This is a genomic window from Heliophilum fasciatum (assembly GCF_004341395.1).
GTDB classification, from domain to species: domain Bacteria; phylum Bacillota; class Desulfitobacteriia; order Heliobacteriales; family Heliobacteriaceae; genus Heliophilum; species Heliophilum fasciatum.
The window spans coordinates 1-42986 of sequence record NZ_SLXT01000024.1; the positions used below are offsets into that span (position 1 = coordinate 1).

General features: G+C 45.5%; 44 protein-coding genes and 1 other RNA gene. 16 read left to right on the forward strand and 29 right to left on the reverse strand.

The genetic code is table 11. The features are described from left to right. Nucleotides 1-197 precede the first annotated feature (197 nt). Both EDD73_RS11515 and EDD73_RS11520 read left to right on the forward strand, forming a co-directional pair. Nucleotides 198-815 carry a hypothetical protein gene (locus tag EDD73_RS11515; protein WP_131920069.1) on the forward strand — a complete coding sequence of 206 codons (618 nt, stop codon included), beginning with the start codon at nucleotides 198-200 and terminating at the stop codon, nucleotides 813-815. A gap of 250 nt (nucleotides 816-1065) precedes the next feature. Beyond that, nucleotides 1066-1422: a hypothetical protein gene (locus EDD73_RS11520; protein WP_131920072.1), complete on the forward strand. Its 357-nt coding sequence runs from the start codon at nucleotides 1066-1068 to the stop codon at nucleotides 1420-1422. Between the two features lie 69 nt (nucleotides 1423-1491). Here the strand turns inward: EDD73_RS11520 and EDD73_RS11525 are convergent, their stop codons facing one another. Beyond that, nucleotides 1492-1869, reverse strand: a complete 378-nt coding sequence (locus EDD73_RS11525) for a DUF5658 family protein (protein ID WP_131920074.1) — start codon at nucleotides 1867-1869, stop codon at nucleotides 1492-1494. Between the two features lie 915 nt (nucleotides 1870-2784). Between EDD73_RS11525 and EDD73_RS14930 the strand changes: the two genes are divergently transcribed. Beyond that, complete coding sequence (locus EDD73_RS14930) at nucleotides 2785-2940, forward strand: hypothetical protein (protein WP_165876481.1); 156 nt, start codon at nucleotides 2785-2787, stop codon at nucleotides 2938-2940. A gap of 205 nt (nucleotides 2941-3145) precedes the next feature. Here EDD73_RS14930 and EDD73_RS15625 read toward each other — a convergent pair whose 3' ends face one another. Further along, nucleotides 3146-3556 carry an STAS domain-containing protein gene (locus EDD73_RS15625; RefSeq protein ID WP_131920076.1) on the reverse strand — a complete coding sequence of 137 codons (411 nt, stop codon included), beginning with the start codon at nucleotides 3554-3556 and terminating at the stop codon, nucleotides 3146-3148. A 196-nt stretch (nucleotides 3557-3752) separates the two neighbouring features. Between EDD73_RS15625 and EDD73_RS14935 the strand changes: the two genes are divergently transcribed. From EDD73_RS14935 to glgP, 8 genes are all read left to right on the forward strand, one after another. Next, nucleotides 3753-3896, forward strand: a complete 144-nt coding sequence (locus EDD73_RS14935; RefSeq protein ID WP_165876482.1) for a hypothetical protein — start codon at nucleotides 3753-3755, stop codon at nucleotides 3894-3896. A 359-nt stretch (nucleotides 3897-4255) separates the two neighbouring features. Then, entirely contained in the window at nucleotides 4256-5008 is a 753-nt protein-coding gene (locus EDD73_RS15330) for a DUF6431 domain-containing protein (protein WP_279222112.1), read from the forward strand. Then, nucleotides 5005-5229, forward strand: coding sequence for a DUF5348 domain-containing protein (locus EDD73_RS11545; RefSeq protein ID WP_131920078.1), 225 nt, complete (start codon nucleotides 5005-5007; stop codon nucleotides 5227-5229). The genes EDD73_RS15330 and EDD73_RS11545 overlap by 4 nt, the downstream gene beginning before the upstream one ends. Nucleotides 5230-6110: 881 nt before the next feature. Next, complete coding sequence (locus EDD73_RS11550; protein ID WP_406567193.1) at nucleotides 6111-7124, forward strand: AAA family ATPase; 1014 nt, start codon at nucleotides 6111-6113, stop codon at nucleotides 7122-7124. Between the two features lie 85 nt (nucleotides 7125-7209). Further along, nucleotides 7210-9015: a GTPase HflX gene (gene hflX / locus EDD73_RS11555; protein ID WP_131920083.1), complete on the forward strand. Its 1806-nt coding sequence runs from the start codon at nucleotides 7210-7212 to the stop codon at nucleotides 9013-9015. Beyond that, nucleotides 9008-10297: a methionine gamma-lyase family protein gene (locus EDD73_RS11560; RefSeq protein WP_131920085.1), complete on the forward strand. Its 1290-nt coding sequence runs from the start codon at nucleotides 9008-9010 to the stop codon at nucleotides 10295-10297. The genes hflX and EDD73_RS11560 overlap by 8 nt, the downstream gene beginning before the upstream one ends. A gap of 48 nt (nucleotides 10298-10345) precedes the next feature. Next, nucleotides 10346-10825, forward strand: a complete 480-nt coding sequence (locus tag EDD73_RS11565) for a DUF456 domain-containing protein (RefSeq protein WP_131920087.1) — start codon at nucleotides 10346-10348, stop codon at nucleotides 10823-10825. A gap of 153 nt (nucleotides 10826-10978) precedes the next feature. Next, nucleotides 10979-12736, forward strand: a complete 1758-nt coding sequence (gene glgP, locus EDD73_RS11570) for an alpha-glucan family phosphorylase (RefSeq protein WP_131920154.1) — start codon at nucleotides 10979-10981, stop codon at nucleotides 12734-12736. A 190-nt stretch (nucleotides 12737-12926) separates the two neighbouring features. On the opposite strand, the gene EDD73_RS11575 is transcribed toward glgP, so the two are convergent. The 15 genes from EDD73_RS11575 to fusA form a co-directional block, all read right to left on the reverse strand. Beyond that, nucleotides 12927-13277, reverse strand: coding sequence for a hypothetical protein (locus EDD73_RS11575; RefSeq protein WP_131920089.1), 351 nt, complete (start codon nucleotides 13275-13277; stop codon nucleotides 12927-12929). Nucleotides 13278-13490: 213 nt separating this feature from the next. Next, on the reverse strand, nucleotides 13491-14171 hold the full coding sequence (locus EDD73_RS11580; protein WP_131920091.1) for an ABC transporter ATP-binding protein: 681 nt from the start codon (nucleotides 14169-14171) through the stop codon (nucleotides 13491-13493). Between the two features lie 8 nt (nucleotides 14172-14179). Continuing rightward, nucleotides 14180-15409: an ABC transporter permease gene (locus tag EDD73_RS11585; RefSeq protein WP_131920093.1), complete on the reverse strand. Its 1230-nt coding sequence runs from the start codon at nucleotides 15407-15409 to the stop codon at nucleotides 14180-14182. 41 nt (nucleotides 15410-15450) lie between these two features. Next, on the reverse strand, nucleotides 15451-16662 hold the full coding sequence (locus EDD73_RS11590) for a 4Fe-4S dicluster domain-containing protein (RefSeq protein WP_131920095.1): 1212 nt from the start codon (nucleotides 16660-16662) through the stop codon (nucleotides 15451-15453). Beyond that, the gene (locus EDD73_RS14940; RefSeq protein ID WP_165876483.1) at nucleotides 16659-16808 is read right to left on the reverse strand and encodes a hypothetical protein; all 150 of its coding nucleotides are present in this window, start codon (nucleotides 16806-16808) and stop codon (nucleotides 16659-16661) included. The genes EDD73_RS11590 and EDD73_RS14940 overlap by 4 nt, the downstream gene beginning before the upstream one ends. 76 nt (nucleotides 16809-16884) lie before the next feature. Next, a complete protein-coding gene (locus EDD73_RS11595) occupies nucleotides 16885-17298 on the reverse strand; it encodes a c-type cytochrome (protein WP_165876484.1) in 414 nt (137 codons plus the stop codon). Between the two features lie 72 nt (nucleotides 17299-17370). Beyond that, the gene (locus EDD73_RS11600; RefSeq protein WP_131920099.1) at nucleotides 17371-17511 is read right to left on the reverse strand and encodes a cbb3-type cytochrome oxidase assembly protein; all 141 of its coding nucleotides are present in this window, start codon (nucleotides 17509-17511) and stop codon (nucleotides 17371-17373) included. Nucleotides 17512-17565: 54 nt separating this feature from the next. Then, the gene (locus tag EDD73_RS11605) at nucleotides 17566-18096 is read right to left on the reverse strand and encodes a cbb3-type cytochrome c oxidase subunit II (RefSeq protein ID WP_165876485.1); all 531 of its coding nucleotides are present in this window, start codon (nucleotides 18094-18096) and stop codon (nucleotides 17566-17568) included. A 29-nt stretch (nucleotides 18097-18125) separates the two neighbouring features. Next, nucleotides 18126-19544 carry a cbb3-type cytochrome c oxidase subunit I gene (locus tag EDD73_RS11610; RefSeq protein WP_131920103.1) on the reverse strand — a complete coding sequence of 473 codons (1419 nt, stop codon included), beginning with the start codon at nucleotides 19542-19544 and terminating at the stop codon, nucleotides 18126-18128. 340 nt (nucleotides 19545-19884) lie between these two features. After that, nucleotides 19885-20066: non-coding RNA, 6S RNA (gene ssrS, locus EDD73_RS11615), on the reverse strand. A gap of 68 nt (nucleotides 20067-20134) precedes the next feature. Next, complete coding sequence (locus EDD73_RS11620; protein WP_131920105.1) at nucleotides 20135-22879, reverse strand: UPF0182 family membrane protein; 2745 nt, start codon at nucleotides 22877-22879, stop codon at nucleotides 20135-20137. Nucleotides 22880-22916: 37 nt separating this feature from the next. Further along, the gene (locus tag EDD73_RS11625) at nucleotides 22917-23348 is read right to left on the reverse strand and encodes an ACT domain-containing protein (protein WP_131920107.1); all 432 of its coding nucleotides are present in this window, start codon (nucleotides 23346-23348) and stop codon (nucleotides 22917-22919) included. Between the two features lie 57 nt (nucleotides 23349-23405). Continuing rightward, nucleotides 23406-24704, reverse strand: a complete 1299-nt coding sequence (locus EDD73_RS11630) for a phenylacetate--CoA ligase family protein (RefSeq protein WP_131920109.1) — start codon at nucleotides 24702-24704, stop codon at nucleotides 23406-23408. 33 nt (nucleotides 24705-24737) lie between these two features. Beyond that, nucleotides 24738-25601, reverse strand: a complete 864-nt coding sequence (locus EDD73_RS11635; RefSeq protein WP_165876486.1) for a PHP domain-containing protein — start codon at nucleotides 25599-25601, stop codon at nucleotides 24738-24740. A 179-nt stretch (nucleotides 25602-25780) separates the two neighbouring features. After that, nucleotides 25781-27787: an elongation factor G gene (fusA, locus tag EDD73_RS11640; RefSeq protein ID WP_131920114.1), complete on the reverse strand. Its 2007-nt coding sequence runs from the start codon at nucleotides 27785-27787 to the stop codon at nucleotides 25781-25783. A gap of 113 nt (nucleotides 27788-27900) precedes the next feature. Here fusA and EDD73_RS11645 point away from each other — a divergent pair, with 113 nt between their 5' ends. Continuing rightward, nucleotides 27901-29472, forward strand: a complete 1572-nt coding sequence (locus EDD73_RS11645) for a putative polysaccharide biosynthesis protein (RefSeq protein ID WP_131920116.1) — start codon at nucleotides 27901-27903, stop codon at nucleotides 29470-29472. A 44-nt stretch (nucleotides 29473-29516) separates the two neighbouring features. Here EDD73_RS11645 and surE read toward each other — a convergent pair whose 3' ends face one another. The 4 genes from surE to EDD73_RS11665 all read right to left on the reverse strand — a co-directional run bounded on the left by surE (nucleotide 29517) and on the right by EDD73_RS11665 (nucleotide 32499). Further along, complete coding sequence (gene surE, locus EDD73_RS11650) at nucleotides 29517-30323, reverse strand: 5'/3'-nucleotidase SurE (protein ID WP_131920118.1); 807 nt, start codon at nucleotides 30321-30323, stop codon at nucleotides 29517-29519. Nucleotides 30324-30598: 275 nt separating this feature from the next. Next, nucleotides 30599-31168, reverse strand: a complete 570-nt coding sequence (gene folE, locus EDD73_RS11655; RefSeq protein ID WP_131920120.1) for a GTP cyclohydrolase I FolE — start codon at nucleotides 31166-31168, stop codon at nucleotides 30599-30601. Between the two features lie 19 nt (nucleotides 31169-31187). Continuing rightward, nucleotides 31188-31937 carry a 7-carboxy-7-deazaguanine synthase QueE gene (locus tag EDD73_RS11660; protein ID WP_131920122.1) on the reverse strand — a complete coding sequence of 250 codons (750 nt, stop codon included), beginning with the start codon at nucleotides 31935-31937 and terminating at the stop codon, nucleotides 31188-31190. Nucleotide 31938: 1 nt separating this feature from the next. Next, nucleotides 31939-32499: a DUF366 family protein gene (locus EDD73_RS11665; protein WP_131920124.1), complete on the reverse strand. Its 561-nt coding sequence runs from the start codon at nucleotides 32497-32499 to the stop codon at nucleotides 31939-31941. Nucleotides 32500-32643: 144 nt separating this feature from the next. Between EDD73_RS11665 and EDD73_RS11670 the strand changes: the two genes are divergently transcribed. Next, entirely contained in the window at nucleotides 32644-33723 is a 1080-nt protein-coding gene (locus EDD73_RS11670; RefSeq protein ID WP_131920126.1) for a DUF2225 domain-containing protein, read from the forward strand. Between the two features lie 14 nt (nucleotides 33724-33737). Here the strand turns inward: EDD73_RS11670 and EDD73_RS11675 are convergent, their stop codons facing one another. Both EDD73_RS11675 and EDD73_RS11680 read right to left on the reverse strand, forming a co-directional pair. After that, on the reverse strand, nucleotides 33738-34184 hold the full coding sequence (locus tag EDD73_RS11675) for a Fur family transcriptional regulator (RefSeq protein ID WP_131920128.1): 447 nt from the start codon (nucleotides 34182-34184) through the stop codon (nucleotides 33738-33740). 43 nt (nucleotides 34185-34227) lie between these two features. Further along, nucleotides 34228-34911 (reverse strand): SIMPL domain-containing protein, encoded by a 684-nt coding sequence (locus EDD73_RS11680; RefSeq protein ID WP_131920131.1) that lies wholly within the window; start codon nucleotides 34909-34911, stop codon nucleotides 34228-34230. 81 nt (nucleotides 34912-34992) lie between these two features. On the opposite strand from EDD73_RS11680, the gene EDD73_RS11685 reads away from it, so the two are divergent. After that, nucleotides 34993-35382 carry a TIGR04086 family membrane protein gene (locus EDD73_RS11685; protein WP_131920133.1) on the forward strand — a complete coding sequence of 130 codons (390 nt, stop codon included), beginning with the start codon at nucleotides 34993-34995 and terminating at the stop codon, nucleotides 35380-35382. A gap of 187 nt (nucleotides 35383-35569) precedes the next feature. On the opposite strand, the gene EDD73_RS11690 is transcribed toward EDD73_RS11685, so the two are convergent. From EDD73_RS11690 to glnA, 6 genes are all read right to left on the reverse strand, one after another. Next, nucleotides 35570-36145: a glycerol-3-phosphate acyltransferase gene (locus tag EDD73_RS11690; RefSeq protein WP_131920135.1), complete on the reverse strand. Its 576-nt coding sequence runs from the start codon at nucleotides 36143-36145 to the stop codon at nucleotides 35570-35572. Between the two features lie 406 nt (nucleotides 36146-36551). After that, nucleotides 36552-37061 (reverse strand): CDP-diacylglycerol--serine O-phosphatidyltransferase, encoded by a 510-nt coding sequence (gene pssA, locus EDD73_RS11695; RefSeq protein WP_131920137.1) that lies wholly within the window; start codon nucleotides 37059-37061, stop codon nucleotides 36552-36554. 53 nt (nucleotides 37062-37114) lie between these two features. Continuing rightward, on the reverse strand, nucleotides 37115-37405 hold the full coding sequence (locus EDD73_RS11700) for a putative Se/S carrier protein (RefSeq protein ID WP_165876487.1): 291 nt from the start codon (nucleotides 37403-37405) through the stop codon (nucleotides 37115-37117). A gap of 67 nt (nucleotides 37406-37472) precedes the next feature. Then, on the reverse strand, nucleotides 37473-38720 hold the full coding sequence (locus EDD73_RS11705) for an adenosylhomocysteinase (RefSeq protein WP_131920141.1): 1248 nt from the start codon (nucleotides 38718-38720) through the stop codon (nucleotides 37473-37475). A gap of 14 nt (nucleotides 38721-38734) precedes the next feature. Then, entirely contained in the window at nucleotides 38735-40078 is a 1344-nt protein-coding gene (locus EDD73_RS11710; protein WP_207668877.1) for an LCP family protein, read from the reverse strand. A gap of 131 nt (nucleotides 40079-40209) precedes the next feature. Continuing rightward, entirely contained in the window at nucleotides 40210-41538 is a 1329-nt protein-coding gene (gene glnA / locus EDD73_RS11715; protein ID WP_131920146.1) for a type I glutamate--ammonia ligase, read from the reverse strand. 331 nt (nucleotides 41539-41869) lie between these two features. Here glnA and EDD73_RS11720 point away from each other — a divergent pair, with 331 nt between their 5' ends. Both EDD73_RS11720 and EDD73_RS11725 read left to right on the forward strand, forming a co-directional pair. Continuing rightward, on the forward strand, nucleotides 41870-42382 hold the full coding sequence (locus EDD73_RS11720; RefSeq protein WP_131920148.1) for a hypothetical protein: 513 nt from the start codon (nucleotides 41870-41872) through the stop codon (nucleotides 42380-42382). Between the two features lie 99 nt (nucleotides 42383-42481). Then, nucleotides 42482-42880, forward strand: a complete 399-nt coding sequence (locus tag EDD73_RS11725) for a DUF350 domain-containing protein (RefSeq protein ID WP_131920150.1) — start codon at nucleotides 42482-42484, stop codon at nucleotides 42878-42880. The last annotated feature ends 106 nt before the right edge of the window (nucleotides 42881-42986 follow it).

Here is a 42986-nt window from a genome sequence, read left to right on the forward strand (position 1 = left end):
ATCCTCTTTTTGACATGTTTGTGGCAGAGGCTGTGGATCCGAATGTATTCCGAAAACGCATGCTCGATCCTTGGTCGAAATGATGCGGCAACGCCTCTATGCGATGTTGCGTTACTTTGTTATTGTGAACTTATTTTTTCCAATTTATAGTTAACCGATCACCAATGAAGGAAGCTACTGATCAACGTGCCGATTCGTTGGACAAGATCGCATGGTCAGAAGAACAGGAGCAAAAAGCAAAAGCAGCCCTGGTGGACATGCAGCGAGTAATGGAGCAGAAGCTCGAAGAGGCAGAGCGGCGAGTCCGTTCTGCGGAAGCGGCCGCAGCGCTGGCCCGGGAAGAAGCCAGCAAAGAAGTTGCAGAAATGCGCCGTGAGCTGGAGCGAATTCGGGAAGAGAAGGATCAGATGAGCCGGCTGGCTGCCATGGCAGAAACAAGTTTGGCCACGGCCAAGGCGCAGGTCGAGTCCTTCGCTGAAAAAGCGAGTCAAGCGGATCATTTACATAATCAACTTGCTGAAGTCAGGGGTAGAAATCAAGATATCGAACACGAGCTTGTCCGGATGAAAGAAGATTTAGAGTTGGCCAAGCAGCACCGGGATGCAATGAAGGTAGCACACAACAATGAGATCGTGCAGCGTTTACAGGCTGCCGCCGAGCGGGCGCAACTGGATAAAGAGCGGGCTGTTCTGGAAGCGCAACGGGAAGGCATGGAGCTATTAAATCAACTACGGGAAGCGCTGGCCAAGTGCCGTGAGGAAAAAGCGGCATTAGAAGTACAGATCATTCAGGGCAAGTACCAGCCTAAAGAATAATGTGCATCGATCTGTAGATAGTGATTATACAAAGGAGCGTGAAGTAAAGAATCGATGACGATAAATCGAACCAGTCCATTAGCCCCGTACTTTTGGGCTATCTACGGCCGCAGCGTCGAAGCACAATCTGGATGGGCAAGTACGCCTTCGGAATGGTGGGAAAAAGTAATTCAAGTATTTAGCTTGAAAGAGCCGAAGCAGATAACATAATCAAACCACTTCGAATGATAATACATAAGGAGAAGTAAACATGACGAAGAATAAGCCAGGCTTGAGCGCAAACAAGGAATATATCAAACAGCTTAGAGAGAACGAATATGTCTGTGAAACCAAGGGGTTCATGTTCTCCAGCGAAGATGAAGTATGGCGAATCGTAAAGATCCGCGTACAGGATGGTTCCTTCAAAATCGGGATGGCCCGCATGATCGATTTTGGTGACATGCCAGGACAATTTGATTTTGAGCAGGACGAAATACCGCTTGAAACTAAACTTTACAATGAACCAGATGCGCTGGAGCGTGTCGCGTACTGGGTAGAAAAAACGGGTTTACCAGAGTTCTGCCCCACAGAGGACAGGACGTATTCATTCGATAAAGACTTGAACTAATCATTAATAGCAGAAAAACAGCAACTATAATTTATGGCTGCTGTTTTTTGCTTATATTACATCTGTTGGTCAAATATTCGTGATTGCGGTTATCCATTCGATATGCAGATGGGTCACCCAAAGATACGGGGGAAATACCGATATCGGAACTAAGTAGTAAATCGGCTTGCGATATTCTTGGTTTAAGGCATAGACACATGCCATCAGCACATAGGACACTACCACTTTCCCGACAATCACGGGAATCGGAAACTGGGTCACGGCCTGGATCATAAACGGGTTTGCTTCCACGATATATCCCTGTTGAATACCCCATACCGAAGCCACCCCATCAATTACATTCAGCAAAGTGATAAATAATGCGGCCGCCAGCCAGCCAGCATTTTCCCAAATATCGTGTTTAGCCAAAATATATAAGTCGTTGATGCTATATTCCTCCTGTGTCATTTATGAACTTGACATTTTTGATTAAAATAACTTTCTCAAGACAGTGAACAAGAATAGCTCGTTGCTGTGGCAACGAAAACGCCGGAAGACCAGAGGTCTTCGTTCCTATATATGCAATTACGCGACTTTTTTTATTAATGTGTCCATTTCGACAAAAAATAACGCCCCAAAGTCGATTGACCTTGAAGGCGTAGTGATAGCGATAGCTGGTTTTTGTTAGATTTAACCGCTGTGGTTGAAGGCTTTTTAAACAGCCACGATCCAGAATTTGATATACTGAAAGCCTGTGTGGTATAAAGAAATTTTGCCCCAAAAACAACTTCGCATAAGATGCAGCCGAACGGGCGCAACTGGGACAAAGAGCGAGCTGCGGCGAGAAGATGAGGACAAAAGCCTTACAGCAGATGGGCCGTCGGACGATGCGAAATGCCGTAGTTGTCGAACTGACGCAGAAGGACTGTCGGCTCGCTTGGACAGTGAAGCCCTGGGTGGGCATTGTTAACAGTGCCGATCGGCGCTGGAACCTGTCAACCTACGCGGAGAAGGGTGCGCACGAAGCTCATGCGGGCCCATATCGCGGGAACCCGCGAAGGCTCCTGAACATCAGATTCCCAAAGCGCGATTTGACGAGGTGAACGCGAAGTACAAAGAAGCCTAGACCCAACTGGAGCAACTGCTTACCGAGCGCGAAGCCCAGGCTAAGACTGCGAAAGAACAGCAAGGCAAATTTGAAGAACTGTACAAGTCAACTGCCGATGAACTGACGAAAGCGAAGGACGGTCACAAGGTTTCCAACGCGAGAGTGCAGCAGTTAGAATCTGTCATTCAAGGGTTTGCTGAACGTGAAACTCGAAGGCATCCCGAAAGAATTTCACGACCTCGTTCCTGCCAATCTCCCGCCGAAGCACCGTTGGAATGGTTGCGTCGGCAGAGAAAAAAGGACTGTTCGTCAACCTGCGTCAAGAACAGCCCGTCAGTCAAGCGACCAATCCTGCCAAAACGCAGACCGTCGACCTTGACCAGCTAACCCCGCTACAACTGTTGAAAATCGGATATTCCCAACGAGCGTAATCATGGCGGTTGCGCTCTCTTTTTGCATAAAAACAGGAGGTAAACAACGTTGGCACTAAACAGTCTAAAACTAGTAAATTAGCGAAAAATCAGCGTATACGGTCTTTTTACATGCCAGAATGGGCGATAAGTACCATTAGAGCTGCTTGTAGATCCCGACCTACCAAGATCGCGTTACCCACACAAAACAGCGAAGAACCTTTTTTTATGAGGATAATTTGTAAGGTTCTTTCATGTGAAATATATGCTCAAGTTTTCTTATGCGAATGTTTTCAGCGATTAAAGAAGGAACATTTACTAAATTGAAAATTATATTTTTTGATAAAGAGATTTGATATAAGGCCAAAAGGAAGCGAAGGCCGTGTTTATCGATGAATGTAGTTTCCGAGAGGTTAATAACGAGAACGTTTGTATTTTGAATAAGAAATGTTAGATGTATTATTGCTTGATTGCACAAGTAGTCAAGATTAGATTTTTGTAAATTCACGATTGGCTGAATCGTAAGTTGATTATCCTCAAATCGTAGATTGAACTGTCGTGACAGGCAGCAGAATGAGGGATTGGTTGGTCTCCTGCAAGAACGGGAAACTTCTTCACGACGTAGTTCCTTTTTCATAAACAATCCCTCCTATAATTCCATTAATTCAATATTAATGGAAAACAACTAATAATTCAATAGTAAACAGAGTGGTTTTTGTAAAATTAATTTTAAGGAGAGAGGGTTTTGACAAAATATCTCATCAAAACGCCCAGCCCGATTTATAACGGGTGACCGCGGGCGTGCTGTTTGCGAACGGTGCGGCGGGGCTTTTGTGGAAGATGAGCGTACCAAGGATTTGCTGGTGCATGACTACGGCTATGAAGCTACGGAAATCAAAGAACCGGCAGTAGACGATAGAAAAGCCCAAAGCAGTGGTGAAGTAGGTGAGGATAGATGGTTGTTTTACAACGGCTAACACTTATTTCGCCAAACACGTCCTCCATAACGAAAAATGGTTCAACGCAGACGATACGACCCGTTAACGGGCACCCAATGGGGCTACCAAGCAACTCTATCGGCTATTTCGGGGCTACACACCGGATGTAAAACCACTGCTCAACTGTTTTAGCTAACGCAAAATGCCCAAAAGCTGACGACATTGCCTGTCCGGAACCTGCTGTATATAATGGCCATAGGAAATACGGAAGGGAAAAAGAAGAGGCACCTCCACAGGTGTACTACCGGCAAGTAGTACGGGAGGTGCCCTTCACTCAAAAACATGATCATCATATCAGAATACGAGCTTGTTGAAAACCCGGAAAAAGGTTTTTTTATATACGGAGCGAGGAGCACCATACTTGTCCTTGTTGTACGGGACCGTTACGAGTGATCGGCAGCCGGCGGCGCCGGATCATTCAGGAAACGGGAGAAAAACGGGTACTCATGGTTCGTCGACACCGGTGTTGCCACTGTCATCGAATTCACCACGAACTTCCGGACATCGTGGTTCCCTACAAACGCTATGGCAGTGCCAGCATCGAAGCGGTGGTTACGGACGAAAGGCCGCTGGCCGTTTCCTGCGACGAATCGACCATCATCCGTTGGAAACAGTGGTTTTTCCATCAGGTGCATCATTTCCTCGGATGCTTTGGTTCGATTGCGATTCAGATGGGCAAAAACACCGCGGCAGCAGCATCATCCCCGCTCCAACGGATGTACCGGTTCGTCGGTGATGCACCCGGCTGGCTGGCCCGTGTTGTCCGACCCACCGTCAATTTGAATTGTTGGATACATACCCATTCTGCGTCCTATGCTACGATCCGGCAGCGGATCGATCTTCAGTGTAAATTGGGCCACTTGGATCGTGCCCAAGTCGGGGACGATATGAAGCGGCACCTGGTCTATGCCGGCGCCGACCATGAGATCTTCTCCGATGGAGCGATCGATGAGATTTACCGATTTTCCAGTGGCGCTGCCCGGTTGATCAACAAAGTATGCACTCATTGCCTGCTCTACGGTGCACAGAACCAGCGCCGAATCATCGATGACCATATGGTAAAGCGCGTCATTCAGGGGGAGTTAGCATGAGCCATACGGTAGAAATGAGCTTCGATCGCGAACAAGATCGCTGGGTTGTTCCAATCGGGAATTGGAATTATGGACTTCATTGCGGGGAGTATTTTCAATTGCATTTGGGGCGCCATTCATGGCCATGCCGGCTGGAGTTGGATACCCAGTGGTATGTAGTGGTTCATAATGAAGTACGATTCAATTTGCGGACAAACGACAAATACCGGGTGACGGTGTAACGTAAACAGGGGAGGCTCTTCACCTCCCCTGTTTTATTTGGACACCATATCCGGCAATTTGCGGACATTTTATGACGTCAAGTTTTGGCTATTATACAGTAGCAGTAACAGCGAGACTATCTTGCCGAAATGCGGGAAGAAGTACACAAGGCAAGTACATCAAAGTTAGTTGAGTATGGATTGGCCTTAGCAAATAGTTTTGAGGAATGGACGGAGGGTAAAACGTCCGGGACCGTAAGCACTTCATTATTTTGGAGATTGACGTAAATGCCGCTGATATATCGAGTGGCATAAAATTTGATAATGAATTGATTAACAGCGCTCTTTTGGCAATGCCAAAAAAGAAACTCGAACGAGAAGATGCTTGGGATTTAGCACGACAGGAACTCGAAAATTACGCTCATACCCTGGCAGGGATGTTGGGCGGGAGCGACGGCATGACAGTACATAGGCTGGAGCGGGCAGGAGTTTACGATCTGCTCTACAGTACCTTTAATCGGGATATGGCCCCCAGCGCACGGTTTAACGATGCCGTAGCGCAGGGGGGGCATGGATACCAACCAGCGAAACACCCGCATTGGCTTTGGGAGGGAGGATAGAGAACAACGAAGCTCTGGGATAGAACGAAAAAGAAAAACATAAAAGATAACCCAAAGAAACTGCCCAGCAAAAATCAGCCGCACCCGGGAGATTGGCAAACCAATATTGCTGATCTCCTGGCGCTTTCGGTTCTCCCGCAATCAGCAGTGGTTTTAGGTTTATCTATGTATTGATAAACTTTTCCTGTGACTCAAAAGCTTGTTCCAAGACATTCTTTTGCCTGCGCGACTCTTTTCATGCATATACATTAATGTTGGAAGGAGGGGAGCGGAATCATGGTTATTCGTGTCAATATTCAGCGCGGTAATGCGAATGGCGATAAACGGGCATCGAGAGCATGGTTGCCTTCAGTGCTCCCAGCGGCGCTCATCCGGGAGAATGTGGTGGAGCGGGATCTAGGAAAGCTTACAAAAGAAAAAAGTAAGGATAAAGATAAAAGCAAATCAGCACGGATTGAAGAAATTATCGATGAATTGAATCGGATGATCGGATTGACAGAAGTAAAAGCGCTTATCCACGAATTGCGGGCTTTTGTTGAAGTTCGCAATTTACGCAGTAAAGAAGGCTTGTCCAATGATGCGATGACGCTGCACATGATTTTTCGTGGCAATCCAGGCACTGGCAAAACCACAGTGGCTCGGCTTGTAGGGCAATTGTATAAAGAATTGGGTGTGTTGCCCAAAGGACACCTCATCGAAGTGGAACGAGCTGACCTGGTAGGGGAGTACATCGGACACACTGCAATTAAAGCACGTGAGCAAGTGAAAAAAGCACTTGGTGGTGTGCTTTTTATTGACGAAGCGTACTCTTTGGCCAGGGGTGGGGAAAAAGACTTTGGCAAAGAATGTATCGATTGTCTTGTGAAGGCCATGGAAGATCAGCGAGCCAATCTGATTTTGATATTGGCCGGGTATAAAGATGAGATGGATCTGTTTTTAAGATCCAATCCGGGCGTCAGGTCACGGTTTCCCATTCATCTAAACTTTCCTGATTATACTCCGGCGGAATTGTTGGAAATCGCCGAAAAAATGCTCTATGATCGCCAGTATTGTTTTTCTTCTGAAGCGAAATTAGAGTTGCGTAATTTTTTGATCTCGAATCAAGAAGCGGGTCATCCCTATCGTGGCAATGCGCGCATGGTTCGCAATATCGTAGAGCGGGCGATTCGTCGTCACGCCGTACGTATCATGGGAGCAATGACCGTATCGGTCAATCGTGAATGCCTTATGACCCTTGAACAAGCTGATCTTATCGAAAGCTGTCGTGAAGCTTCGATGCAACAGCGCCATCTTTGACGAGTAATCTATGTTGACATAAGGTTTGACATAACGTTCGCAATGACACTGTGACAACCAAGGTTGATTATGATATAGTAGATTCATGAGTACACAAGAAGTAAAAGGAAACCTACAAGGCTTAGCCAACGCTTTGATTCGGCGCGTAGAAAATCTTTGGCAGTTTCAAGGGGAGCGGGAACTGTTATTTTCGCCGGATTTGGGCCGGGAAATGGCGGCCATTACAGAAGCATGTGGGCGCGAGATCGCCGTTTTTATTGATCGTCGCGGTCAAATCCGTGATGTTATTGTGGGAGATGCCATGACGGTCGCCTTGTCGGCAACGCGCGATCGTCGTTCATCTTCCCGTTTATCAGGGATTCGCTGTGTGCACACGCACCCGGGGGCAAGTCCCGCGCTGAGCGAGGTCGATCACTCGGCTCTGCGACAACTTTCATTAGATTGCATGGTCGTTATTGCTGCGGCACCACCTCATGCTGGTTCCGTGGCTTTTCTCACGTCCGCAACAGAGAGTTGCGAATTTGGCCCCATGTCTTTTCATCGCTTAAGTGCTTATGATTGGCTCCAACAAGTGCAGGCGCTGGACAAACAGTTTATTCCACCGCCGCAAATGACGGAAGCTGCTCAAGAAAAAGCTTTTCTCATCGGTGTTGGAGAGGAAAGCCTTGATGAACTAGAACAGTTGGCTTTGTCGGCCGGTGCTGTTGTTGTCGGCCGCTTAAGTCAAAAAATTGCTAAACCCTTTGCCGGCACCTATTTAGGTTCGGGTAAAGCGCAGGAGTTATCGCTGGCATTGCAAGTTACTGATGCTGACTTACTAATCGCCGACGATGAACTGACACCGTCCCAGATTCGCTTTCTGGAAGGATTGGCACCGGTTCGGGTGATCGATCGCACAACGTTGATTCTTGACATTTTTGCCCAACGTGCCTGTACCCGGGAAGGTAAATTACAAGTGGAATTGGCGCAGTTGCAGTACCGGCTGCCTCGATTAACCGGAAAAGGTCTGGCGTTGTCAAGGCAAGGTGGCGGTATTGGTACGCGTGGTCCCGGTGAAATGCAATTGGAAACGGACCGTCGACATTTGCGATCTCGTATGACAGCGGTGGAACGCGAATTGGATCAAGTACGCCAACATCGCCAGCGATTGCGCAGCGATCGCAAAAAAGCGGATTTACCGGTGGTCGCTTTGGTAGGATACACGAACGCTGGAAAATCGACGCTTTCCCATCATCTGGTCAATGCCTATGGTACGCCAGGTCGGACAACGCTTAATGGTGAGGATAAATTATTTGCGACTCTCGATCCGACAATGCGCAAAATCAATATTCCTGGTGGACGTACTATCTTACTGGCAGATACAGTAGGTTTTATTCGTAAGTTGCCCCATGCGGTCGTCAAAGCTTTCCGCGCGACACTGGAAGAGGTGGCTGCAGCCGATCTGATCCTCCATATCGTTGACGCGACCCATGAAGAGGCAAGCCAACAGATGCAAACTGTTCTTCAAGTGCTTAAGGAAATTGAATGCGATCATAGACCCATCGTTACTGTTTTTAACAAGATCGATCGGTTAACCGGTCCGATCGATCTTTTGTCTTTGGGCGTAGCGCCTGCTGTGGAGGTTTCGGCGCGCACCGGGCAAGGAATTCAAGAACTATTTGATTGTATTGAAGGCCAATTAGCGCCGCAAGGACAAATCATACAGGTGCTGGTACCTTATGATCATGGTGAATACGTAGCACAGATCTATGCGCAGGGACAAGTGTTTGCCAGCGAATACCGTCCGGACGGTATTGCGGTTCAGGCACGACTTCCGGAAAGGCTGATTGCTCCCTGTCGGGAACGCGGCTGGATTACAAGTGATGGAGGGACAATCGGCAGTCATGGTTGATTTATTTGACGTACTCGTACATGAAGGAAAACTGGATACTGATTTAGCTGCCTTAGCCCGGCAGGCGGATCAAGATACCAGGCCGATTTTGAATCAATGGGCAGCGCAACGAGATGCCCATCAATGGAAAATATTGCAGGCTTTTCAAGCAGAACGCGTTTCCACAGACCATCTTGGCGTATCGACCGGTTATGGTTACGGTGATGATGCCCGCGATACGTTGGATGCGGTGATGGCGCGGATTTTAGGTGCGGAAGCCGCGTTAGCACGGGAACAATTTGTTTCCGGTACCCATGCGATCGCTACCGCTCTTTTTGGTGTCTTACGGCCAGGTGATGAGTTGCTTGCCGCAACCGGCACTCCTTATGATACGTTGATCGATGTGATCGGTTGTGGGGAAGAGGCTGTAGCGGGAAGCCTAAAGGAGTGGGGCGTAGCCTATCGCCAAGTGGAATTAACGGAATCCGGTCATATTGATATCTCGGCAGTTTGCCAAGCTCTAAAACCGCAAACACGTGTTGTGTTGTTACAACGTTCCCGAGGATATAGTATGCGGCCATCCTTGTCTGTGCGCGAAATTGGCGTAGCTTGCACAGAAATTAAACGTGTGCGGCCCGATGTGATCGTTTTTGTTGACAACTGCTATGGCGAATTAGTGGAAGCCGATGAACCAACCGGTGTTGGCGCTGACTTAATCGCCGGTTCGTTGATCAAAAATCTGGGTGGTGGCTTGGCGCCAACCGGCGGATACGTTGCCGGGCGCAAGGAAATGGTGGAAAAAGCGGCTACCCGTCTTACGGCGCCAGGCATTGGCTCTCATGTGGGGAGCAGTCCGGCGGGACGACGACTTTATTTTCAAGGTTTATTTCAAGCACCCGGTGCTATTTATGAGGCTTTAGCCGGCGCTGTATTCACTTCACGTCTCTTTGAACTGCTCGGATTTGAAGTGAATCCTCGATTCGATCAACCGCGTTACGATATCATCCAAGCCATCACCCTCGGTTCTGCCGAAAGGATTGTTGCCTTTTGCCAAGGAGTACAGCAAGCCAGTCCCATTGATGGGCATGTAGTGCCCTATCCTGCACCGATGCCTGGCTATGCGGACCCGGTGATTATGGCAGGAGGGACCTTTGTCCAAGGATCAACGATTGAATTAAGTGTGGATGCGCCGATACGTCCGCCTTTTTCGGTTTATTTTCAAGGGGGACTGGCCCAGGCCTATGTGCGAATCGGTGTATTGAGAGCAGCTCAATTGTTGCGTGAACGAAAGTTATTACCTTAAATAACACGATAGTTGACATAATACTTGGGTAAAAGGGAGCGAGGCAAGGTGCACGATGCTTGGTTGATTGGAACCATATTGGTCATGTTGGTCGGTGTATTAGGCACCGTATTGCCGGTGCTTCCCGGAATTCCGTTGATTTTTATAGCCATGGTGGGCTATGGTTATGCGGAAGGATACCAGCAGATGAGTTTGGCTTTTTTAGGGGTTAATCTGCTGATCGTTTTGATTTCGCTGGCATTGGATTATGCTGGAACAGCCTGGGGCGCACGTCGTTTTGGCGCCACTTCATCAGGAGCTACTGCTGCTGCCGTTGGTGGACTTGTCGGTGTTTTGGTCTTGGGACCTTTTGGCTTAGTATTGGGTCCTTTTCTCGGTGCCATTGGCGGAGAGGTGCTGCAAGGGCGAAAATTAGAGGATGCTCTGGAAGCCGGGATCGGTACAATGCTAGGTTTGGCTGGTGCATCAGCGATACGTTTTATTTTATCGTTGGCCATGGTTGCTTTTTTTGTTTGGCGAATCTGGTAAGTTGGTTTTGATTTTATCATTATTTTCACAAAAGATGGATAGCGGCCTCATGCATGAGATACTCCGGATTGCGCAAGCTATGTGGCAAGGGGAGTTTATCTGCAGGAGGTGACATTCTGGCAGTGCGCTGTCAGAAAACCTTTGTATTATCGAATGAATAGAAATGAACGCAATTATCATCATCACGCTACCGAACCTCATGTCGCATACTTTTCGATGGAATTTGGTTTGCATGAAGAGTTACCGATCTATGCCGGTGGTCTTGGTGTACTTGCTGGTGATTATTTAAAGGCTGCCCATGATCTTCATATGCCTGTTGTCGGTGTAGGAATTCTATGGAAACAAGATTATACTGAACAATATATAGGTGATGATGGTCGCCCCTATGATGTGTTTCCTAACTTTGATTTTAATAACGTTAAAGACACAGGAATTACGGTTCCGGTTCGCGTGCGCGGTGCCGATGTAACTTGTAAAGTGCATATGGTCGATCGCTATGGCAATGCTCCTTTATACCTATTGGATACCAATTTTCCTGGAAGTGAACATGGTTGGATGACATCACGCCTTTATGGGGGTGGTGTACAAGATCGTGTAGCCGCAGAGATTCTTTTAGGGATTGGTGGCGTGCGGGCATTACGGGCTCTTGGCATTGATGTTGATGTCTATCACTTGAATGAGGGTCATGCTGTATTCGCAGGCATTGAGTTGATTCGCGAAAAAATGGAGCGTGGTCATTCCTTTGAGGATGCCTGGCAATTAACACGCCAAACCATCGTGTTTACCACGCATACACCGATCGCCGCCGGTAATGAAGTGCATGGTCACGATCTCCTTCAATTGATGGAAGCCTATAATGGACTCCATTATGAGCAAATGAAGCGCATCGGCGGCGATCCCTTTAATATGACGGCGGCTGCTTTGATGCTTTCTTACTTGTCGAATGGGGTTTCCAAATTACATGGACAAACTGCGTGCCGAATGTGGAAAAATGTCTGTGATGCTTCCGGGATCATCTCGATTACCAATGGTGTCCATGTAAAGACGTGGCAAGACGAAGGAATTCGCGATGCTTTCGACCGCCGCGGTGATCTTTGGCAAGCGCATCAGGCCAATAAAAAACGTTTGCTCCGTTATATTGAGCAACGCAATGGTGTTAAGTTAAACCCGGATGCTTTACTGGTTGGTTTTGCGCGAAGGGCAGCTCCCTATAAGCGCAGTGATTTAATTTTCCGTACGGCTGAGGTCATTGAGCCGCTTTTGAAGGAAGGTAAGTTGCAACTAGTTTTCTCAGGTAAGGCTCATCCCAATGATAAAATTGGAAAAGATATTATCGCCCAATTAGTGAAAATGGATCGTAAATATGGTGATAGTGTAACCTTCCTGGAAAACTATAACATGGAAGTTTGCCGGATGATGATTCGAGGATGCGATGTCTGGCTGAATAACCCTCGACGTCCTTTGGAAGCCAGCGGAACATCAGGGATGAAAGCTGCAATGAACGGCGTTCTCAATTTGAGCGTTGTTGATGGGTGGGTTGGGGAAGGCTTACAGCACCAGGTAAGCGGTTGGTTGATCAACACACCGCCAAGTCAGTTGATGGATGAAGCTCAGCAAGATGAGCATGACTTACGCGAACTGTATCGTATTTTATTAGATGAAGTGATCCCCACCTATTACAACCGTCATGATACATGGGTTGAAATGATTCGGGCAAGTATCGACATGGCCCGCTGGCAGTTTTCTTCACATCGCATGATGCGCGAGTACTTTGATGTGATGTACCAAAAAGTGTTCTCTAAAGATCATATGTTGTCAACAGAACCGCAGATTCAAGAACAGGAAGAATGGATTTCACATGTGCCTCCAATCGTTTACGACCCACAGGAGCCTGCTCCAAAATATCATTAAGAATTTGTGTGATAATAGCGTGAGTACCCCAGGAGATTCTTGTGGTGCTCATGCTGTTTTTATTGTTAGAAGAGTCACTTAGGAATAAAATTAATTTGAGCATCTTTAACTTCGCATAATCAATATTATGTTAACTAATAAAACAGGCAGCGTCCTTTTGCATTTGCTAACGCTGCCTAAGTAGTAATTGTCAAAACCCAAGTTTGCTTACCCATTGAAACCATTTGCTTGGAATCTCCTTCTCAGCAGTCGCCCCCGATTGAACACTCTTTTGTTTTTCTTCCGATTCTTTTGGTTGCCATTGGATGGTCATGTGTGCTTCGATTTTTTGATCGGATTTATCCGTATCGTTATAATCAATCATCGCTGTTATATGGTATTTCCGATTAAATGAAAATATTGAATCTGTAATTTGTTGCTTTCTTTCTTTACCAAAGAAAAATTCTAGCCATGTATTGATATCACTTGAACCGATTATCGAAGATATACTTATAATAATTATAAGTAATATTTTTTTGTTTCGCATCATTTTTCTAAACATTTTATCATCTCTTTCTGAATAATCTAATAATTATAATAATATATATCAATCTTCCTTTTTACAAGCTTTTTTTTATTAAAAACTATACGAGTATATCTACCTTTTATAACCTACCAATATAACAGTAAGTTTTTTCTTTAGATTACCAGCTCGCAGAAACGATCAAAAAAGTCAGTGCTCCTAATCAATTTGGGAATCACTGACTTTTTATAACTAGATTGTTTGTTTATACTCTTGATTAATACCAAGCAATTTAACTTCCCGATTAGCTTTCGAGGCCACCGTTGGATCATGAGTTACAACAACTAGAGTCAATCCCGCTTCCCTACATAAGTTCTGAAGCAATTCCATCAGCTTGTTGCCGGTATCCAAATCCAAGGCGCCCGTCGGTTCATCCGCCAAAAGAACTTTAGGACGCCGAATTAGCGCCCGAGCAATGGCCACCCGCCGTTGTTCCCCACCGGAAAGCGTACCAGGCAACGAATCTTCCCGGTCAGATAAACCCACTTGAGCAAGCAACTGTCTTGCCCAAGAACCACCGTCATCGAGAGCTTTCCCAGCCAGCGTAATCGGTAAAAGTACATTTTCCATCACAGTTAACGTGGGAATAAGCGCCGGGAACTGAAATACAAAACCGATTTTTTCACTCCGGATACTTGCCCGTTCATTTTCGGTTAATCCCGAATCAACACGCTGCCCATCCATATAAACTTCTCCACTTGTTGGTTGCAGCAACGCTCCCATGATGCAAAGCAGTGTGGTTTTACCGCTACCGGATGGGCCGGTAACCGCCACAAATTCACCGGCTTCAATTTTTAGATTAACTTGCGCTAATACTACCCTTTGTTTATTTCTTTTTCCATAAGTTTTACCGATTGCTTTGAGTTCAATCATACTCGCCGTTATTCCCCCTCCCTGACAGCTTCATAGGGATCGAGGTTCATGCTGCGTGAGATTGGCCATACCGCGGACAGCAACGTGATCATAATCGCAACAACCATTGTGCAAAAACTCACAATCACCCCATCACCAAACCAAGGAAAAAGTAACGGTAACGGAATCAGATCTTGAATGACGTTCCGCATGTCTACTAATAAAATCAAGGCGATAAAAAGCCCAACACCGCCACCGATTAAGGATGCCCAGAATCCTTCCCACAAAAAAAGTTGAAACACCTTTCCTTTGGTAGCACCCATCGCCCGCAAATAACCAATTTCCCGCCGCCGTTCATGAACGATCGCTGAGAAAATGGACATAACTTGCAGCGAGGCCATCAACAAAACGAATCCAGTAATAGCATAAAGTAGTATTTTGATTGGTTTTAATTGTGCTTCGACAAATCGGGAAAGTTTATTGCCTGTAAAAACTTTGACACCTGGAACGGCAGCTTCAATGTCACGGGCCACATCTTCATACGCACTACCAGGCTTGACTTTAACCATGACTACGGAAATATCGCCTGGTTTAACACTATGACGATCATCTCGGGCAGCGATCGCCCGAGCATCATCAATATGCATAAAAATCGTCTTATCGACACCAAGATTTGTCCGGTGCAGTAAATTCTTCACCCGGAAATTGGTTCCCAATAATCGAACAGATTCAGACCATGTAGGAAGATAGGCCATTCCCCAGGCATCCCAGGCACCGATATCGGCACCGATAGCCACTTCTTTGCGCTCAAGAGGACGATCATTCAGCAGAAAAGGACGTATGGTAAAGTCCGCTTCGGGATCGATAGCAATAACGGGAAATTCCCCGTAAACATTACAGCATTCACCGATAAAGGTTTGCATGTAGAGCTGCGGTGAGACTTTTTCCACCCCATTAACAACAGCAACCTTTTCGCTATTCTCTTTGGGCATGCGTACTTGTGCAGGTATCCCGCTTAAAAGTAAGTTCTCTACTGATGATTCGAGGCCAACAGGGGTAACAATCAAATCAGCACCCATCCGCCCAGCACCGGCATCAAGACTGCGTTCGATAGAATGGATAAAGTAATAGGCACCGAATAATATAGCCGTTGTTAATGCGACAGAAAGTGCCAGTAAACCTGCCCGTAAACGGTTTCGTTGTAGGTTTCGCCAAGCGATGTGATAAAGTCGGCAAAGTTGAGTCTGTTCAATGCTCATAGTACACCTTCTACTCTATTCCTAAAAAGCGTCCTTTGAATTTAAGGAATATTGGAGGGCATAACAAAAATCCCTTTTGCTTCTGCAATCGGGTCATCAGGATTGGAACTGTGAACGCGAATAGTAAGGGGGATGCTATCGTTTTCAATGTATGTTCCTTTCGGCACCTTAACGGTAAGCCGCACTTCCTGATCAGTCCCGGGAGATAAAGTAACGGGATTTTCATTAAAAAAGATAAACGAAGGATCGACACCGGTAACTTCAAGCCGATACGTCCTAACTTGATTGCTGCCATTGTTCACATAGATCTGATAATTATTGATCCCCATTCCCGGTACAACAGCGATCGCTTTACTCCATTTGGCCGGCGCCATAGCAATGGCTACACTTTGATGCTTAATAACGCCCAGCAATAGGCCGGAAAACAGCAGAACAACGATACCACCTAAAAAAAGAAACCGGAGATCCCGAAAAAACCGCCCCACCGTGAGATGATCGTTATCGCCAAACCGATACCGCAAGGGGATCGGCTTACCTCTACGAGAAGTCACTTTTTGGCAAGCTACTGTACAGTCTCCACAGGCTACACAGGTTAATCGTGCTTCTGATTTGGGATCGATATGTAGAAAACAAGCTTTTGTACAGGCGTTACACTTAATACACCCATCAGAATCAAAGTGAATGGCCATGGTCTTTTCATCACCAAGGATGCTTTGCATTAGGCCATAAGGACAGGCGACCTGGCAAAAGGTATGATGAAACACAAATACATCAATAAAGGACAAAACCGTCAGCGCCAGTGTCAGCGATGCCGGTAAACTGAAGGTGAGGCTAAATACATCCTGGAGTATGACCTTCCAGTCAAAGAAATAAGAAAAAAAGGTAAAGCCTACAAGAAAAGCAAAGATAACTTGTACAACCACTCGTAACATTACATGAATAAGACTTTTGGGTTTGGCAACACCCAGTGATGGAGCGATCTTTTCCAGCAATTCGATCATCAGGTTACGTGGACACATCCAACCGCAGGCAACACGTCCGAGAATTTTGATCACACCGATAAGTACAAACAGAAAAAAAAGCAATGTCACAATAAGTAAATAGGTCTCTTGAAACCAAAGTTTCTGGCCAAAGACGACAAAGCTTTTGCTGGGAACATCTAGACGAAAGATTCCTCCGATGGGGGTTACAATCAAAATGAATGCCGTAATCAATTGCATCAGACGGCGGTACATTAAATGGCGATTAGTCATCGCCGCTCATTCCCTTCTTCGTTCTCAGTGAGAACATCGCTGGAAATATCATCGATATTATCACTAAACATAATGTGTAAAACCTTGCCAAAGGTGCCCAAGATAGCCGCAACATACAGTAAATCAAATAGGTTTTCAGGTTTCATCGGGAATCCCCCCGTTTCTGCAAGCAGGAGAAGAAAGCTTATAGAAGCCTCTTCCCCTGCAACAGATACCGTAAAACTACTTTTTATTCGCCAGATAATCTACGATAGCTGTTTTTTCACTGTCTTTTAGCATCTTAAAACTGGCGCCCATATTCGCAGCTGAGTTAGCATTTCGGCTACCTGGATCGTTTATGAATTTTTCTAAAGCTGCTCTATCCATACGTGCACCCACTTGATCTAAAGCCGGACCTACGGCACCGCCCTTGCCATCGATTATATGACAAGCGGAACATTTTTGGCTGATCACAAGCTTAGCATCCGTTTGTGGTTCCGCCGGACGGCTATAGGAAATGGTTGGACTATCAATTAACACATAGTAAAAAGCCCAAATAAAAAGTCCAATATAGACGGGATAAAGAAATTTAGGAATTGAACCATGGCCGACTTTCATTCCCCCAACGTTGTCGGCATGTTCTTCTTTTTTTGCCATGTACGAGAGCCTCCTCCCGATTTGGTGATGTAAGTACATAACGGTTTTTCTTACGGTATAGCAAGCTACTACTTAGTCATCGTGTAACATCCGGTATTTGATATCTTCCACATTTTCAAACTGACCGTCCCGTTTGGCCCACCAGAACACGCACAGGATGCCACCGAAAGAACTAACCAGAAAAAGCGTGATGAGCCACATGCTCGCTGTCATAGGAACTTCTCCTTCCTGATTCCGATTACTTGGGTCTCACCGGAATCTGGAGCATTAATAGCGATATTGAGGATCACTTTGATCCGTAGGGTTGTCAATATGTTTTAACGTTACCAGATACTCTGCCAGTGCATCCAACTCTTCATCGCTTAAAAACTTATATGGCGGCATAATACTTCCAGCTACCACCGATTGAGGATCTTTCAAATGTTTGATATGCCATGCCTTGTCGGGAATCCGGTCACCCACCCAAAGCAAATCAGGGCCTGTCCGGTTTGATCCATGTAAGTGGGGCGAATCATAGTAGGTATCACCGGCACGGATAACGGGCCCTAATTTTTCATCCGTCTTTGTTGGCCGGACCCATTGAGTGTGACAGTACATACAGCCGTTTTGCATATAAAGCTCTCGTCCTTTAGCCGCTTTGGATTGCGGATTATCGTTAACGACTTGCTTACGGTATTCGGCTGTTGGTGTTGGGGTCATCAAGTTCTCTTCTGTGAAAGGAATAAACATCGTAGCTACAGTACCTACCGCGAAAAAGAAAATAGCGACAAATACAAGTAAATAAGGATTACGTTCCACAGTTGTCCCTCCTTCTGCCCATGCATCGATTAAGCTTGAACCGGTTTAGCTGCCTTTGTATCTGTTAATTTAACTGGTTTTTTATTTTTTGACGTCTCCATCGTAACAACCTTGCCAGAGGTTACGGTCTTCATAATATTCCAGATGAACACCAACATCGAGGCAACCATTAACACACCGCCAACAATCCGGATCATCATGAAGGGTCGCATGGATTCAACAACAGTCATGGCATCTTTGCCATCGGCCCACGCAAATCCTTGCAAAATACCGGCTGTCCAAAGGTCAAGGGCCATGACTAAAAAGCCGATCGTTCCCAGCCAGTAGCTCCAATTCGCTAAGTTCCAACTGTAGAGCTCCCGTCCGGTTACTCGGGGAATAATATAGAACATTCCCGCCATCCCGATGAACGAAAATGTAGCATACGGTGCCATGTGCGCATGTCCTACCGTCCAGTGAGTAAATTTAAGAACAGCCGATACTGTCATCAGTGAATGAAAAGGTCCTTGCAAACAAGCCGCTACATAGAAAATTGATGCGGTCAGAATAAACTTAACAATTACATTTTCTTTAACCAAATGCCAGTTCCCCTTAACGGTAAGGAACATATTCGCCACAACCGACCAAACAGGAATGATCAACAGCAAAGAGGGAGCAATACCGGCTTTTTGTAGCCACGCAGGAATCGGACCATTCGAGAGATGGTGTGGACCATTCCAGACATAAAATATAGCAATTGTCCAGAAGCCGATTAAGGAAAGGCGATGACTGTAAATCGGCAGTCCGGTGACTTTAGGGAGCAAATAATAGGCCATGGCTACGCCCATCGTTGTAAACCAAAGTCCCAATACGTTATGCCCATAAAACCAGTTAAAGTTCAACTGGTGGACACCGGGAAGATGAAGAAATGGTTCAGGAATATTACCGATAATATAGACTAAGGGCAACCAGAGGATGGAAGCGACAAAATACCACACGGAAACATAAAATTGCTTTTCTTTCCGCTGGGCGATTGTCATAAAGATATTCACAATTACGAGAATTACCATAACAGCGATATAAAGATCAAGCGGCCAGAGTAATTCGGCATATTCAACACCGGAAGTGATGCCGGCCAAAAGGGTCAAAGCCCCTACCAGCAGACCTACGTTCCACATCCAAACAGTAAAATTACCGAGTTTTTCACTCCAGAGCTTGGTTCCAAGCAGTCGTGGAATCATGTAATACATTGCTCCGACTTGAACCATCGATAACCAACCTAACAGTTCACCGTTCGTATGTACCATCCGCAAGCGTCCGTATGTTAAGAAGGATGTGTCTCCCAGAAATGTGGGCCAGACCAATTTAATTGCAACAAAGAGCCCACCAAAGAGAGCAGGAACAATAAACCAAATCATCGATGTAAGAAGCATATTTTTGGCGGCACTGTTTTCAGCAGAACTTAACATCAGAATGGACAACTCCTTTCGCACAATAAACTTCAGGTAACCATATGGGTTTGCTCTTAACCGCTCACCCCCTCAACGCATTCCTTATAACCTTAACTGATATTCCTTCTTGGCCCCCATTTCAGTTACAGTTTATTTAATAGTAACGTTTCCTTTTTCAAGTATTCAACGTACTTCAACTTGATCCTCCTGAGCAAGTATTTTTTTTCTCATTCAAATACTCCGGGTTTAGAAATAAAAAAACGCTCGCTAACCCAATTATTTCTCAGGGTTTGTGAGCGTCTTTACAAGTTGATCAATTTATGATTTTCCGGAAGCAAGATCATATTGAAGATAAAAAAAGACACCCACAATGCCGTTGCACCCAAGGTTTCAAAACCTGCATCTCGCAGGTGGGTGTCTTACATAAAGTTTTTGTCTTCCCACCCGTAGTGGGCATGACAGCCACCGTATGAATCTTGACTCCCGTTCATGTTACGTAGGTTAGAAACATGAAGGGTCTGACGTGCATTGTAGGTGTCTCTTTTGTATTGATTATAGATCGTCAAAGAACAATTTGCACTGGAAATTTAAATCCAATTTTACGATTGTTATTGAGCACGCGTTCGACGTTCCAAATCTTCAATCAATCGTTGTAGCGCTTTCATTTTCTCACCATAGCCTGACCAATCTCCCGCCTTCAAGGCATTTTGGGCATCGTCAAAGGTTGTTCTCGCTTGTCCGGCCAAGTCAGCAACCGTAACTGTCATGGTTTCGATTTTGTTTGGTTCTGCTGGCACAGTTCTATCTGTAGATAATCGGGTTAGACCGAAAATCTTCTGTAACGCCAAGTCGAGCGTTTCTTCCATTACAACTTGCTCACCATAGATAGCAATGACGCGACGAAGAGCCGGTAGTTTCCCCTGTTCAGACTGTAAGAAAAGCGGCTGAATATAAAGCAAGGAATGATTGATCGGTAAAACAATCAGATTGCCACGAATGACCGATGATCCTCGCTGATTCCATAGGGTAAGGTTTTGTGAAATTTGTGAGTCTTGATCGATACGCGCTTCGATCTGCGCCGGCCCATAAATTAATTCTTGCTTAGGAAAGTTATATACCAGTAATTTACCGTAATTGTCCCCGTCCATGCGTGCCGCCATCCAAGCAATCATGTTATCTTTTTTTGATGGCGTATATGGCGTCATTAAGATAAACTCCGGCTTTTGTCCGTCCGGCAGTCGCATTACGGTATAATAGGGTTCCATCGTTTGAGCTTGTTTATCATTGGCCAATCGTGGCAAATTCCATTCATCTTCCCGGTTATAAAAAATACTGGCGTCATCCATGTGGTACGTGGCATACGTTTGCGACTGAATTTTAAATAATTCTTCAGGATAACGCAAATGGGCTTTGGTATTTGAGGACATCGCCTCCAACGGTTGAAACATACCGGGAAAAATGTGCTGATAACTGGCAATGATCGGATCGTCAATATCGCTCACATAAAAGTTCATTTTGCCTGTATAGGCATCCACCGTAGCTTTGACCGCATTACGAATGTAGTTAACTTGTTGCCCTTTCACCGGTTGTGCAAAAGGATATTGCGTAGATGTAGTATAGGCATCAGCGACCCATAACAACCGCCCCTGGTCGATAATCAAGTAAGGATCACTGTCAAAGTCTAAAAATGGCGCTGTTTTCTGCAAGCGGTCCATAATATTCCGTTCCATCAGCAATTGGCTTTCAGGCAGAATCTCTGATGATAAAAGCAATTTTAGATCTTTGAAGTGAATCGCATAAAGCAATTTAGAGAAAAATCCACCGACCGGAAGCCCTGCTTGTTCTTGGTACGTCGCATATACGTTATCATCGCCGGCAGGATAATCAAACTCTTTGGTCGCAGTTTTGACGATGACGTAGTCGTTTGCCGTTTCTCCAAAATAGATTTCCGGACGTGTAATGGCTATGTCAGATGAAGACGGCTTTGGAGGAATATCCTTGAGAAAGAATTTAGGCAATCCTTCGCTGGTAACTTCATTGACCGGACTCATTGCCACACCGTAACCGTGCGTGTAAATCAATCGTTGGTTAATCCATGTTTGCGCGGTTGTTGGCAAGGACGCCCCATCAAACTCACGAGCCGACAGCATTACTTGCCTGGGTTGACCGTTAATCATATAACGATCGATGTCGATATTCTTGAATTTGTAATAAAGACGAATCTCTTGTAATTGAGAGTAAGTCTGTTGTAAGGGTTGCCAATCCCAAAGCCGGACATTACTTAAGGTATCGGTGTTTTTCGTTAGATCAGCTGCTTGCAAATCATTTTTAGCATTAAAGGGAACATGTTCGATGCGCTCCAACCCGAAAGCCAGTCGCGTGAACTTAATGTTCATGTCAATATAGGGTTTTTCCATGACAAATTCATTTGGTTCTACCTGAAAACGTTGAATCAGCGTAGGATAAACTTGTCCTACAAGAATGGATGCCATAAAAAGTGTCCCAATACCATAAATGGCCCACCGAATTTGACGACGTACTAAGGCAAATCCAATCATGGCCGCCGTCAGCAACGCGATGATCATCAGAATGTTGTATGCCGGAAGTTGGGCATGAACATCGGTATAACCGGCACCAAAGGTTACTCCACTCGGGGAGTACACAAGGTTATAAATATCCAGCCGGTAACCTATCGTTTTGCCCAATAAAAATAACGCAACAATGCCAGCCAGGTGGAACCGTGCCCGCGGCAACTCCCGCCATCCAACACGCTGAAAACCAAAAGAATTGGCAATTTGATAGACCGCTACCAACAAAATACCGGTGATGATCACCAGTCCCTGCCAAAGCAAGTACGTCCACTCCAACAGGGGTAGTTGAAACACATAAAAACTAATGTCAATACCAAATAAGGGATCGAGCACACCAAAGGGCTGAGGATTAAGTGCTAAGAGAACCCGTTGCCATTCGCCGACTGCCGCTTGCGATATAAAAAAACCGATGGCTATGGATACAAAAAGAAATATCTTGTTGACATTTTCGATTTTTAACCATTCGGCAAGGTTGATCAATCGTGGATTGGTTACCTCGACTTGTGCAGCATATTGCAGTGCCTGGCTAACCACACCTTTCGTTAGGCGTAAGTTAAGGTAAACAAAGAGGAAAGCAGCTAACCAAAGAACTCCTTGCAAAGCAATTGCAGTACCCCATTGAGTCCACCAAACAGCTACATAGCCTTCCGTTGAAAACCAGCGATAATCAATCCAAAGGTCAACGAGCCACTTGATGAACGGAATAAGTACCCCCACCAGTAACAAGAGCAGCACTGGAACCGGCGGTTTTCGAAATTCCATTTTTTCTTCATCCTTTTTTGTGTACCCATTAATGAATTTAAAGTCCGTAGACTTCTTCCCCACTTAACACCGTAATTCCCGCTTCTTGAAGCGCAATGATCGCATCATCGACGCGTTCAACCCGGAAAATCACCAGCGCTTGATCAACCGGTTTCTCCGGCAATGCGTAAAGATATTCGATGTTGATATGGGCCTCGGCTAAGACCTCCATAATCTGCGCAAGGCCACCCGGACAATCAGGAATTTGAACTCCGATAACGTTGGTTTCACTGGCCGTAAAGCCGGCTTCTTTTAAGACTTGGTACGCTTCGTCGGGACGATCAACGATCAACCGGAGAATACCAAAGTCAGTTGTATCTGCAATCGATAAAGCTCGGATATTAATATTTTTTTGAGCCAGTGTTTTGGTCAGCATCGCGAGGCGCCCTGATTTATTTTCTAAAAAAACAGAGATTTGCTTTACTTTCAAGGTTCTTCTCTCCCTACTCAATTACATTTTTCTTTCGAGTTAATAGCAATGGAAAAATTAAAGTCGGCGGTTATCAATCACACGCTTCGCTTTGCCTTCACTACGTTCAATCGATTTAGGTTCGACAAGGCGCACACGGGAAGACACACCAAGTAAACTTTCCAGTTCTCGCTGAATCGTACGCTCCACTTGTTCGAGATTGGCAACCTTATCGGAAAACATTTTTTCTGATACTTCAACCCGAACTTCCAATGTGTCCATTGTACCTACCCGATCGATGACGAGTAAGTAATGAGGTTCCGTCAATCCTAATTGCAGCAATACGCTTTCAATTTGCGATGGGAAAACGTTGACACCACGAATAATGACCATATCATCGGTGCGCCCGCGAATTTTGCTCATCCGCACATGGGTGCGACCGCATGCACAAGGCGTATCATCAAGAACGGATATGTCACGGGTCCGGTAACGAATCACTGGAAATCCTTCTTTGGTTAGCGAGGTAAAGACTAACTCACCGGGTTCACCGGGAGGCAAGGGTTCCTCGGTAATCGGATCAATAATTTCCGGAATAAAATGATCTTCGAAGATATGAAGCCCCTGACGTACATGACAATCGGTTGATACACCCGGTCCCATAACCTCACTAAGCCCGTAGATATCAATCGCCATGATCTGTAGTCGATATTCCAGTTCTTTGCGCATCTCTTCTGTCCATGGTTCTGCGCCAAAAACACCGGCTTTAAGCTGTAACTGTTCTCGAGGAATTTGCATTTCTTGGATCGTTTCTGCTAAGAAAAGAGCGTACGACGGTGTACAAGCCAAAATCGTTGTACCGAAGTCCTGCATTAATTTAATTTGTCGTTTGGTATTCCCGCCGGAAATAGGTACAACTGTTGCCCCTACTTTTTCCGCTCCATAGTGAACGCCCAGTCCTCCGGTAAATAAGCCGTAACCATAAGCGATCTGAATCACCGATTCAGGACTGGCACCGGCGATCGTCAATGTACGGGCCATTAATTCTGACCAATGATTTAAGTCAGAGCGGGTATAGCCGACGACGGTAGCATTCCCTGTGGTGCCGGAGGATGCATGAACTCGGACAATGTCTTTCATCGGTGCAGCAAATAAACCGTAGGGATAGGCGTCGCGTAAGTCTTGCTTTGTTGTAAAGGGTAAACGACGCAAATCTTCAAGAGAGCGAATATCTTGGGGAGTTAAGTGGCGCTCTTGCATTTTTTGACGATAAGCAGGGACATTATGATAGACCCGTTCTACCGTTTGCTGTAACCGTTGCAATTGTAATTGCTTGATTTGTTCACGTGGTAACGTTTCCATGGGACGATTCCACATCATCTTCGCTTCTCCTTGTTTTTTTATAAATACCTGCTAAGCAGGGGTTACGCGAGAACGATAATTTTTTTGCGCAGCATTTATTGCATCTTGCAATGATGACCATACGGACGGTGGAACCGGAACTTCCCCCGGCTGAAACACCGAATAGGGACCATGATAATCGGTTCCTCCGGTCATAAGACAATGATGTTGTAAGGCGATTTTTTCTATCTCATCTACCCATTTCTTTCTTTGTTCGCCAAAATACCCATAATAGACTTCGATACCGACATCATGGGAATGCAAGAGCTGCGGAAGCACATCAGGCGATTTAATTAATGCCGGATGTGCAATTACCGGAACACCGCCTGCCTGACGAATCAGCGCAACACCTTCAGTAAAGGATAGCGCGCGGTATGGTACATGAGCAGGTGCGCCGGGATCAAGATAGCGCTGCGAAAAAGGTCGCGTTTGGGGCGTCAACGCTCCTCGTTGGTGTAATGCATAGATAATATGTCCTTTACTGATTGCCCCCTGGGGATTTGCCAGGCGAACGACGGCATCCCAAGGTAAATCAAATCCCAAGTGTTGTAGCTTGGCAACAGTTTCTTGGGCAGCCTGATTGCGCAAGTCACAAAGACGGCGTAATTGTGCTAAGAAGGCTTGATTTTGCACATCCATGCCGTATCCAAGCAGATGTACTTCCCATTCATCGTGATATACAAGTAATTCAACACCGGCAATAAGTTTAAGCCCGAGTGTAGCGGCGGTTTGCTGTACCTCACAATATCCATCTACTGTTTCATGATCCGTAAGCGCCATTACTGATACTTGATGGCGCACTGCTGCCTGCAAGATCTCCATCGGGGATTGAACCCCATCGGATGCACGGCTATGGAGATGTAAATCGATTCGCATCGTTTTCATCCTCAAGGATAATAGATAATAGACAGGCCTGATTAGGTCTGTCACTTATATTTTATTATTCCATAAGGAAAGTATAAAAACCTTTTTCTCTAAAAAAAAGCCTGAGATAAAAAGCACATATCACCGCCTGACAATACAGAAGGGAAACCCCCACGGTTTCCCTTCAAAATTTATTTCTTTGCCGCTTCCATTACTGCTTGCGCTAAGCGTGGTGGCAATTCTTGATAGGAGTGAAAAGAAGATTTTACTTTCCCACGCCCGTGTGTACTTGCTTGGAGCTGAATGGGAAACTGGATGAGTTCTTGTAACGGAACTAAGGCTTGCACAATTTGACGGTCATTGATCATTTCGCTACCGAGAACACGTCCACGTCGCCCATTAAGATCGCCGAGAATATCACCAAGATATTTTTCGGGTATATCAATTTCTACATTCATGACCGGTTCCAGTAAGTAGGGATCCGCCATTTCCATGCACTTGCGAAAAGCAAGATGGGCAGCAAGTTTAAAGGCCAATTCCGATGAGTCTACCGGATGATAGGAGCCATCGGATAAATTGATCTTGATATTGGTTACCGGATAACCTGCTAAAATCCCCTCTTGCAGTGATTCGCGAACCCCTTTTTCTACGGCCGGGATGTAGTTGCGCGGTACAACACCACCAAAAATGGTCTCGATAAATTCGAACTCACCATCATGCTTCGGTTCCATCGTTAACCAGACATGACCATACTGTCCGTGACCGCCGGTTTGCTTTTTATGCTTGCCTTCTGCCTTAGCTGATTTTCGTACACTTTCACGATAGGCAATCTTGGGCCAACTGGTCGTTACATGAGTCGCATATTTTCGCTGTAGGCGTTCGACAAGCACCTCAATATGCAATGGTCCCATTGCGGTTAACAAAGTTTCTTTCGTTTCCAGGTTGCGCGTGATGGTAATGCAAGGTTCCTCTTCCTGAAGTCGTTGCAAACTCACGCCAAGTTTATCTTCATCAGCTTTGCTCGCAGCATGAATGGCCATCGCTAAGGTAGGTTTTTCAAAAACTAATGGTTCTAACGGTTCTTGCGGTGTGGTTTTAACCGTTATGGTATCGCCGGTATGGGTATGTTGTAATTTGACCAGGGCGATGATTTCTCCTGGACCGGCCATCGTAAGATGGTGCTGATTTTTTCCCAGCATCTTAAGTGGCGGGGCGGGCTTTTCTTCTTTTTGGACCGATACATTGAACAGTGGTGTATCGCTCTTCAAGGTTCCCTGATAAATGCGTGCAAAATGAACTTTACCTAAGTAAGGGTCAATAACGGTTTTAAATACTTGCGCTTGTAATGGTGCTTGCTCGTTGGCTTGATTCGGTTCCGGAAACAGTTCGACAAAACGATCAAGTAAATATTTTACCGTTGCATCGGAGGTGACTGCTCCTGCAAAAACCGGGATAATCGTGCGCGCTTGAATGGCCTTAGCTAAGGCGGCTCGAATCTCCGACCCAGTAATCGTTTCTCCATCTAAATAGCGCATCATCAATTCTTCATCGATCTCCACGACCGCTTCGGTAAGGCGTTCACGCCATGTTTGAATCAGATCTGCTTCTGCTTTGCTCGGACTAGGCATATCTTTGAGCTGAGGGCTAGCAGGATAAAAAGTGTCATCGAGGATGTCAACAATCCCCTGCCACTGTGATGCAGTTCCAACGGGCCACACCAATGGGAGTACACGATCACCGGCCATAGCGCGCAGTTGCTCAAGCGTTTGTGCAAAGTTCGCGTTTTCTCGATCTAATTTATTTACATAGAAAGCAGCTGTTTTTGATGCTTGTTGGCTCATCTGCCATGCCACTTCTGTCTGTACTTGGACGCCACTGACGGCACAGGTGAGGATCAAGACAGTTTCAACAGCAGATACAGCACCGATTACTTCGCCGATAAAATCGCTGTAACCCGGCGTGTCAATGATGTTCAGTTGAACGTCTTGCCATCGCAGGGGAGCAAAGGCAGCTTGAATGCTGACTTTGCGTTTGATCTCTTCCGGAAGATAATCGGTCGTTGTGTTACCATCCTCAACTCTGCCTTTGCGTGTAATCAGCCCGGCATTACACAGCATGGATTCTACCAATGAAGTTTTACCTACGCCAGTATGAGCCAGCACTGCGATATTGCGGATGGAAGTTGCTGATGATGTCAAATTGAACCCTCCTTTGTTTGTGAAAATTCGAATCAAAGTATTAATTATACGTAAAGGGCGGAACTCCTTTTTATCTGAGAGTTTGCTTCAAGACTTTTACTGAAGAGGTGCGTATGGCTACAACCTTAGCTTATGGCACGGTCATTCTCTTTATTGCTACGATACTCAATCGCGGCATGGCTTTTTACAACCAAATTGCCTTGATGAAGTATGTCGGGGCCGAGTCAATTGGTTTATTTCAAATGGTCTATCCTATGTATCTTTTTTTTCTGGTCGTAGCTACCGCCGGGTTACCCTTCGCATTAACCAAACGTATTGCCGAAGAATCAGCTCATAGCCAATGGGGTAATGTACGTCGATTAATGAAAGTAAGCACCTTAGTGATGGCTACGTGTGGGGTACTGGTCACGATGGGTGCTGTACTGATCATTCCTTACCTTTTTCCGACTTGGATTGTTGACGTTCGTGCTGAAGCTGCTTTATGGGCTTTGCTCCCGAGTATTTTGATTGTTTGTGCTTCGTCAGCCGTACGTAGTCTCTGCCAGGGTTTACAATCGATGGAGCCCAGTGCTTTTGGTTCTCTGGCCGAACAAGTGGTGCGAATCGCTTCAGGTCTTTGGTTAGCCCTTTGGTTATTGCCCCGCGGACCGGCGTGGGCGGCAGCAGGTATTGCTTTGGGGATTACTTTTGGTGAGTTCATGGGCCTAATCGTCATTACGTTGCTTTCCGGTCCCTTCCTCTTTCAACGGCTTGCGGCCTTTTGGCGTGGTTTTCGGATGCCCACTTCCCTAAGTCACCGCGCCGCCTGGTGTACGCTTTGGCCCTTGGCTTATCCGATTGCCCTGTCTCGGATGGTTCTTTGTCTGATGTTCGCCGTCGATGCTGTACTGATTCCGCGCGTTCTCCAAGAGTCAGGGCTTACCCAAGCAGAAGCAACATCGGCCTTTGGTCGTTTTAACGGGGCCGCTGCACCGTTGATTTCGATTCCGACCGTCTTTACCATTCCTCTTTCGATCAGTTTAATTCCGAGTATTTCCGAAAATTATGTACTTAATCAAATGGAAACAGTGAAGCATCGTACCTTAAAAGCGATTCGTTTTACAGCGATCATCGGTTGGCCAATGGTCATCATGCTTTTTCTTCTTGGTGACGAGTTGTGTCGACGCATATTTGGCATTACCGATCTTGGTTCAGCTCTTTCCATCTTGGCTTTTGGTGCACTTTTCTTGTATATTCAACAAACAACCACAAGTATTCTTCAAGGAATTGGACGGGTGCTATTTCCTCTGGCTGTAACTACAGTCGCTTTTTTCTTACGAATATTTATTTTTATTTATGTTGCTTCCTTGCCCCAGTTTCGTTTAGACGGCATTGCTTGGGCCTATACGGTCAGCAATGGAATTACGGCAATCTTACACCTTCTCTGGTTTCGTTATCGTTTACACTGGTCATGGAAAGCATTGCTTCCTGCGGTAACACCGGCTTTAGGTGCAGTTGCCTTTATCATCGTTTTCTTTTTATCAAGTACGTTTTTTAGCAGCAATTCTTTGGTATCTTTAATGGCATCATGCTTATTAGGCTTGTTGGCATATCTGTTAATGCTTCCTTGGCTCGGTTGTTTGAGTATCGATGATCTTCGCTCTTTCCCGGGTTATCATCGCTTTCGCAAGTATTTCCCTTTTTAGTCCATCTCTTCCGGTAATGTAAGGGCACACAAAAAGGAAGGCTGTTAACCTTCCTTTTTGTGTGCCCCAACATATGCTTGCCAAGCTACAGTTTGTTTCTGTAACCATGCAGCAACATCTGTAATTTTAGGTTCATCGGTAAGATCAAAATGTAACGGTGTCACTGAAATATAAGAATCAGCCACAGCAGCGATGTCCGTTCCTTCCCCGGCTACTACATCTTCCACTTCGCCGGCAATCCAGTAGTAAGATTTGCCGCGTGGATCGATTCTTTTTTCAAGTATATTCCGGTACCGCCGTTGTCCCAAACGAGTAACACGGATTCCTTTAATCAACTCATGAGAGCATACCGGAACATTGATGTTCAACAGGGTATGGGGCTCAACCGTATCGGCCAATAATTGTTGGGTAATAAAGCAACATGTCTTTGCAGCCCACTGATAATCTAAAGAATCATGTCCAGCCATGGAGATGGCAATGGCCGGGACCCCATAAATTACGCTTTCTACTGCTGCAGAAACGGTACCGGAATAAAGAACATCAGTGGCTAAATTGGGGCCACGATTAATACCGGAGATCACCAGATCTGGCGGTTCCGTCAAGATGGCTTCGAAAGCAAGTTTAATGCAATCAGCAGGTGTACCGTTAACGGACCAAGCTTGCACTTCTCCTTCATACTGTTTTAACGACTCTACACGCAACGGCTTATGCACGGTAATGCCATGACCGGTAGCACTGCGCTCTTCGTCCGGCGCAACTGCGATTAAATCACCTTGCCCGGCAAAAGCTTGCCATAAAGCGCGAATCCCCGGTGCATGAATACCATCATCATTGGTAAATAGGATACGCAATTTTGTTCCCCCTATCGCTTTCGCTCCTTCAGCGGTCGCTGCGAAAGCCAAATCTGACCTGACGGATTCAATGAATAAATGGCACGACAACGGGGACATTGGAGAATCTGCCATTGTCCCCGTGTCATTAATGTATTCCATTGGTCGGGTCGTAAGTCCAAATAACATTGCCAACAAAATAACGGACAACTCATGTATATCCACCGCCCCAAGAAAAAAATGGGAACTTACTTTAGTTTATACAGAACGTTGTCGATTGTCCGTTATTTTGATAATTATGGCAGTTTTCCTGTGTTGAGCAAAGCAATGGCTTCACTGCGCGTCGCCTTATTCTTCTGAAAAATACCACGAACAGCGGAAGTGACTGTTCGTGAACCCGGTTTTTTTACGCCGCGCATCGTCATGCACATATGCTCCGCTTCAATGACCACCAAGACCCCTTGCGGCTCAAGCACATCCATCAAAGAATTGGCAATTTGTGCAGTAAGACGTTCTTGCAATTGGGGACGTTTGGCAAAGCCTTCAACAGTCCGGGCAATTTTACTGAGCCCTGTAATTCGACCGGCTTGGGGAATGTAAGCAATATGGGCCACTCCGTAAAAGGGCAACAGATGGTGTTCACACATCGAATAAAGAGGAATATCTTTGACCATTACCATCTCTTCATGTTCTTCATTAAACATCACATGAAGATGACGTGACGGATCTTCTTCAATCCCGCCTAAAATTTCCTGATACATACGCGCTACACGTTTCGGAGTATCAAGTAATCCTTCACGTTGCGGATCTTCGCCAATTGCTTCTAAAATCATCGTCACAGCTTGTTCGATTTTTTTGAGATCCATAGACTGTATCTCCCCTCCATTATAAAATTTCCAGCCATTTATGAGTTTGCGGAATCACACGCACATCCTGGTGCCACACCATAGCGGCATCCTGAAATTCAAGCAACCGGTTCCCAGGTACTAGCGGTATCCCTCGCTTATCGCTAACAGGCTGCAAAATTAAGGGATAATGAGATGCTTCTGCTTTGACCAACCGAGCAGCTTGTTCAATATCGTCATGAGTTGTACTTGGCAAGACAACCGTTTTGACATAGCCTGGCTTTTGGGCGGCCACACGCAGAAAGCGACTATGGTATTCCCAAAGTAGTCCGGTACAGTGTGAGGGCATTTTAAGATCCATACTTATAAAGTCGATTACAGGTAACACTTCTTTTAAGGCATCTACAAGCGTTCCATTGGTCTCCAAATAAAAAAGGGGACGTTCTGCACCAAGTACATCGGCTAATTCACGAATGAAGGGAACATGAAGCAACGGTTCACCGCCGGTTAAGCTGATTGAATGTAGCGAGCGGTTTAGTAAAGGACGAATCTGGGCCGCCAGGTGAGTTACTGAAAGTGGATTCGGAAGATAATCGAAAACAGCGCTACCCGGTTGTCGCTCGATTTGGCATGGCCCTGGTTGCTCACTTTGACTGGCCGGGGTATCACAGTAACTACAGTGAAGATTGCAACCGAAAAAACGCAAAAATAACTGACGATGGCCTACCCAAGGACCTTCACCCTGCGCAGAAACCATGATATCCATAATTTGTGCTTTTATCTCTGACAAATCAATTTACTCCTCGCACTTTACACCGGGCTAGATAGATATCGGTCGACTCAGCAACATACTGTTCCATTACACGACGGGCAAAAGCTTCGGGATTTTTTTCGCCCAATTGACTTAATGACGCTGTAGGTACCGGCGTTCCCTCCGTTTGAACGTTCAAACCAACATGGATCATGGTCGATACGGGTGTCCTCGTGGCGATGGAAACAGAAAGCTTTTTATCGATGAGATAGAGATCATCACCGCTACGAATCAATGAACTACTGTAAACTTCTTCGAGATCTTCTTTAATAATGGTCATGAATAAACGTTGTCGTAAGACAGTCTTTTCTAAATCCATATCAAAATGCTCGACAATAAAATGCAACATTTCCGGACTGTAAATGGTATCCCCTTTCAAAACGTCTTCGAGATCAACCATTGTACGAAGACCGACCTTACAAGGACCGCGAAAGGCAACAATGCTGTCTCCCATGATTTGAAAGGTTCGATACGCCCATAATGAAGCGAGTTGTGTTCCATCGTATCCCATCAATTCGGGATGAAAATATTTTTTGATCATGAGGGGACCCCTTTCTGGAATCTATGTTGATATTTTATCATTAAACCAAGTATAAAGGGAAACCATGCAGAAGGAAAAAGAAAAAACGAAACGAAAGAAGATCATCAACAAAGCAATGTTCATGCTCTTTAAGGATGTGTTGAAATGGCTACACCAAATCCACTTTTTGCGCAAACCAAAGAATGTCCTCTCTGTGGACAGTCATTTTCGATTACTCGGATTCGCAGTTCTGCAGTTCGCGTCCAGGAACGGCGCCCAGACTTTCAGGTCATATATCAAGGCGTTAATCCCGTCCATTATCAAGTATGGGTTTGTCCGGCTTGTCATTATGCTAATTTAGATCGTGATTTTGATCAACCCCGCCGAGCTTCTCAGTTGCTTGGGGAGTTAAAAAGCCGCTATCGCGAAGAGCCTGACTTTCAAGGTGAGCGTAGTTTGCCGACAGTTCTTCGTGCTTATCAACTGGCCATTCAGACGGCACTTTTATCGGAAGCATCAAACGGGGTCAAAGGATCCCTTTTCTTAAGAGGCGCTTGGGTTGCTGAAGAAAGTGGTCAACATGCGCTGGCTCGACACTATGTGGACCAAGCGAGGCAGTTTTATGAGCAGTCTTTTGCCTCCGATCGGGATCCCGGAAAATTATCAGGTCCGTCTTTGCTTTATTTAATCGGGGAACTGAACCGCCAGTGTAGTCGCTACACTGAGGCGATACAGTGGTTTTCACGAGCTGCCCAACATCGTGATATGCGACGCGAACCGGAAATTGATCGTTTATTACGTCGCCAATGGGATTTAACGAAGGAACAAATGGCTGACGGCAATACAAAGACAACAGTTCCCTCAAAAACCGCGGTCAGTGCTGTCGCTTCAACATCTGCCAGTACAGTAACTACTACTTCATCTTCACCTGATGCCACATCCGCTCTGCTTACTTCCAATCGCAACCCGGTACCAGAAGCAACATTGGAAGCCAAACCATCTTCTTCAGCCAAAGTACAAGCTAAAGAGCCATCGAAAAGCCTAACGATAAAACTTACGGAAGAACAATATAAATGGCTGGTCGAAGTTACCCGAGTAGCACTGCGTCAAGGAAAGATGATGACACCGGACGCCGTCATCCGCGCAATGATTGATGCTGCCAACGAAACATCTCCACCGTTAACCGGCTTTGATTCAGAACAAACGCTTAAAACGATTTTTACTCGTCTCTGGACTCATTGCTAAAGAAAAAACCCGGGCTACACCCGGGTTTTTTCTTTTTGACAAGCTTGGCAAATCCCATAGAACTTCAGATGATGGTTAAGAATTTGAAAGCCATTTTTTTCGTGAATCACTTGTTCTAAGGAATCCAGCATATCATCTTCAAATTCTATTACTTTGGCACAATCGGTACAAATGAGATGGTGGTGATGGTGCGTCTTTTGATTGGCAAATTCATAGCGTAATCGCCCATCGCCAAAGTCCAATTTATGAAGGATCTCCAGTTCCGCTAATAACTCAAGCGTGCGATAGACAGTAGCCAGTCCAATTTCAGGGTGCTTTTGTTTAACAATCCCATAAATATCTTCAGCGCTCAGATGACTGTCAGCATGCATGATGAAGGCTTTAATGACATTCTTACGTTGATTCGTTAATTTATAATCATTTTTCTGCAGTTGATCACACAAGTCTTCAAAACGATCCATCAAGAACTCCCTACCTCACCTACGTTTCAATTCTCTTATTCCGCTAGAATTTTAAACGATACACAACAGAAACTTTCACCACTTCAGGAGACGTTACTTTTCCCTGTTCGGAAGTAATTTCCGTCACGGAAACGGTATCACCAATCTCTCTTCCCATGGTCACGGCGATTACCCCGGCCCGTGCGCGTGCATCATCCATGGCCGCCTTAAACGCTTGTTTACGTGACTCCCCATCAATCATATCCATGTATTGAGTATCGATGATCTGATTGGCCCCGGCCCGCAATAGGGTTTTAATAATATCTGTTTCGGAATTAGGATTCCAGTTATTGATTTCGAACTGCGTTGTTGCCAAATACCCTTGATTTACGCTTCCCTCCCACTGGGCTTGTATCGTATGGTTAATCTGGCGAATCATCATCTCCGATATTCCCTGATTGGTAAGAGCTGTACGCATTTTGTCCGCTTGTTTTTGAATTTGTGTTTCCGCTTCCAATGCCGACCAAGCTGTTTGCTGAATCCCAAAGCGAACACGCAAATGGTTTGTCGATGCCTGTACCTTGCTTTCACCGGTTACCGTAATTTGAATATCGCGAGGATCAAAAGCAATGGCTGTATCCAACGGTGGCGGCGGTACGCGATGGGTAGACAGGTAAAAAGCGGTCATCAAAATAACACCTAAAAACACAGCCACGACTTTGTTGGCTGCTGAAAAATTACGAAGCATGCTTCAGCCTCCTTGGAATATAGAAAAGACGTCTTAAATTGCTTGCACGCTGAATAAAGTGGTGACAAGGAGGGAAATCGCATGACAAACAAAGAAGATCAAAGTTCTATTACTTTGTTGCCCCTCGTCTGGGGAGTCAGTCAAGCAGTTGCTTTATCGTTAGTGATTACAGCACTTGTGGGAACCGTTTATTACTTTACCAATGTAAGTGAGCCAGGAATGAACATGATGGTGCTCGGCGGTTTTGGCCTTTGTGCCAGTTGGGCCGGTTGGTCAGCAGCTCGCCGCAGCAGTTCCAAAAGTATTATTTATGGCATTATGGCTGGCGTGCTTTTTTTCGTGATTACTTGGTTGCTTGGGTGGATCGTGTCTGCACCAACCTTAGCAGCAACTGCTTGGTGGAAAAAAATGATTTACGCTGTTGTCGGCAGTAGTTTAGGGAGCGTCGTCAGTGTTATAGGGAAAGATTAAGTTAAGGATAATAATAGCATAGGCAAAATTAAAAAGCCAACGGGAAGCTGAGCAATCCCCGTTGGCTTTTAGCAACTGCTATTTCCATACTTTTAAAAAAAGAGAGCGAAGAAATTTAGGAAGTCGTACATAATAGACTTTCATGCGTTTCACTCCTTTACTGTTTTTTTGTTGTGCTCCTCTTTCCTTATTCTATTTCTGCCGGACGGTGAATGTGCCTGCAGAATTTTCGGTTTTGCCCCATCTGCAGACCAAGGCACCCTGCAAGAACCAAAAGTGCTGCCGATGAATAGCCAAGGAGTGCTGCTGTAACTGCAGTAACGGCCAAAGCGGCAGTGGCACTGATCCATTGTCTCTTCGTCAAAATAAACAGCGCACAGGCGGTTGCCAAAGAAAGTTGTCCGAGCACAGGCACAAAAAAAACGATATATCCTGTCCAAGCAAGCCAGAGATCACTGTTATGTCCACCCAATACCGGTGACAAGCGATGGCCAAGGCTAAGCCAAAATAATCCCCACCAGATCACCGGATCATCCAGTGCGCATAGTTCAGCTCCGTGAGCCAGCAAGCAACCTTTGGACAATTCACCAAGCAAGGCCAAGAAGAACGCTTCCGGTTCCGCTAAACGAAGTAATTTAACCGGTCCAATGGAACCTGGGCCATAATCACCAGCATGAATTCCATAAAAGATTCGGCCAATCCAGTACGTCACGGGTAAGGCTCCGATTAAAAAAGCACAAAGAAAAAAAAATAAGGCGGGCATAGCATCTCTCCCTTTTCCCGAGGGTAGTAATGTCTATGCTTCCGCCTTATGGTCTATGCTTCCAGCAACTAAAGCTCTTCAATCGGTACTTGAGTACACCGATCCATGCCCACACGACAAGCAATACAAACAAAGCGACCGCAAACCTTACAGACAATCATGTTGATCTGTTTTTTTTCCATGCAATCATAACAGTACATCGAGTCACAATGTCCGCAGACCACTCCTTGCGTGTCTTTCGCCCCACACGATTCACAATAGGGAATACGCACAGATCGTTCACCTCCGGATGTATATAAAGCGAGCTTCCGGTTAAACTAGTACCAAGGAAGTTCCTGCCGGCGAGATGGTTCCTTTCCGGCTAGCTTAACCAGCGAAGAGAACTTCCTTTTTACTTTCTCCAAAATCAAAGCTTTGGCACTTTAATGTTCGAGACCATAAAGGCGGCAAGACCAAGCATCATCGACGGAAAAATTAACTGGGGCAACCGGTGGCTAAATAACGTAAGGATAACCATTAACGGTCCAGCTGCAGTGATAGGAATCCCCATAAAATATGTTGTAATATTAAGCACATTAAAGCGAGCAAGTCGAATCGCTCCACACAAAACAAAAATGATCGCGACGGCAAGACCCCAGATGGCATAGGGTTCTTTCATCTGGGCTTGATAGACGAGTAGTGCCGGTGCTACGCCAAAGGAAACCAAATCCGACAAAGAATCGAGTTCTTTGCCAAAAAGCGAAGAGACATCAAGCTTACGGGCAACTTTTCCATCCATCGCGTCAAGCACCATGGCAAAGAGAATCCAGATGGCAGCATTATAGAAATCATGCTCCATCGTGCTAATCAAAGAAAGGACACCCAACATTAAGTTGGCCAATGTGAAAATACTTGGTATAGCTGCCTTTGGATTCATACATACCTCCGCATCATCGCATCATCATTGTTATCTCATTGTATCATTTTTCATTACATGACAAAAGCACAAACCTGCCATTCCGCTAATGATACTTCCCAAGTATAGTAAATCACCTGCCAAGGCTGTTTTGCGATAAGGCTTTGGATGCGCGGCACATCTTCCAAAAAGATCCGTAAAGCAATCCCACAACCGGCCCGTAAGGATGGAGGCAAAGGCACAACCAAACAGGGAATCTGCTCTTCGATCAGCAAATATTCCGCAGCGATTGCTTCTTGATAAGATGCAAAGGTGATAATCGGACACATCGCGTTTTTCCATAAACGCTTTTTTGCTTCTTCCATAAGTGATAACCCCATTAATTAACCAGGAAAGGTCGTCCATCGACGACCTTTCCTGGTTGTACGCTACTTATTCTTGCCAACTGCTCAGGTAATGAATTTGTTCTTCTGTAAGTTGATCCATGGAAACTCCGAGCGCTGCGAGACGGAACTGGGCCACTTTGCGATCGATATCTTCCGGTACCGAATAGACCTTTGGTTCTAACGTATCCCGATGAGTAAAAACATATTCCAAGGACATCGCTTGAAGTGCAAAGGTCAGATCCATAACCTCCGCAGGATGACCATCGCCGGCAGCCAGATTGACGAGACGGCCTTCGCCTAAGAGATAGACACGTCGACCATCGGCGAATGTATACTCCTCAACATTATTACGAGCTTTCTTTACACTTGTGGCCATGGCCCGCAAATCATTTTTATTGACTTCTACGTCAAAATGCCCTGCATTCGAAAGAATCGCTTTATCTTTGATCACTTCGTAATGTTCGCGCCGGATGATATCGCGGTTTCCTGTAACAGTAATATAGATATCACCGATTTTAGCCGCTTCCACCATCGGCATAACTTCAAAGCCATCCATCAACGCTTCATTGGCTTTGATCGGATCGATTTCCGTAACCACCACACGGGCCCCTAATCCTTTCGCCCGCGCTGCTACGCCTTTACCACACCAACCATAGCCGGCTACAACTACAACTTTACCAGCGACCACCAAATTGGTTGTCCGCATAATCGCATCCCATGTCGATTGGCCTGTACCATAACGATTGTCAAAAAGATACTTCATTTGGGCATCGTTAACGGCCATCATGGGAAAGAGCAACCGACCTTCCTTCGCCAATGCCCGTAAGCGTAAAATACCTGTGGTTGTTTCCTCGGCACCACCAATGATCTGTCGGGCTTGCTCCGGTCGTTCTGCATGTAAGGTCGCAACCAGATCGCCACCGTCATCAATCAAAATATCAGGCTGAAAATCGAGAGCTCGATTGAGATGCATTTTATATTCGGCATCGGTGGCCCCGTACCATGCAAACGCCTTTACACCGTTAGCCACTAAAGCAGCTACCACATCATCTTGTGTCGATAAGGGATTGGAACCACAAACGGCCACTTCAGCACCGGCAAGCTGCATCGTTAATGCAAGATAGGCTGTTTTGGCCTCCAAATGCAAACAAATGACTACGCGTTTACCGGCGAGAGGCTTACGTTTTTCGAAGTCTTGGCGCAATTGATTCAGGATCGGCATGTGTTGAGCCACCCAATCAATTTTCATCTGCCCCTGTGGCGCTAACTGAATATCTCGAATCATCGAGTCCATGATAACTCCCCTTTTTATTTTTTTTCTATGTCATTCGGTGTATTCCCAGTCGTCTCAAGATGATTACCATCTTGACTTGGGGCACCTGGAATGATTCTTCCGGAAGCACGTGGATCAAGCAACGTTGATTGTTGAACCTCATGTTCTGTTTCCTTAATTTTCGTAGTATCCGAAGAAGAAGTTTGACCGTTGAAAGATGATGTTGTACTCCGGTTATCCTCTGGCGTCTTCGATATCTCCGGAGTTTTTCTTGCAGGATCTATCTCGTTCAACGAATTCGTTGTTTTATCAACAGAATCGATAGCTTGGCCAAATTCTGTGGCCTTATTAGCATCTGCTGTTTGGTTAATTTGATCGGATGTACCGTCTTGTTCGGCAGGCTTGGCTACTTCTTCCTTGTTCTTAACCAATGAACGATCACTTTGCACAAGAATTGATTCATCAATCAGAGGAATATCGGTTTGACCACCGAAGAATTGGCTCACCGCTAAGGGAATCCGCGTTGGTTGTACATACCAATAACTTATTCCATGTAATGTGACAAAATTTCCCGGCAAAGTATGCACCAAGAGATGTTCGTTAGAAAAGTTACTGAATGCCATCGTCAACGCGAGGAGATCACCTGCATCAAAATTGGTTTCCACAGTTTTCGCCAATTGCGGTATTAACGCCGGTAACTTCCATACCGTATTCACACGAAAAGCTTGTGTAGCCAAGGCCTGTAAAAATTTTTGTTGTCGCTGTGTGCGACTGATGTCACCCAATTCATCCGAACGGAAACGTACGTATTGTAACGCCTGTTCTCCATTCAAGCGTTGCTTACCTTTTTTTAGGTTGATGAAATCCCCAGGATCGCCTTCATTATGATACATATTTTTTTCGACATCAATCTCAATGCCGCCTAACGTATCAACAATTTCTTTAAAACCATCAAAATTGGTTTTCATATAAAAGTTAATTTGTTGGCCCGTTAGTTGTTCAACGGTTTTGATGGTAAGCGGTATCCCGCCATGCATATGGGCAGCGTTGATCTTATCTACCCCATGTCCATCGATCATGACCCTTGTATCGCGAGGAATCGAAAGCAAATAGGCCATTTGTGCTTGTTTATCAACATTAGCTAAAATCAGTGAATCAGTGCGAGCATCCGTTTCTCCTGGACGGGCATCAACAGCCATTAACAAAATATTAAAGCGGCTTTTATCAGCTAATGGCGATAAGTGTTCATCCCTTTCAGGGGCAGTATCCCAGTTCGTGCTCAACCACGAATAGACGCCGGTCGATGTCAGGTACATAAATAGAAGAACAACTACACCAAAGAGTAACGTTTTCAACGGTTGTTCACGCCATGGGGGCAAGTGCCTCACCTCAGCCTCTTATCTTCCTAGCCATTATAAAGGTTTGTACGATACAACGCAAGAAATGTGCCTTATGAATGAAAAAGGCCCGTCCTCCAACAGGAGCAACGGGCCATCCATGTATCTTGGGCTTAGTACTTGACGAGGTACTCGTCGAGTTCCCATTGGTGAACGGAGATCCGGAAAGAATCCCATTCTTCCCGCTTGGCGCTGGTGTAACGCTCGGCTACGTGTTCGCCCAACGCCTCTTTGACAATTTCGTTCTTTTCCAGTTCCTCAATCGCTTCGATCAAGCTGGACGGTAAGTTATCGATGCCTTTTTCGGCACGACGAGCAGCATCCATGTGGTAGATGTTTTCATCGGTCGGTGCAGGCGGATTAATTTGATTTTTGATACCGTCTAAGCCGGCTTTGAGGCAAACAGCCAGTGACAAGTACGGGTTGCATGAGGGATCGGGACTACGCAGTTCAACACGGGTAGAAGCACCGCGTTTTGCAGGAATACGAATCAAAGGACTGCGGTTGGAGCAAGACCATGCAATGTAGCAAGGTGCTTCGTAACCCGGTACAAGACGTTTGTAAGAGTTGACAGTGGGGTTCGTGATGGCTGCAAAGGAACGAACGTGTTTCAAGAGACCACCAATGTAGTATTTTGCTTCTTGGCTTAGTTGATCTTCTGTCGAAGGATCATAAAAGGCGTTGCTTCCATCCTTAAACAGCGACATGTTGGTGTGCATACCGGAACCGGCAATTCCGAAAATTGGCTTCGGCATGAAGGTCGCATGCAGACCATGACGTTGGGCGATCGTACGAACGACGAACTTAAAGGTCATAATTTTATCAGCTACGTCAAGAGCATTGGAGTATTTGAAGTCAATTTCGTGCTGGCCGGCAGCCACTTCATGGTGCGAAGCTTCGATTTCAAAGCCCATTTGTTCCAGCGTCATGACCATATCCCGGCGAGCATTTTCACCGAGGTCGATCGGTGTCATATCGAAGTAACCGGCTTTGTCATGAGTGATCGTGGTGGCTTTGCCTTCCGCATCGGTTAAGAAAAGGAAGAATTCCAATTCCGGACCAACATACATGGTATAACCCATGTCTTCAGCTTCTTTGATTGCTCGCTTCAGGACATTGCGAGGGTCTCCTTCAAAAGGTGTGCCATCGGGATTATAGATATCACAGATCAGTCGAGCCACAGCGCCATCTTGCGGACGCCAGGGGAAGATAACAAAGGTATCCGGATCGGGACGTAGATACATATCAGACTCTTCAATGCGTGCAAAACCGTCAATGGAGGAACCGTCAAACATCATTTCACCATTTAACGCTTTTTCCAGTTGCTCTACCGGCAAAGATACGTTTTTAAGTATACCGAAAATATCAGTGAATTGCAGACGAACAAATTTTACGTCGTGCTCACGAGCTAAACGCAGCACATCTTCTTTGGTTTTGGCCATGTTTTGATCCAACCTCCTGAATATTTTATCTTATTTTGACAAAAAAAAGACGCCTTTATCCTTTGTATTACCACTAGATAAAGGCGCCTTTGCCTCTTGGTAAGCAGTTACACCGTCGTAACCGCTTATTCAATTGCCTTCATTATACTCATGTCAGTAGAAACTGGCAAGAGTCTTCTTCGTAAGAGAACTCGTTTTTTTAAGGATTTTTAGCGCAAGTAAAATTTTCAAAAATACGCATAAAATTGCTTGGCCATTGGCACTCTACTTTTATTATATGCTGAATTATGTTGAGAATATGTCGGTAAAAGTTTGGAAAGGAGTTACCGGAATGCCAGACCCATCCCCCTGTTATGAGATAGAAACATCATTCAAATCGTCATTCCCTAATTTTCGCAACCTTCTCCTCAAGCGTTTAGAGGATCAACAATGCCAAGAAAAAAAATCACTGGAAGAAGTTATCGATATGGTAGAAGTTATGATTGTAGCCGTAGAGCGTCTTGGCTTAGAATACCAACATCTTCAACATCGTCTCCAAGAAATCGAAAGCAAACTGGGGCAAGCGCCATTGTCAACCGCTATACCTCCAGGAGTCTGGGGAACAAACCGGCGTATTCGCTGGGGCAATTCGCCGGAAGAAATTCGTCAATGCGTATTTCATCAATTACTTCGTTTGCAAGCTACAGGAAAACCGATCTGTGTGTCTACGATTAAAAACGAAGTTCCAGGTATGTTACGATGGCTTTACGGAGAAAAAGCCGTATTTCGTGGATTAAAAGGATTACATCAAGAGTTTCACCGACAACTGTCATCTTCCCCTTTGCCGCTCCTTCACCGCAATTAATTCAAGTACCTTGGTCATAACCTACAAGGGAAAGAACTTATCAACGTCGAACAAAGAGAAGAAAGAGTCTCACCAAGCTGATTTAAGGAGGATCCTCTTTTGTTAACCAGTCTCGTTCTTCCCTTGTTCATTTTTCTTTTGTTCAGTCTGGTTTTTTTACTTTTATGGCAAAGTTATTTGTGGTTAGCCCCTTCCCTATCGCTTCGCCAAGCATTACAAGATGGCAATGTGTCCATTGCCTTGGCGCAAAGTGGAAAGATGATGGCCAGCGCACTGATTGTTCATCAAGCGATCATCCGCAATGATACGATCGGTCAAATGCTTGGGTGGACCGCTATCGGCATCACCTTCCTGCTCATTTCCTCTATTTTGATGGAAAAAGCCATGCTCCGCTTTTCGATCAATAAAGCGCTAAACAACGATAACCGAGCCGTTGGTCTAATCGTTTTGTTTCTTTTCCTCTCATTTGGTTGGATAATCAGTGCCGTAATGATATAAGCATAATCTAATAGAGTCCGTCCAGGAACCCAATGGAACCAAGTATGGTATCCGTTGAAACCGTGTTTTTTCCAAATTAATCAAGAAAATAGCCGCAAACCGTACC

Excerpts from the sequence above, each read along its gene's own strand:
- EDD73_RS11520 (WP_131920072.1), top strand. The coding sequence starts at position 1,066 with ATGACGAAGAATAAGCCAGGCTTGAGCGCAAACAAGGAATATATCAAA.
- EDD73_RS11525 (WP_131920074.1), bottom strand. The coding sequence starts at position 1,869 with ATGACACAGGAGGAATATAGCATCAACGACTTATATATTTTGGCTAAA.
- EDD73_RS14930 (WP_165876481.1), top strand. The coding sequence starts at position 2,785 with ATGGTTGCGTCGGCAGAGAAAAAAGGACTGTTCGTCAACCTGCGTCAA.
- EDD73_RS15625 (WP_131920076.1), bottom strand. The coding sequence starts at position 3,556 with ATGAAAAAGGAACTACGTCGTGAAGAAGTTTCCCGTTCTTGCAGGAGA.
- EDD73_RS11545 (WP_131920078.1), top strand. The coding sequence starts at position 5,005 with ATGAGCCATACGGTAGAAATGAGCTTCGATCGCGAACAAGATCGCTGG.
- hflX (WP_131920083.1), top strand. The coding sequence starts at position 7,210 with ATGAGTACACAAGAAGTAAAAGGAAACCTACAAGGCTTAGCCAACGCT.
- EDD73_RS11560 (WP_131920085.1), top strand. The coding sequence starts at position 9,008 with ATGGTTGATTTATTTGACGTACTCGTACATGAAGGAAAACTGGATACT.
- glgP (WP_131920154.1), top strand. The coding sequence starts at position 10,979 with ATGAATAGAAATGAACGCAATTATCATCATCACGCTACCGAACCTCAT.
- EDD73_RS11575 (WP_131920089.1), bottom strand. The coding sequence starts at position 13,277 with ATGTTTAGAAAAATGATGCGAAACAAAAAAATATTACTTATAATTATT.
- EDD73_RS11580 (WP_131920091.1), bottom strand. The coding sequence starts at position 14,171 with ATGATTGAACTCAAAGCAATCGGTAAAACTTATGGAAAAAGAAATAAA.
- EDD73_RS11585 (WP_131920093.1), bottom strand. The coding sequence starts at position 15,409 with ATGAGCATTGAACAGACTCAACTTTGCCGACTTTATCACATCGCTTGG.
- EDD73_RS11590 (WP_131920095.1), bottom strand. The coding sequence starts at position 16,662 with ATGACTAATCGCCATTTAATGTACCGCCGTCTGATGCAATTGATTACG.
- EDD73_RS14940 (WP_165876483.1), bottom strand. The coding sequence starts at position 16,808 with ATGAAACCTGAAAACCTATTTGATTTACTGTATGTTGCGGCTATCTTG.
- EDD73_RS11595 (WP_165876484.1), bottom strand. The coding sequence starts at position 17,298 with ATGGCAAAAAAAGAAGAACATGCCGACAACGTTGGGGGAATGAAAGTC.
- EDD73_RS11600 (WP_131920099.1), bottom strand. The coding sequence starts at position 17,511 with ATGACAGCGAGCATGTGGCTCATCACGCTTTTTCTGGTTAGTTCTTTC.
- EDD73_RS11610 (WP_131920103.1), bottom strand. The coding sequence starts at position 19,544 with ATGTTAAGTTCTGCTGAAAACAGTGCCGCCAAAAATATGCTTCTTACA.
- EDD73_RS11620 (WP_131920105.1), bottom strand. The coding sequence starts at position 22,879 with ATGGAATTTCGAAAACCGCCGGTTCCAGTGCTGCTCTTGTTACTGGTG.
- EDD73_RS11630 (WP_131920109.1), bottom strand. The coding sequence starts at position 24,704 with ATGATGTGGAATCGTCCCATGGAAACGTTACCACGTGAACAAATCAAG.
- EDD73_RS11635 (WP_165876486.1), bottom strand. The coding sequence starts at position 25,601 with ATGCGAATCGATTTACATCTCCATAGCCGTGCATCCGATGGGGTTCAA.
- EDD73_RS11645 (WP_131920116.1), top strand. The coding sequence starts at position 27,901 with ATGGCTACAACCTTAGCTTATGGCACGGTCATTCTCTTTATTGCTACG.
- folE (WP_131920120.1), bottom strand. The coding sequence starts at position 31,168 with ATGGATCTCAAAAAAATCGAACAAGCTGTGACGATGATTTTAGAAGCA.
- EDD73_RS11665 (WP_131920124.1), bottom strand. The coding sequence starts at position 32,499 with ATGATCAAAAAATATTTTCATCCCGAATTGATGGGATACGATGGAACA.
- EDD73_RS11670 (WP_131920126.1), top strand. The coding sequence starts at position 32,644 with ATGGCTACACCAAATCCACTTTTTGCGCAAACCAAAGAATGTCCTCTC.
- EDD73_RS11675 (WP_131920128.1), bottom strand. The coding sequence starts at position 34,184 with ATGGATCGTTTTGAAGACTTGTGTGATCAACTGCAGAAAAATGATTAT.
- EDD73_RS11680 (WP_131920131.1), bottom strand. The coding sequence starts at position 34,911 with ATGCTTCGTAATTTTTCAGCAGCCAACAAAGTCGTGGCTGTGTTTTTA.
- EDD73_RS11685 (WP_131920133.1), top strand. The coding sequence starts at position 34,993 with ATGACAAACAAAGAAGATCAAAGTTCTATTACTTTGTTGCCCCTCGTC.
- EDD73_RS11690 (WP_131920135.1), bottom strand. The coding sequence starts at position 36,145 with ATGCCCGCCTTATTTTTTTTTCTTTGTGCTTTTTTAATCGGAGCCTTA.
- pssA (WP_131920137.1), bottom strand. The coding sequence starts at position 37,061 with ATGAATCCAAAGGCAGCTATACCAAGTATTTTCACATTGGCCAACTTA.
- EDD73_RS11700 (WP_165876487.1), bottom strand. The coding sequence starts at position 37,405 with ATGGAAGAAGCAAAAAAGCGTTTATGGAAAAACGCGATGTGTCCGATT.
- EDD73_RS11705 (WP_131920141.1), bottom strand. The coding sequence starts at position 38,720 with ATGGACTCGATGATTCGAGATATTCAGTTAGCGCCACAGGGGCAGATG.
- glnA (WP_131920146.1), bottom strand. The coding sequence starts at position 41,538 with ATGGCCAAAACCAAAGAAGATGTGCTGCGTTTAGCTCGTGAGCACGAC.
- EDD73_RS11720 (WP_131920148.1), top strand. The coding sequence starts at position 41,870 with ATGCCAGACCCATCCCCCTGTTATGAGATAGAAACATCATTCAAATCG.